Raw genomic sequence first — 41853 nt, forward strand, 5'->3', positions numbered from 1 at the left:
TATCTCTCCCCAAATCTTCCCTCTTAACCTTTTCTCTCTTACCTTCTGTCTCCTGTCTCCAGTATAGCTGTCTCCTAGTCAAAAAAACTTGATATTTATATGAAGATACGGTTAGGGGTTCTATAGAACACTGAAGCTCATGCAATTCCGGCATGGGTAAGTTTGGGTAAGTTTAGTAGAACGGAGATGGCGGATAGCACAATTGTTTGGCGTTGCTTAAATGTAATGATAATTAGACATCTACTCCACCCATAGGGAGTAGGGAGTAGGCAGCTTTGCTGTAGGCAGTAGGCGTAAAGAATTGATAATTTCTTTGGAATAATTGATTTGATTTTTTATATCATGTTCCCCCGGAGGGGGAGCTACGCTAACGGTTGAATACTTACACTTTGGAGGAAGGAAGGCAGAAGGCAGCTTTGCTGTAGGCAGTAGGGAAAGAAAACTTCAATGCCAGAAGTTTTTTTATATAGCAATGTGCGCTGGCATATTTACAAATTACAAGAACTGTCCAATAGCTAAAAGTCTTATATTATCATTTTCTTTGTGGGTTTAATACCCCACCGTCAACGGGGGTGTTCACGCATTACTTGGGGGAGCGTAGACGCGGAGCGACAGGTCGTTGACTATCCCCATGTGATTTTCCTCCTGTCTCCTGTCTCCTGTCTCCTGTCTCCTTCTTCAAAGGTTTTTTATTCCCTCTTCCGGAGCTGTTGCCTGCGCACAGCGCTATATAAAGTGCGACAAATGTATAACCGGATTTCAGATCAAGAGAAAAGTAGAAGTTGAAAAATTGTTTCTGCCTTCCTAGTTTATCGTTTCAGCTAAGACTGGTTTCCCTGTAGAAACTGCCTGTTCAATAATATCAGCAGCACGAGTTACTCCACCTGATCGCTTAATTGCTGACTGTAATCTTAAAGCATTTTGTTTATATGAAGGTTGTGTTAGTACTTTGGAAATTGCTTTTCTTAATCGAGCTACAGTCAAACGCTTCAGTGGTATAGCTTCCCCTACTCCACTCCAAGCTATTCGTGCTGCTATTCCTGGTTGATCCAGAGCAATAGGAATAGCAATCATTGGTACTCCATTGTTTAAACATTCTAGAGTTGTGTTCATTCCTGCATGAGTAATAGTCAGAGTAACTTTTTGCAGCAGTTCTAACTGAGGTGCATATTTGACAACTAGGGGATTTCCCGGTAAGTTCGGTAGAGATTCTGGAGTTGCCGAACCCCCCAGAGACATTACTAACTGAGCATCCAACCCGTCACAAGCTGCTGCAATTTTATCAAAGACATCAATAAAACGATTTACTAAGCTTCCCAGAGAAGCGTAAATCAAAGGTTTCCCAGTCAACTTATCCCAAGGGAAGGCAACAGGTTCTCTAGTACCTGAATAATGAAATGGTCCTGTGAAATGAAACCACTTAGGCAAATTTTCCCTGGGAAATTCTAACTCAGCAGGTTGTTGACTAATTTGAGCTAGTTGGGAATATACATCATTAGGATGAGAGTACAAAGGCAAATTCCATTGGCGACGATACTCTGCTATCAAATCTCTCACAGGTTTTCTGAGTAGTCCAGACCAGGTATAAGCAGATAGGTTGCGGAGTTTTCCCCACAAGGTAGGGTTATATTCCCAACTTTTAAAATGAGGTGGAATAGCATAATCTAGATGAAATACCACTGCACTACAAATAGTAATAAAAGGAATTTCCAAAAGATCGGCGATCGTTCCTCCTGCGATTGAAATTGAGTCAATGAGCAAAGCATCTATGCCAGCATTTTTAATAAGTTGTGGAGCATCCTTAAGTAAAACATTCGCCCCATTTTTTTTGAGCTGAATACCATAACGTAAAGCAGCTATTCCACTGAGTTGACTTAAATGATACAAAGATTTTTTCATTGCCTCTGGAGAAAGGTCTTCTTGACCATAGTCAAGATATTCCAATCCTGCTGCCAATACCTTAGCTTCATAACCAACTATTCCAATAAAGGTGACACGATGACCTCGCCTTTTTAATTCTTGTGCCAAAGGTAGCATTGTATTTAGATGTCCTGTAAATTGTGTAGGACAGATCGCACCAAAATGAGTCACAATAAGTTGTTTTCTAGTTAGATAGTTCCTGCTAAGACAGGTTTTCCTGTAGATACTGCTTGTTCAATAATATCAGCAGCACGAGTTACCCCACCCGATCGCTTAATTGCTGACTGTAATCTCAAAGCATTTTGTTTATATGATGGTTGTGTTAGAACTTTGGAAATTGCTTTTTTTAATCGAGCTACAGTCAAACGCTTTATTGGTATAGCTTCCCCTGCTCCACTCCAAGCTATTCGTGCTGCTATTCCTGGTTGATCGAAGGCAATAGGAATAGCAACCATTGGTACTGCATTGTTTAAACATTCTAGAGTTGTATTCATACCTGCATGAGTAATAGTCAGAGTAGCTTTTTGCAGTAGTTCTAACTGGGGTGCATATTTGACAACTAGGGGATTTCCCGGTAAGTTCGGTAGAGATTCTGGAGTGGCCGAACCTCCCAGAGAAATAACTAACTGAGCATCCAACCCTTCACAAGCTGTAGCAATTTTATCAAAGACATCAACCTGGGAATTGACTAAAGTTCCCAGAGAAGCATAAATCAAAGGTTTTCCTGTCAACTTATCCCAAGGAAAGGGAACAGGTTCTCTAGTACCTGAATAATGAAATGGTCCCGTAAAATGAAACCACTCCGGCAAATTTTCCCTGGGAAATTCTAACTCAGCAGGTTGTTGACTAATTTGAGCCAGTTGATAATTAGGAGTATCAGGCTCAGGTTGCAAAGGTAAATTTGATTGACTACGATATTGACTCACCACATCTATCAAAGGTTTTGTCCAGCGTCTAGTTCTACGGTACTCAAATTTATTACGCAGTTTTCCCCACCAGGTGGGATTATATTTCCAGTTAGTGAAAAAAGGAGGAATTTTATTATCTTCATCGGATACCACTATACTAGAAATAGTGATAAAAGGAATTTTGAGAAGCTCGGCGATCGTTGCCCCTCCTGTTGAAACCGAGTCAATAAGCAAAGCATCTATGCCAGCATGTTTGATAATTTGTGGAGCATCCTGAAGAAAAGCATTTGCATCTTTTTCCAAAATTGTAACTACAGCATAGCGAAAAGCAGGTATGCCACTAAGTTGACTGAGATGATCCAAATATTCTGTCATCACTCTTTGAGGAAGTTCTTCTTTACCATAGCCAAGATATTCCAATCCTGCTGCTAATACCTTAGCTTCATAACCAACTATTCCAATAAAGGTGACGCGATGACCCCGCCTTTTTAATTCTTGTGCCAAAGGTAGCATTGTATTTAGATGTCCTGTAAAATGTGTAGGACAGATTGCACCAAAATGAGTCATAATAATTAATTTTCTCCTAGTTATATAGTTCCTGCTAAGACTGGTTTTCCTGTAGATACTACTTGTTCAATAATATCGGCAGCACGAGTTACCCCACCTGCTGTGTCAATCGCTTTCTGTAGTCTCAAAGCATTTTCTTTATATGAAGGTTGTGTCAATACCTGGGAAATAGCTTTTTGTAACCCAGGTACAGTTATCTGTTTGAGAGGTACAACTTCCCCTGCTCCAGTCCAAGCAATTCGCGCTGCTATTCCTGGTTGGTCGTTAGCAATAGGAATAGCAACCATTGGCACTGCATTATTTAAACATTCCAAAGTTGTATTCATACCTGCATGAGTAATAGTAAGAGTGACTTTCTTGAGCAATTCTAACTGGGGCGCATATTCCACAACTAAAGGACTTCCTGGCAAGTTGGGTAGAGATTCTGGAGTTGCAGACCCACCCAGAGAAATTACTAACTGAGCATCCAACCCCTCACAAGCTGCTGCAATTTTATAAAAGACATCAATCAGACGATTTTGCACAGTTCCCATAGAAGCATAAATCAGAGGTTTTCCTGTCAATTTATCCCAAGGAAAGCAAACAGGTTCTCGACTACTGGAATAATGATAGGGTCCAGTAAAATGAAACCACTGGGGCAAATTTTTCCTGGGAAATTCTAACTCAGCAGGTTGGTGACTAATTTGAGCTAGTTGAGAATAAGCATCACCAAGTTGAGAGTATAGAGGTAAATTCCATTGGCGACGATACTCAGCTACTACTTGCGCGATCGGTTTTCTCAGCCGTTTATACAAAGCATAACCAGCTTGATTGCGTAATTTTGCCCACCAGGCGGTGCTATATTTCCAGTTTGTGAAATAAGGGGGGAGATTCTCATCTGGATTTAATACTACTGCGCTACAGATAGTGATAAAAGGAATGTTGAGAAAATCCGCGATCGAACCTGCTGATGAAGCTTGGTCAATTAGTAAAGCATCTACGCCAGCATTTTTGATAACTTGCGGAGCATCCCGAAGCAAAACATTTGCCCCGTCTTTAAATAGGTTAATGGTATAGCGAAAGGCAGCTAACCCGCTAAGTTTACTCAGCTGATTTAAAGATTCTGCCATCCCTCCTTTGGGATATTCTTCTGTACCATAAGCTAGAAATTCTAATCCTGCTGCTAATGTTTTAGCTTCAGCATCAAGCACCCCGATCATAGTAACGCGATGACCGCGCCTTTTTAATTCTTGCCCCAAGGGAAGCATTGTGTTTAGGTGTCCTGTCGATCCGGGACATATTAAACCAAAATGAGTCATAGTAAGTTTTTCCCTTGTTTTCTGAATTTTTCTCTACAATGATACTCTCAAGCATTACGAAAATCAATCATTGTCTGCCAATACACATCTGGCATTCCGGTGTCAAAGCATCTCCCTTTTACCAAATACCCGTTCATTCCTTCTGTTTTTTGCAATTTATCCAAACAAGATGTCAGTTGAAATTCACCTTTTTCTCTAACATTTTGTTTGATATTTTCTTCTAGGTAATCAAATATTTTTGCTGTCAATAAATATATGCCAAAAACTCCTAGAAATTCATCTTCTTTCATTCCTGCCACATGAAGTTTTTGTCTGGCATAATTTAGTTCTGGTTTTTCATAAATTGTATCTATATTAATTATGCCATCGGCAACTAAACTCCCACTAATACAACCATAATGATGTATTTCTGTCCCTGGTATTATTCTCACCCCAATTACACTTTTATTGGTCTGTTCGTAGACTTGCAAAATTTGACTTGCACAAGATTTTTTTACCTCTGAAGTATAAATATGGTCTCCTAGTAATAACAAAAAAGGTTCATCTCCCACCCACTCTTTAGCACAGAAAACTGCATGACCATAACCAGCTTGCTCTGACTGAGTTAATAGAGTAATTTTACTGCCTAAATTTTGTAAATATTGACAATATTCTTGTTTTTCTGGTGAAAGTTTCTGATAATAACTAGGGATAGCTTGGAAAAAATCTGTAAAAACTTGGAAATCGCTTTTTTGTATTACTATTCCCACATTTTCTATTCCTGCATTTATGGCTTCTTCCACAATTATTTGAATTATCGGTTTTGCCCTACCATCCTTGTCAATAATTGGAAAGAGTTCTTTTTTGACAACTTTAGTAGCTGGAAACATCCGCGTACCAAAACCTGCTGCTGGAATTACTGCTTTTCTAACTTTAGCTTTTGATTCTGTCATATAATTTTAGTTTTTTGGCTAACCAATAGACTTGTCGCTTGATAACTTAAAAAATCCCCAAAACCTTTATTCTGTAAGGATTGTAGCTATTAGTAATACAAAAGTATTGGAATTATTGCTCTGTCTAGGTTGGAGCGATTTCTTCCCTCTATTTAGCGACAACTCTTATAAATGATAATGAATATGTTGGTAGTTTTTACAGTTGTCTCAATTTAATTTTTAACAAACTTTGTTTCGAGTTGTATACCATTGCTGAAAGCTATCAGTTTTTTTTGATCATTTTCTTTGTGGGTTTAATACCCCACCGTCAACGGTCGTGTTCACGCATTACTTGGGGGAGCGTAGACGCGGAGCGGCAGGTCGTTGACTATCCATAAGTAATTTTCCTCCTGTCTCCTGTCTCCTGTCTCCTGTCTCCTTCTTCAAAGCATAGGATAATAGAATCATATCACGTCCGCTTGAATACTTATACTTTGGTGGAAGGAAAGCAGAGGGCAGCTATGCTGCTATGCTGTTTGCGTAGCATTCCGTAGGAAAGGGTTTCTTTTAATTGAAACTTAATTCTATATACGCTACGATCCTACCGGAGATGATATCACTGGGAAATTCCTGGTGATTCTATTATTTTGAACAAATTGTAGTTAATTTTGGGTAGTTATGACGAGAAAACGTTTAATTATTGAAATGGGTATGGGGATAGACCAACATGGCCAGGAACCAACAGTAGCTGCAGCTAGAGCTGTCAGAAATGCGATCGCTCATAATGCTTTACCCGGAGTCTGGGAAGTAGCAGGTTTAAGTCATCCCAATGAAATGATTGTAGAAGTACAGGTGGCTGTACCTTATCCAGAAGAGGTGAAGGTAGAAGAAGTTTTGGCTGTATTGCCTTTTGGCCAGAAAAGTATCACTATTGAAGATGGGGGTATGGTAATACAGGGTAGGGCGATCGCTGAATTGGAAGATAAAAATGATGAAATGTTAATTGCTGTAGCAGCGGTTACTGTATTGGTAGAGACTTAAATCGGTTGTTTGGGTTGATACGGACATGATGTAGTTCATAGTTTTTGAAACAAGAAAAAATCTGCTATGCTTGACTACAAAATACATAGCAGATATATCTAGGTTACTTAGTTGAGGTTAATAAGTTAGTTGAAATTCACACTTACTATTATGAACTTTTTTTTTTGAAAAAACATCAATTTTTGCTGTTCTTCATCAAATCTTTAAATAAGAATGGAGTATTTTAAAGTTCTGATGAAGATGGCTATATTTCAACTTGGTAGTTATCCCACCCTACTTTCCATTCCCAGCGCGTAGTGTTATAATTCCTTGAAATTTGAGTGAAAGCTCTCATTAAAATGAAATTAAATCAACTCACTTGTCTGTTCTTATGCAGAAAAAAACAGAATAAATCAGCCTTGGCAACTGAAATAACTGGTTTATAAAAATAAAGTTTTAAGTGTTAGGTGATATCATTTCCGTTTAATAGCGTTCAGGAAAAACTTTCTTCTCTTCTTAACTCCTGACTCCTTCATCGTTATTTATAACTCACATTCCGCACTTCAATTTGTAACATTAAAAGTAGTAGAAAAATCCGTAATATCATGTCCGTTGGTATCGTTTGTGTAAAACTTAGCGTGTATATCTACAGGAAATTTAAGTTTTTTTCTTGCTAAATTGCCTTCCTGTTTGTTGCCTGTTGCCTGTTGCCAGATGAGCTGTTGCCTACCTTTGCTATACAATACCGATGCTACCGGACATGATATAACTTGGTAGATATTTATACTATATAGCTCCTACATTTGACCTTTCTCAGCAGTCAGATTCTCAGGAAAATATTAAATATAAATACTCAATTATATCATGTCCGCTGGGGCGCGTTTGTGTAAACCCAAGGGTGAATATCTACAGGGAATTTAAGTTTTTTTTATTGCCCTTAAGTATTCCTGCCTGTTCCCAGTTAAGTGTTCCCAGTTAAGTGTTCCCTACCTTTGCTATACAATACCGATGCTACCGGACATGATATTACTTACTCCTATTGACAACTATAATTGTCTCCTGTCTCCTGTCTCCAGTATAGCTGTCTCCTGTCTCCTATTTTTTATACGACATTTTGTCGTGCGGAATGTAGGTTATAAGTATTCAACCGGACATGGCATAATACATAATTATTTTGGTGTTGGTGATTTGAGGTATGATATCATGCCTGGATAATTAGTTAACAAAAAACTTTCGGTAGTCCTGTATATGTAGTGATAAGTCAATATAAATGATTAGTTCTTGACATTAATCTTGAAAATATTAAGTTTTTCCTGCTCAAAAAAAATCAAAATTATTGCCTAGGCGATCGCTACATATAATCAGAAATAAAAATATCAGGAATCAATCCCAAGTATCCTGAAAAAAAGTATGCTATTATCTATGACAGTAATAATAAAAAAATCTCTATAATTCAGATGTCAAATCATCAATTAATCTGTCCTAGTTGTGGTAGTAATTATATTTTCAAAAATGGGACGATTCACAACAAAAAACAAAAATATCAATGTCAAAATAGTCTCTGAAAATTTGTCGAAAATAGTCACAGAAATTATATTAGTCATGAAACCAAAGAACTGATTGATCAGTTATTACTAGAAAAAATTAGTTTGGCTGGTATAATTCCTGTAATAGGTGTGTCATAAAAATGGCTCCAGAATTAGGTCAATAATAGAGTTGTCGCTAAATAAAGGGAAAAAATCACTCTAACCTAGACAGAGCAATAATTCCCAGTATTTTTGCTATCCAATAGCTACAATCCTTACATAACAAGATTTTTGGGGATTTTTAAGTTATAAAGCGACAAGTCTAATAAGTATGCTCATGTTTCACAGTCTATTAAATGTACAAAAAAAACAGGTAATATCATGTCCGGTAGCATCGGTATTGTATAGCAAAGGTAGGCAACAGGCAACAGCTCCGGAAGGCAACAAACAGGAAGGCAATTGAGCAAGAAAAAAACTTAAATTTCCTGTAGATATCCACGCTAACTTTTACACAAACGATACCAACGGACATGATATAAACTCACTATCCAATTTGATGAAATGTGGTCATTTGTAGGTAATAAAAATCACAAACAATGGCTCTGGTTAGCTATGGATATAGACAGTAAAGAAATTGTGGGTTTTTACTTAGGGGAAAGAGGAGAAAAAGGGGCATTAGGATTGTGGAATTCATGACCAGGTATCTATAGACACTGTGCAGTTTGTTATACAGATTTTTGGTCAGCTTACGATCTTGTTTTTCCTGATTTAAGACATAAATCAGTGGGGAAAGAAACAGGTTTAACAGCTTATATAGAAAGATTAAATATAGCGCTGTGCGCAGGCAACAGGCAACAGGCAACAGCTCATCTGGGGGAATAAATTGCCGATAATATAAGATTTTTAGCTATTTGGCCACTCCTGCAATTTGTAAATATACCAGCGCTCATTGCTATAATACTTGACGTCAAAGAATTTCTCGGTTGGTCAGAAAGAGTTTATCCTTTTCTAAAAAGCGATAAAACCATTTAGGAGTTATTTGGTATTTCATTGATAATTATAATGAAGCGTTGGCGGATCCTAGCGGCAGCTATATCGCCTGACCACCATTTGATCACTACATATACAGGACTACCAAAACTTTCTTTTATACTACTCTTTCTTCTTATTTCTTCTCTCCTGACTCGGTTCTCCTGACTCCCCCTCCTGGGAGGGGTTAGGGATGGGTTGACTCCTAAAGAATAGACATCTGGTAAAAATCAAAAATCAAATCAATTCTCACACTAGATATATCAATTCTTTCTCCCTACTGCCTACAGCAAAGCTGCCTACTCCCTCTTTTCTGGAGATATCTAATTAAGATTAATACCATACACGATTTTCAGCAACGCCATTATTTTAAAGTAATCACAGTTTTCACCACACCTGAACGTTGCCCCCGCGCCGTCATTTCAATTTCACAACCAGCAAAACCTTTAACCACCCATTCAACATGACAACGATAATCATTACCTTGAGCAAAATTAGCAAAAGCTTTATTCGATCGCCCCTCTAAATGACCTATTTCCTGTAACTGCTTCCCACTAAGCAACATTACACTTTCAGGCAAAGTCAACATCACCTCTATAGGTCGAACACTTTTTCCTTCCCTAGCTTTTTCACTGGTATAAGTAGGCAAAAATCCCTGATTTTCCAACTGCACCACTACCAGATAAATATCGCCACCCTGATGCTCAACTACCGTCTGACTCACTGCCAAACGAGGCGACATCAAAGCATGAGAAATAGCAAACTGACAATGTTGCTCACACAACTTTGGTAAATATTCCACAGGAGCATTTTGCCAAACCTTCTTATGATTCCATCCACCAATTTCTAAAGTACCCAGTTGCGGATGTTCAAACGGTTGCCAGTCAATAAAACCCTTCCCACCCAAATTTTCATCATTCCACTGCATCAATTTCAGATCGTCTGAAACAGGATGGTGTCGTAACCACTTAACATAATCCTCCTTCTTAACTCCCGCTGCGGTAGGTGCATCCCAAAGTTCTATAACAAAACCAAACCAACCAAAGCGCTCATAACAATAATCATCCATTGCACCATAAGTCTTCCGATTAGCAGGATAGCAAAAGTTATGATAAACCGAAACACATTCATAACCAGTAATTTCAGTACCCTTTTCCCCAATCAACTTGTAAATTTCCAAATCCTCCACAGGCAAACGGTCGTCTGGGTAAATGCTATAAGGACGTAAAATTACCGCAGAAAAGGTATGATAACTAATAAAACCATTAATATTAGAATGCTCGCGCCAAAATTCTGCTACAGCACGAGTTTCCGGTTCAGAAAAAGGAAAATCTCCAGCACCTTTTTGTTTTCCCTCCGGTTGCCATTTATAAGGATAGTTGCGATTAAAATCCATTCCTTCTAATGCGGGAGCAATTTTAATATCGTAACCGTTATAGTTTTTGATAATTCCCTCTGGCAGAATAGTGTAGTAAGTACCTCCAAATTCATCAGGTTCGCGACGCACCATTATTCTTGGGTCTTCTGGCGAAATTTTCCACGCTCCACAATCATCCTTGAGTCGCATCTGCAAAATTAACCCATCCCCGTTTATATCTTCCCAGTGGAGTCCATCACGTTCTTCGGGATATGGATAATGACGAATACTCGATCGCAATCTTTGGGGAGTTGTTAAATATTGTTCTGCTCCATCAACAGCAATACGAGGTAATACATAAACTGTGTAGTTATCTAATAAACGAGTAATTTGAGGTTCCCTAGCATAATTATTTAGTAGATGATAAATAATATATAGAGCAACAGCAGAACCTGTAACTTCTCCAGCATGAATATTAGCATCAATCCAATATCCAGGTTTTTCTTTTGCTTTTCCTGTATTTTGATTAGTAACAGTAGCTAAGAAAATATCTAATCCACCATAGCTTTTACCAATAACTTCTAACTTAATCAAATGGGGATTACTTTCACTCATTTGATGCAAAAAACTTACCACTTCTTGATATGTATAGTAGTGGCTAAAATCAAACCCTGATTCTGTCATCTTAAATTATTAAGTCTCTATATATGTAATTAAATTAGAATTAGTATTTGTTAGAATTATCCAGCCAAACTGGAGACTAACATTATCAGTTTTAACCATAATTATTAAACTCTTTGTGACTTTAGAAATGTCCAATAATAAAAAATAAAATCAATTATCGCACATAAATTATCAATTATTTTCCCTTACCGAAAAATTCAGGTATAAAGCCTCTCCATTCATGGAGAAAAAAGAAAAAAAATCCTTTTATTCAATCTTCTTATTTATAAGAATAGGTAATTCTAAACTCTTAATTCTAAATTATAAATTATAAATTCTTGAATCCTTACTCCCTCTCTTGTGAAGATGTCTATTTGTAATTAGGGCTTGCTGATTAAATATCAAACCATTGACTGATATTGGTTTTAGGCTTTTTATGTCTTGAAAAAGTATGAGCTTTTCGGTAGCTTAAGTTAAAAAAGTGAGGATTTTCACCGAAGCAAAAGCCGAAAAATCACTCTGACAAAACTTAGCTCCTACCTCCTCGCTCATTCCCATTTCTCCTGTCTCCTGTCTCCTACCCCAGCAAAAAGACTTTCCATAAGTAAACCCTAATTATGTTCCCACTTCCACATACCACTAGAAATCAAATTTGTCAAAATATGGGCGATAATTGGTATTAATAAATTACCTGTGGCTAAGGCACTATATCCTAAGACTATTCCAACTATTGTTGCCCAAACCATATAAGGCCATTGTTGCTTACCACTCAAATGTAAAACACCAAAGAAAATACTTGAAGCAATTAATGCCACTGTATCCAATCCCAAGGCAGACAAAATTACACCTCTAAATAACAATTCTTCACTCAATCCTGGTAGTAATCCCAACCAGATTAAATCGGGCCATAACAAAGGAGTCACAACTAATTTAAGATATTGATCTGCACTACGACGATAGGTCGGCCAAATGCGATAAACTAAGGAACTAGCAATAGTAATACCTAAAGCGATCGCTACTCCCCACAATAATGCTCTGGGATTCCAACTCACAGGTAATAAATTAACACCAAGTAGCAAGCAGGTTTTAGAGATTGCCAGTAATACCAATGCTGTTACCCCCATTGCCACCAATACTTGAGTACGAGTTAGAGGCTCGATTTCTGGATTTTCAGGAATTTGCTCTGTCACTTGTCCGCCATCAAATTAAGTTTGGATTTTATATTTAACTATTGTACAGGATGGTATAGCAGAAGAAAGAAGGAAGAAGAAAGAAGGAAGAAGGAAAAACCTTGCCTTGTCTGAGTTTGACCGCACTTTTTAAGATAGTGAGGTACAGTTCAATATTAATCTCTATCCCCTCTTTCCTACTCCCTCTCTTGGTGCGCGTTCCCTCACAGGAGTCAGCATTCCCTTGCGTTTGTTGCCGACGCGGGGTCGCACCACTACTCCCAAGATGTACCTCATCCACTAGAAAACTGCTGTCAGCTTTTTATCCCACATTCCGCACTTCATTTTGCAACATTAAAAGTAGTATAAAAAAACCGTGGCTTGGTAGGTATTTAGAGCTTGCTGATTAAATCTAAAAGCATTGACATATAAAGACAAGTGCCTTTTTGGGGTCGAATTGCAGTGCAAATTTTTCAGCTGTTCATGCTCATGCATGGCTCGTATTTTAGGCTCATAGTTGGACAGAAAAATCCCAAATTGACAATTGTTACTCCTACCTCCTCGCTCATTCCCATTTCTCCTGTCTTCCCCTACACAGGAGGGGTTAGGGGTGAGTTGCCTCCTACCCCTACTAAAAGACTTTTTCAGCAAACCCTATTTATACTATGCAAATCATCTCAATTACTTTTTTCGTTGATCAAATTCCGAGTAAACAATTAAGCATAAATACTTGCTTGATTATGTACTCAATCACGATAGCTATGATTTTCTCCTAAATTCTGACTCCTGTCTTCCCCTACACAGGAGGGGTTAGGGGTGGGTTGTCTCCTGACTCCTTCTTCTATTATAATACATTTTGTGGTGCGGAATGTGGGTTTATATGTCCTAACCTTTGCTTCGACTACTGTACTACTGAATTTTAGCAATTGGTAATATTTCTGGCCTTAAAGCTTCTGGATTAATGCCAGACCGATGAGCAACCAATACCCCCAACGCCTCCAAATATGAATTAACCTCTAATGCTTTTATCCCCAAACTTTCTGGTGAAGCTTGCATTTGAGTTTTATTTTCGCTGACGGCAATAATTTGTGCTGGAGTTTGACTGAAACTCATTACTGCACTACCGCCACAAGCAGTAGCAGGTACAACCACAGCATCTACTTGTTTTGCCAAAATGGTATTAGTCAGTAGGGGAGTATCTTTTGTGTTTACTAATTGTGGCGCTCGACTCAACCCCACTAATACACAAGGTAAAAATGTGTAACCAATTTCTTCCGCAGCAGACCGAGGCGATAAGTTAGGGTCTAAAGGTAGAGGTAATAAAGCAGGAGCATGAGCACAGGGAACCTGAAAAGTTTTGACAATCAGATGACTAATAACTGCTTCTGCACCAGCTAAAGGGTCAACTCCTTGTCCATGGCGATATAATTGTAATCCTGTACTACCTTCATCATCGGGAAATCTGGCAACAACAGCGATCGCTTCTGCTTTAGCTTTGTGAATTAGAGTTTCTGCTGCTCGTAGCAAACTATCTGAATTAGCTATTGTGCCCCAGGATGCTCCAGAATCAGATTTTTGTAATTGTACTTCTAGTGGAGCATCTGTAATTATATAATCTGTGAGATTTAGCCCTAAAGTTGCTCTAGTCGCATCCGCGGCTTGTAAATGGCGCAGTTGCAATTCTGGTTCAATGCCTTGGTCAAGGATTAAACCGACTCGGTTTTGATGTACAGGTTTTAATCCATACCATCCCTGAGCAAATTTGTCAAGGGCATAGCCTTCTATATAGAGAGCATTAGATAATGGCCAATAGAGTTGTGCCCCATTCAGAACATTGGGGTGAGTAATTAGGAGGTCGCAAGTTTGCGCGATCGCTCGTGCCACTGGTAAAGCATCACCAGCATAACCACCAATAGATGCACCAATACCAGTGGGAATAATTAAGACTACTGTATAAGGTTTTAAGTCGAAGGTCAAAAGTCAAAAAGATAAGTTGATTTGATTCAATAATTTCAGCAGGAAAGCTAATTTTTAAACTCTATTAAAAATAATTTTAGGTTTGGTATTATCGTAGATCAACCAAACCCTACACTCAACAATTATCAATCAAAAAGCATGAATAACTAATTAAGCATTAGTGCTTAAACTTTCTGATTCAATTACAACAGCTTCTACATGAGCTGTTTGTTTTTCTGTATCTATCTTTGTCACTGCCCAACGTAGAGGTTCGCCACTTTTTTCTAACTCTTTTTCAATTTCTTGATTGAGTTTATTTGGTGATTCTTGTAGGTCAATTTCAGCATTAATAAAATGAGTAGTCATTTCAGTTATCAGTTATCAGTACTATTTTAAGTTAATTAGTTTACGAAATAAACTTTATTTACCGAATAATTAAGCTTTAAAGCCTCTCCTTTAAAGGATAAAAAAGCGGTCGTTTCGACCAAGATAATAAAAATTTTTCCTTTTACCTTTTCTTTTCTAGGAGAGGTAATTATTAATTATTAATTATTCAAGTCTTCCTTTTCATTCATTTTTAAGCTATTTGTGAAGCACCAAATTGGCGATCGTAAACCTCATCTTCCTTTCCAGTTTCTATCTTTAAATTAGACCGAGGATAGGCAACACATAATAAGACATAACCCTCTGCTTGGAGTTCTGGACCAACTCCCATACCATCAGCTTGATCTACAGTACCCTCTCCAATAATTTTTGCTGCACAGGTTGTACAAACCCCTGCATTGCAAGAGTTAGGCAAATCCAATTTAGCCTCCTCAGCAACCTCTAATATTTTTTTATTCTCTGGCACTTCAATAGCGTGAGTTTGTCCTTGGTTGTGAATTTCAACAGTATAAGTCTTTGACATATTGTAATTTGTAGATTTAATTCCAGAGAGGAATTTAGACTCCTTGATTTTATGAAATATTTATATTTTAGCCCTTGTTAGATATTGAGGGCAACATTAATTATCCGAAATGAAACAAAATTTTACAATCCTAATAATGAGAAAATTTCTCAATATTCAAAAATCACTTATCTGAGATCAAACTTAATTTTCATCTTTGAATTTTTTTTTATTCAAATAGAATTTTTATTAACAGCAGGTATTACTAATTCAAGAAAATCTAAAAGTAATTTTATCTAGAAAATAAATTTCAAAATCCTCTTTGATTTATTATGATTTTTTATTTTTTAGCTTTACTTCAAGACAAATTTAAATAGCCATGCTAGAAATATACAACAGTGGAAAGAAAGGGTGCTGACATATCAAAAGCTTAAAACTTATACCAATTTCATAAAATATTGTTACAGTGAAGACACAGGGAACAGGGAACAGGGAACAGAGAAAGAAAAACATAAATATTAAAGAGGAAAAAAAGTGGAAATTTTAGAATTTATAGAATTTATAATTTTTTCTTTTAGGAATAAATCACAAATTAAGATGTAACTGCCTTTTTTGAATTTGGTATTAGACAAAGCAATATTTTTCCTTCTTCCTTTTTCCTTCTTCTTTTTTGATTCTGCTATACTATAAAAAAACCTTGCAGGATTAAAAAAAATAACTTAAGTAGCTAGACATAATTCAACGCAAAAAAAATGAAATTACTTGATTTAATCAAAACTATTATGTAGTTCATAAAACTGTCAACTTCTATACCTGTAATCTCCTGATTAAAATTAATTTCAAAGTAAAATCAGACCGCTTTTGATATTTTTATTGCTTGTTCTTTGTTTTGGTAACTATTTGACTGTTGAAGTATAGCATTACTTTTGGTAATTGGTATTATATAATCGGGTTTTATATAAATACGCTACTTTAGCACTTGCTAGTAACAGGCAGCAGAGAATAATTTAACGTATCACCAAATCTGACTTAGTACATTATTACCTGCCTCTCTAATATTATTTCCCTTTTTTCCTTCCCTTTTCCCTCTTCCTTCTACTATAAAAAATCCCCTGCTATAAAAAATCTATAGCAGAGGATAAATGCAATTTAAAACCTCAGAAAAATAATTACTGGTTTAACTGCGGTCAGCTATAGCTACAGGTTCAAAACTCGGTATAACCAAATCATCATTTTGCTTAGTTAACTGGTTATACAGTTTTTCAGTATTCGGGAAATTAGCAGCAGGTAAAGTCGGGAAGCGACGATAAGGAACAGTATCCTCGCCAAACATCTCAATATATTCAGCACTATTCACCATAGCGTTGATAAAACCTTTAATACCCAAAGTTGCCAGAATCTGATTATACTTACGAATCTCAACTTGATTGCGAGGAGCACGTCCTAAGAAATGTTTAGTACCAAGTTCAATTACCTTAGTATTAGGATAAGGTGTATAAAACTCCTTAACATAAAGTTTAGAACAACCTAACCCTTCAATAAATTCCTTGAGGTTGATTTCATCATTCCCTAACTTACTTTCTAAGGAAGAGAACTCACTCTTAACAATGTAAGGATCGATATCGCGTTCAAAAATCTGACGATAAGCAGCAGCAATAATCAATTTCACCTGTTGCTTATCTTGGGTACTTGTCAACTTAAAGACCTTAGACTGCTCCCGTTGCTTGTTAACACCTTGACCAACCCGGAACTCAATATCAGGTTCAGTGCGAATTTCGGCAGGAGTACCCAACTCCACAAATCTTGGCGTAACTTCTTTCTCTACTTGTAGATTTTTGTCACCAATACTGCCAACTCTTGTATTTCGTAATGACAAACCACCAGGAGTTAGATAACGTTCATAAGGAATAGTATCTTCTCCAAAAGATTCATTGTATTCTTGACTATCGATGATTGCATCTACTAGAGCATAGAAACCCTTCTTGGCACAAATATCGAAGTAAGAATTAATTTCCTTACGTCCATAAGTCGGACGACCTAACAACCGCCGATGAATGTACTCAATAGCTTTGCACACATACAAAGAACTCCAGTACATATTACGGAAAGTATCAGACTTCGCTAAAGCACGAATGAACTCGCGAATAGTGATATCACCATTTTCTAGTTTGTTCTCAGCACTCTTTAGACGCTGACCATCGTAAACATCACGACCGAATACCTGACGATAAGCAGCGGTAATGATCTTTTGAGTAGAACTTTCAGAAAACTTAATGCTAGCACCGTTGCTGCCACCAGAGTTACTGAAACCACTACTAACATAACCTCCAGGCAGTTGGTCAAGTTTGAAAACCTTTGGACCAAGAGAACCAGGATTTTTAGCTCTTGCACCAGGGTTACTAATTTGGCTATCAATACCAGCACCCTGACGAATTAGAATCCGGCGAGTATCTTTGCCAAAAGGTGCAGGACGATTTTTGAGACTACGGGTTTCTTTCGGGAAGATTGCCCCAAACTGGATTTCTAATGGATCGTTACCCATACCATAAACGTGCTGGTCTGGCAAGGGCTGATTGTAGTCAGCAAATAAGGTAACAAATTGAGGTACTTTTCGGAAAGGGGCACTGTAGTTAAATAGATCTATTTGTGGTCCCCAGTTACGACATTCCTGAGCCTCTTGACCTAAACCACGCAGATATGGTACTGTCTCTTCACCAAAATAATCGGAGTATTCTTGAGAGTCCACCATGGCATCTACCAAGGCTGACAAACCACCTTTGGTAACAATGTTAAAGTATTTGCTGAACTCTTGGGGTGAACTCAAACCCCTACCCAGAAAGTGACGAGCTGCCAATTCCACAACACGACTATTGACAAAACCTTCATAAAACTGTTTCCGGTACAAAGGAGATTTACCCAAACGACGGATAAACTCTTTCATGGAGATTTCGCAATTTTTGGCTTGAGATTCCAGGTAGGAAATATTCAGACTATAAGCTCGGAAAATATCCCTCTCAAATACTTGGCGATAAGCAGCTTTAATGACATCCTGTTTCTCGAAGTTAGACAAACCAGGTTTCATCACAAATTTTTGTCGCTTTTCAGCAGCATTAAAGTAAATTTGTGGTAGTTCTAAACCTTGTTGGTCTGAACTTTGGCCCCGGCGTTGCTTATTAGAAGGTGTTGAGCTGCGGAACTCAGTCAAAAGGACATCAAAGTATTGGGCAACAATTTCCTTTGCTTCCTGGTCTTGAAAATATCTAATCGAAGCTTGTCGCATCTGTTGGATAGCTACAATTGTAGCTGCAGAGGAACAGGCATTCTCAATGATTTCTCTTAAACCACGAACGTTGACTGAGATAATATTAGGGTCTCCCGCCACAATAGCGTAAGTAATATAGCGTAAGAACCAAGATAAATCCCGCAAGGATTTGGTCATATTAACTGGACCATACCGAGACACACTAATTGGCCTAAAACCAGCAGGTACAGGGCCAGCACTACTAGCTCCTAAATTAGTGAACAGCGAGCGTATACCCTGAAGTGGGTTGTTTTTACTTTTGTTCTCTACATAAGTAACAGTACCTAGCTTCATGCCTTCAGAAACTGATGTTGTTGCAGCCGTAACAGCACTCATGGCCATTTCTTCTTCATCTGGCTTTTCTAAAAAGGCTAAAGGCGAACCACCAGTAAAAATAGTATTGGCAGCAACAGAAACAATTCTTTCTGAATTATTAGTCAGTATCTGAGCAATTTCTAAACGTTTTGCTCCTGAACTAAAAAAAGTTGCTAGTTCATCTAGTTCTCCTTTTCCTAAAAAGCGGTCTTGTTGTTCCGCTTGAGAAATAGTTGATACTGGTACAGTTTGATATAGTTGCGGACGTGCAACTGAGCTTCCACCACTTGCTTTGACAGTCATTCGATTATTATTGCTCCCTATTTTGAAGTTTTTACAGCTTCTATTCAGACTGTTAGCTTGAATTTTTATGACATTTCCCAGACATTTTCTCTAGAGAGTAAGTATGGGTTTTTCTGAAGTTGCAATGAAGATTTTCCCTACTGTAAAAGCTGGTTTCCACAGACTAGAAAATATTCTTTACTATCTGTGTTTTATTGACTTTCATCAGCAACTTAATTGATACTTAAGGCGATGCCCCACCTCAAAGTTTATATCTTATTTAAGCTACTTTCTCTGCTTACCTCTGGATTATTGCTGAAAGCATAGTTATTTTTCTTAACACCATACTTGCTGAATTTCCACAGATAAACTACTGTAGCTTTACATCAAAATTTTTCGTTCAGATGTTTCTCACATCAGCATTAGAAACCTATACCTTATTTTTGCAGATATTCAGTTAGAATATCCTTAAAAACTAGGCTGAATTTATATTAAGTATTGCCTAGCCCAATGTACCTGTTTTATTTCTAATCTTGGCTTAGTTATTTAACCTTAAGTTGTCTAACACTAACCATATAGAAATATTGAGGCATAAAGAAAGTAAGTATTTTTGCTATTTTTATGTTCTAGCTTTTCCTTACTTTGTTTCAAAGGTAAAATATTTTAGGCTAATTACCCGTGTTTGTTAAAAACCTTACAGAATTTTATTTTATAGATTTATGGTCATTTATCTTAGAAAAAATAATAATTTTTGTTAAGTAGAGTTTGCTGAAAAAGTCTTTTGGCAAGAGTAGGAGTTAGAAGTCAGAAGTCAGAAGTCAGAAGTCAGGATCTTAGAAGTCAAAAGTCAAAAGTTAGAAGCTAGAAGCTAGAAGTTAAAAGTTATAAGTTTGAAGTCAAAAGTTAGGAGTTAAAAGTTTGAAGTCAAAAGTTAGGAGTTAAAAGTTTGAAGTCAAAAGTTAGGAGTTAAAAGTTTGAAGTCAAAAGCCAAAAGTCAAAAGTTAGAAGTTTAGAACTTAGGAGTTATACCAATTCTCTATGAAGCTGCGCTTAATATAAAGATGAGAATAGTCAGTGTAATAAGGTCTGAGCAAAAATTATTAAGTGCATTGTTACAGAGAAATGGTATTAGAAGTCAGAAATTAGAAAAAATGGTAATTGTAGAGGAGATAGTGGGAAGAATTGTCACTTGATTTTTCTGCTCTTGTCTGCCCAAAATGCTAATATGCATGAGCTTTTTGGACTTATTTGAACATTCAATTTCATTATGAAGGATAAATTAGATATCAGTTCTGCTGTTGAGGGACTCTACGATACTTTTCCATTTCCCCCAGACCCTTTAGTAGATGAAGCACCACCTGGATATAACTGGCGCTGGAGTTGGCCAGTAGCTTATAGTTTTTGCACTGGTCAAACACCCCAGAAACAAGATATTAAGATTTTAGATGCAGGTTGTGGCACTGGTTCTAGTACAGATTATTTGGTTCATCTTAATCCTCAAGCATCTGTGGTTGGAATTGATTTAAGTAGTGGTGCTTTACAAGTGGCCAAGGAACGGTGTAGTCGTTCGGGAGCTTCGCGAGTAGAATTTCATCATCTCAGCATATATGATGTAGGCCAAATAGAAGGAGAGTTTGATTTTATTAATTGTGTAGGAGTTCTACATCATTTACCCGATCCAATTAAAGGTATTCAAAATCTTACTTTGAAGTTAGCTCCTGGCGGAATTATGCACATCTTTGTTTATGCAGAGTTGGGTCGCTGGGAAATTAGACTCATGCAACAGGCGATCGCTATCCTTCAAGGTAATCAACCTAGAAATTACAAAGATGGAGTAAAAATCGGACGTCAACTTTTTGCTTCTCTACCAGAAAATAATCGTCTTGTCAAATATGAACAAGAAAGATGGGCTTTTGAAAATAAAAGAGATGAGTGTTTTGCAGATATGTATGTCCATCCCCAAGAGATTGATTATAATATCGATACTCTGTTTGAGTTGATAGAAGCATCTGGTTTAAAGTTTCTGGGATTTTCTAATCGTGAATACTGGAATATAGAACGACTTATCGGAAAATCTTCCGAGTTAGTGGAAAGAGTTGTTGATTTGGACGATCGGGAACGTTATCGTTTGATTGAATTATTAGACCCTCAGATTAGTCATTACGAGTTTTTCTTAGGTAGGCCACCTTTACCCAAGATTGATTGGTCTGACGATCGCCTTCTATTAGCAGCAATACCTGAATTAAGTCCTTGTATTCAGGGATGGCCTAGTGAGAATATATTTGATGGTGACTATAAATTGGTAAATTTGTCAAGGAAAGAATATGAATTTCTACAAGCTTGTGATACTAACTCAAACAGTCAATCCCCATCCACAGTAGGAGAAATATTAGCTAATATACCAGTGGAATTAGAAATTGTGCGATCGCTTCAGTCCAGACTTTTGATTCTACTTACCGAATAATTAAGGTAAAATGCCTCTTCTTTAAAGGAGAAACAAGCGGTCGAGGGATGGCGAGGTCTCCTCGCCATATCCAATCGACCAAGAGAGAAAAAATTTTCCTTTTATTCAATCCTCTTCCTTTTAGGGCTATGCTTTACCCACATCTTTAACTTAGCAGAAAACTTGACAAAATAGACGAGTTATGGATAAGTCTTGGTTCAGGTTTTTCGGGAGAAAAAATGTATGGAAAAAGACTTTTTTTTGACAACTTCAGTAGTTTTACTTAGCTACTATGATTTTTTCTCCTTTCTCTCCTGCTCCCTCTCTTGGTGCGCGTTCCCTTGGGTCTGTCGCCGACGCGGGGTCGCACCGCTGCTCCCCTCCTCCCCACAAGGGTTTCAAGACTTATGGGTAAGGGATAGCTTTTAGGGAGAGGTAATTAGGGTTTGCTGATTAAATCTAAAAGCACTGAAATATAAAGGTTGAGCGCATTTTTTAGTTAAAAAAAGTCCAAGCTTAATGGTGATAATGGTTCAAAAAAGAGCGCATTTTAGGCTCATAGTTGCGCAGAATAATCCCTTGGTTATTCTTCCTCCTACCTCCTAATTAATTCCCATTTCTCCTGTCTCCTGTCTCCTGTCTCCTGTCTCCTACCCTTGCCCATAAGACTTTTTCAGCAAACCCTAATTATCAATTATTGAACAATGCCCAACAGAGAATATAAAAAAATATAAATGATTCTTAGGTAAGTCATACCTAAGTGATGTCTAATTTTAGGTATCACTTACACTTTTTTTTTCAAAATTAACCTAAATTGATGAAACTATGAGTCAAGAACCTCAGAGTATTAGTTCTGCTTGGGCACATAAACCTCCTGTAAATGCTTCAAAAGTCGAGGCCGATTATGACTTTTTAGCCGATGATTATGACGATCTCATCAAGCAATGGGCGTATGAAGGCCCTCGAATTGGTGTTGAGCTAGCCAAGCAGTTTTTCTCACTTGAAGACTTGATTCTAGATGCTGGTTGTGGTACTGGCCTTACTGGAGAATTTCTCTACAATCAGGGTTTTACCAATATCATAGGTGTTGACATCTCCCAAAAATCACTGGATAAGGCGGTTCAGCGCCAGGTATATCGTGAATTAGTGAAAGCCAACCTGCAGGAACCGCTTTCATGGCCAGACAACACCTTTGATGCTACATACTGTATTGGAGTTCTTACCTATTTTCCAAATCACTTCCCTTTACAAGAATTTTGCCGTGTCACCCGTCCTGGGGGATGGGTGATCTTTTCACAGCGGGTTGATTTATTTGAAGATGGGGGTCACGGAACAGAATATAACTCTATGGAATCCCAAGGGTTATGGCAGCAAAAATACATCTCTCAGCCAATGGCTTACCTTCCTGGACATTCAGAATATGCCCAGAAAATTCTTGTTTATTACCTTGCTTATCAAGTGACTCAATAACTAGGGCTTGCTGATTAAATCTAAAAGTTTTTATAGATAAAGGTTTTAGCCTTTTTAAGTATCAAAAAGTGCGAGGTTTTAAGTGGTAATGGTTCAATTTAGGAGCGGATTTTGGTCAAGATTTGGGCAGAAAAATTAAGGGACAATTCTTACTCCTACCTCCTCGCTCATTTCCATTTCTTCTGTCTCCTGTCTCCTGTCTCCTGTATCCTGCCCCTACTAAAAGACTTTTTCAGCAAACCCTAACTACATTGCATTGATTCTAAAGAATTTATAAAGGACTCATCCATGTCTACACTTGCACCTAACCTGAATGAGGCTGATATCCCTTGTATTTCAGGCCCATTTCTCTCTGAGGAAACTAAGAGCACTTCACAGCTAATTGATCGGCAAGCAGAACTTAGACCCCAGGCAACAGCTCTATGTCAAGCTAACAATCAACTAAGCTATTCAGAATTGAAAACGCGATCAAATCAACTAGCCCATTTCCTGCAATCTAGAGGATTAGGTTCGGGTCAATTTGTGGGGATTTGCATGGATCACAGTTTTGAAATGGTGATTGGATTGCTAGGGATTATGAAATCTGGAGCTACTTATGTTCCTCTAGATCCAAGCTTTCCAGCAGAACGGTTGAAGTTTATGATAACTGATGCTGGAATTCAGTATATTTTATCAACCACAAAGTTTGCCTCCGCGATTCCAACGCTTAATGTGGAAGTTCTACAGTTAGATTCATTATATGAACAACTTACCACACTACCAATTGATTCGCCAGAGGAAACTCCCTTACCACAAGCTCCTGTTTATCTAATCTATACATCTGGCTCCACTGGGAACCCAAAAGGGGTTATGATACCTCATAGTGCCTTGGTGAACTTCTTACTATCCATGCAGATTTCACCAGGGATTAAGGCTAGCGATCGCCTACTTGCTCTTACTACCATTTCCTTTGATATATCTGGTCTAGAACTCTATATCCCCTTAATTACTGGTGCGAGTATTCGCTTGCTAACCCGCAGGGAAGCACGCAATGGCAAGATTCTGAATCAACTTACTGAAAGTGGTGAGATCGCGCTCATGCAGGCAACACCCACAACCTGGCAAATGATGCTCAATTTCGGTTGGCAAGGACATCCTAACCTCAAAGTCCTGGTTGGAGGAGAAGCATTTCCACCCGCATTAGCCAAACGAATGATTGGCAAATGTGCTGAAATTTGGAATATGTTTGGTCCAACCGAAACCACAATTTGGTCAACCCTAGCTCCGATTACAGATGCAAAAATCTCAATTGGAAGCCCCATTCACAATACTTGCATCTACATTCTCGACAATAACGAGATCGGTATTGGTGGCAAAGGTTTAGCCTTGGGTTATAAAGACCGCCCCCAGTTGAATGCGGAAAAGTTTGTGGATTCTGAAATAGCAGGCGAACGCATTTATCGCACTGGTGATATGGGTCGCATTGATGAGTCTGGACAATTACATTTCCTAGGTCGCATCGATCATCAAGTGAAGGTGAATGGATTTCGCATTGAAACGGGTGAGGTCGAAGCCCATATTGACGAATATGAAGGTGTACAGCAATCCCTAGTTACGGTTAAATCCTATGGTTCCGATGACTCCAGATTGGTAGCTTATGTAGTTCCTCAGTTGCACACTACACCCGACATGGTTGCACTTTGGGAACAGGTTTGGACTAAAGCACACAGCGATGAATCGGCAGTTTACGATCCAACCTTTAATTACAGTGGCTACAACAATAGCTTCACTGGTAAACCGATGCCTGAAGCCGAAATGCGGGAATGGGGTCAAAATACCCTAAAGCGCATTCGTTCGCTGAATCCCACCCAGGTGCTAGAAGTTGGCTGTGGAACTGGTATCCTGCTTTTTGCTCTTGCTCAAGAGATCAGACGTTATGTGGGAACCGATATTTCTCAGGCAGCCATATCCTATATCCGAAAACAGCTAAACCAGAATTCAGAATTAGCCTCCAAGGTAGAGTTACACCATCGTTCTGCCCACAACCTACCGAGTCTGGAGTCTGGAGCTTTCGATGTCATAATCCTAAATTCAGTGGTGCAATATTTCCCAAGTATTGATTACCTGGAAAATGTCATTAAACAGTTAATTCCATTGCTTTGTTCCCATGGCTCTATTTTTATTGGGGATGTTCGTAACCTTCTGCTCTTGAATCACTTCCACAAACGACTGTTGGCAAAGGCGACATCGGAAACGGTTAGCGACCAACAAATCCAGCAGTCCATGAGCAAAGAAGAAGAGTTGGTAATTAGTCCTGAATGGTTTTTAGCCTTGAAAAAAGCGATTCCAGCCATTTCCGAAGTCCGGATCGTGCCCAAAGCAGGAAACTTTGAAAACGAGTTCACCTGCTATCGCTATGATTTGGTGATTTCAATTGGTTCCAGTCCAACTGAGACATTCGAGTGGGTTAATTGGACGCAACAAAACTGGACTAAAACTCGCCTAACACAAACACTTCAGCATCAACCAAAGGTCTTAGGTTTGGCAGCGGTTCAGAATTCCCTGATTGTTCCAATAGATAATGAGAGCGCCATCAAACCAGCAGAATGTTTTGCTCTGGGTGAAATCTATGACTATCACGTTTACATCAGTTGGGCTAATAGTGATGAAAACGGGGTATTTGATGTTGTTTTTCTCAAGGATAACCAGACAGCTCCGATTTTTCCAGAGTCAAACTCAGTATCTTCGGTCAAGAAAATAGCTAATTGTCCGATACTACTGAGTTTAGGGCGACAACTAGAGCCTCGTTTGCGGAAGCATTTGCGGGAATTTCTACCCGACTATATGATTCCAAAGGCATTTGTATTTCTAGACTCCTTTCCGCAAACACTCAATGGCAAGATAGATCGCAAGCAACTTCCTGAACCAGATATCAAACGACCAGTACTCACAAACCGTTTTCAACCACCCAATACAGATGAAGAACATATTTTAGTCGAGATTTGGGCTGAAACACTACAAATTGAAGAAGTAGGAATCACAGACAACTTCTTTGAGCTAGGAGGAAGTTCCATTCTTTTAACCCTACTCCATGCCAAAATTCAAGAGCGGTTTGAAGGATCTAATGTCATCGATCAAGTTGACCTCTTTCAATACCCAACAATTCAAGCCCAAGCGAGATATTTACGAAATCAAAAAAATATAAATCTCTCTGAGGAAACGGAGCAAATTCAAAAGAATTCTGAGCAAAATTTCCCTACACAACCCCACCGAGATTTTAGAAAAGCTCTAAACAAACAATCTACTAACAGTCAGGTTGCAGAAACAGATATTGCCATCATTGGACTCAGTTGTCGGTTTCCTGGTGCAGATAATCCAGAAACATTTTGGCAAAACTTGCAGGAAGGGGTTGAGTCTATTACATTATTTACGGATGAAGAGTTACTGGAAAGTGGTGTTGAGCGAGAATTATTACAGAATCCAAATTACGTCAAAGCCAACCCCATTCTGAAAGATATCCAGAATTTTGATGCCAGTTTCTTTGGTATTCCCCCATTTGAAGCCGAGATTATGGACCCACAACAACGGCTGTTCTTGGAATGTGCTTGGGAAGCTTTGGAAAGTGCTGGTACTATTCCTACCCAAACCACAAATACCATCGGTCTATTTGCTGGAGCCGGAATTAGCTCTTACTTACATCAGATTTTGTCCCATAATGGTGACTTCTTTTCATCAGTGGACAACTTTCAGGTTATGCTTGGCAACGACAAGGATTACCTACCAACCAGGGTTTCCTACCGATTAAACCTAACTGGTCCCAGTATCAACGTCCAAACCGCCTGTTCCACATCATTGGTGGCCCTGCACCTAGCGTGCCAAAGCATCCGCAACGGCGATTGCGATTTAGCCTTAGCTGGAGGTACCTCGGTTGTTCATCCCTACCAAGCTGGCTATATGTTCCAGGAAGGCATGATTTTCTCTCCAGACGGCCATTGTCGCCCCTTTGATGCCAAGGCTAAAGGGACAACTTTTGGCAGCGGAGTCGGCGTAGTCCTCCTCAAACGCTTGAGTCAAGCCTTGGCAGATGGCGATCCAATTCGGGCTGTGGTCAAAGGTTCAGCGATTAATAATGATGGTGCCGAGAAGGTTGGGTTTACAGCCCCGTCAGTACAGGGGCAAGCTTCTGTAATTACTGAGGCCATGAGAGTCGCCGGAGTGTCACCAGAATCTATTTCCTATGTGGAAGCCCACGGAACGGCAACAGAGTTGGGAGATCCTATTGAAATTAGAGCACTCACCCAGGCATTTGGGAGTCAGAGCGATGGGCGTGGCTATTGTGCCATCGGCTCGGTAAAGAGCAACATTGGACACCTGATTTCAGCCGCTGGCGTTGCCGGATTGATAAAAACAGTCCTGGCTCTGGAAAATCAACAAATTCCACCGAGTCTCCACTTCCAATCCCCCAATCCTGCAATTGACTTTGAACAGACTCCTTTCTTTGTCAACGCTCAACTCAATCCTTGGACGACCAATGGCAATCCGCGTATTGCAGGTGTTTCTGCATTTGGCATTGGTGGCACTAATGCCCACACTATCATTGCCGAAGCTCCAACGGTTAAGGCGCAAACTAGACCCAGTAGCCGACCTAGAGTATTACTTACCCTTTCCGGCCAATCCGAGCAAGCCGTCGTCGAACTGGCTGCTAAGTATACTAACTTTTTCCAAACGCATCCAGATATCTCCCTACCCGATGCTGCCTACACCACCCATTTAGGTAGGAAGCACTTCAACGTTCGAGCAGCCTATGTGGCAAGCGATCGTAGTGAGATGATTCGGGAACTGGAACGCAACCCTGTCCTACTCTCCAGCACCACTGCTTCTGGTAAACTAGCATTCCTGTTTACAGGGCAAGGTTCACAATTTGTCGGTATGGGCCGCAGATTGTATGAAACTGAACCCGTATTTAAAGATGTATTAAATCGTTGTGAAACAGCATTTTTGGGCCATCGCGGGCACTCTCTTCTAGATGTTCTATTGGCAAAAGACGAGGACACCTCGATCCACAGAACCGAATTTGCTCAACCGGGACTCTATGCTCTTGAATGTGGCATTGCTGCCTTGTTCCTTTCTTGGGGCATTCAACCCAGCATGGTGATTGGTCATAGTGTTGGTGAATTTGCAGCCGCATGGGTGGCTGGGGTTTTCCAGTTGGAAGAAGGGTTAATGCTGGTGGCTGAACGTGGACGCCTGATGCAGGAACTCCCAGAGTCAGGGAGCATGATCAGTGTTTTCGCTCCCCAGGATGTGGTTATGAGCTACATACAGGACTACACAGATGTTTCCATTGCTGCAATTAATGGGCCAAAAGCTGTGGTGATTTCAGGTAAACAGGAATCATTAACACAGATTATCCAGCGCCTACAAGCAGAACATATCAGCTACAGAGAATTAGTGGTGTCCCATGGGTTTCATTCCTCACTGATGGACCCCATCCTGGATACTTTTGAACGATTTGCCTCCCAGTTTGATTTCCATCCACCCCAAATCCCCTTCATTTCTAACTTGACAGGGGATATTTTGGATGCAGACCGGACCCTAGATGCCACCTATTGGACAGACCATATTCGAGGAACTGTTCGTTTTCATGATGGATTAAAAACTATTGTGGATTCTGGACTAACTACGTTTCTGGAAATTGGACCTAAACCAATCCTCTGTGGTCTAGGACAACGAGAGTTTCCAGAACTGAACTGGATTCCCACTCTTGAAGGACCGCAAAAGGGTTATGGTGATGTTTTAGATAGCCTTGCTTGTCTCTATAACTGTGGAATTTCTATAGATTGGAATGCTTTTCATGTCCATGAGAACCGACGGAAAATTCCCCTACCTACCTACGCTTTTCAACGTCAATGTTACTGGCCAGAAACAACTATGATTTCTACACAATCCTCTAGAACTGCTTCACCATCTGCTATTTCAGAGCGGATCGGGCGGGAAATGACGGAAATGATTGCAACTATGATGCGAATGGACAGCAGTGCCATCGATCGTGAAACATCTTTCCTCAGCCTAGGACTAGATTCCCTCACCTTACTAAATGTTATTGCCCGTATTGAAAAAGACTACGGCATTACTCTAGCTATTCACCAATTCCTGGATGAGTTGACCAACCTTCAACAACTCATTGACTTCTTAAGTCAGAAAGTTCCACCAGAAAAGGTTTCTCTACCAGTTGTCACCCCATCGACCAATGGAGCAGCTCTTCTTCACCAACCTGCCCAACCATCTGAACCCACTGTTACCCTTGACACTAAACTCCCTCAGGAACCAACGGTTTCTTTTGCACCAGTGGAAAACGGCACCTCGACAGGTCTGGAGCGCATTATTGAGCAGCAACTACTGGTAATGACGAAACAATTGGAAACCATTCAGGGAAAATCCAGTGTGTCTTTGGCCCCCGTGAGTATCCCTTCTCAACAACAGCAACCCCTGCTTAAGGCAATGGAACCAATGGAACCTGCCAAGCCGGTGGAGGCCATTCAACCAAAACCAGCGGAAAAAATCGGATCGACACCTGCTCCATTCTCATTTTGGGGAGCAAAAGGCAAAGCCGGCAAACCACCAACAGCGGAACAACAGGCATTCATCGATAATTTAGTCCAAGCCTACTGCCAACGCACCAAGGGATCGAAAGAAAATGCCGCCGCCTATCGCAATTACCTGGCAGATCGCCGATCGATTAGGGGCCTTCGTCCCAAACTTAAGGAGATTTTCTACCCAATTGTTGCAGAGCGTGCCGAAGGTTCCCACATTTGGGATATTGATGGCAATGAATACATTGATATTACGATGGGCTTTGGGGTTCATCTGTTGGGTCATAATCCCGATTTCATTATGAATCCGGTTCGCTACACCCTAACCACTGGCGTACAAATGGGTCCTCAAACACCATTGGCCGGAGAAGTTGCCAAACTATTCTCTGAGGTCACGGGGAAAGAACGGGTGACTTTCTGTAATTCTGGGACTGAAGCTGTGATGACCGCAGTACGTATTGCTCGGGCTGCTTCTGGTAAGCATAAAATTGTGAAGTTTAAAGGTGCTTATCATGGTCACTTTGATGGTACGTTAGCCATTCCGGCACAAACTGATGGAACACCCTATGGCCAACCTATGTTCCCAGGAACGTCACCTAACATGGTTAAAGATGTTATTGTGCTGGACTATGGCAAAGCAGAGAGTCTAGAGGTTATTCGACAACATCGACATGAACTGGCCGCTGTGCTGGTAGAACCTGTTCAAAGCAGACTGCTTAGTCTTGCGCCAAGGGAGTTTTTGCATGAGCTACGTGCCCTGACCCACTCAGAAGATATTCCCCTGATCTTTGATGAAGTGATTCTGGGATTCCGGGCCGCGCCTGGTGGTGCTCAGGAATATTTTGGGATTGAAGCCGATCTTGCAACCTATGGAAAAGCGGTTGGCGGTGGGATGCCGATCGGGGTTGTAGCTGGAAAAGCTAGGTATATGGATCGGATTGATGGGGGCACTTGGAACTATGGAGACCAATCGTATCCCCAAACGGAACCCACTTATTTTGCTGGTACTTTTTGCAAACATCCTCTGGCCATGTCAGCAGCCAAAGCAGTTCTTCTCCATATCAAGGAGCAAGGTGGAGCATTACAAGCCAAATTGAATGACTCTACGGCCCGACTTGCTCAAGCCTTGAATCACTATTTTCAAACTGAGGGACTCATGCTGCGGGCCGATCAGTTTTCGTCGATTTTTAGAATTGAGTTCCAAAGTATGTTTAGTGAACTGTACCTTCCCATTGAAATGGATCTCTTGTTTTACCTATTGATCCATAAAGGTGTTTATGTTTGGGAAGGTCGCGTCTGTTTTCTCTCAGCAGCTCACACTGACCAGGATATCGAGCGCATTATTACCGTGGTTAAAGAAAGTGTTGAAGAGTTGCGCTCCGTTGGGTATTTTCCGTCACAAACGTCGCAAAAACCAGTTGCTCAAAAAAAAAACGCACTTATCCCCTAACGGAAGAACAGCAACGCCTACTTCAAATTTCCCAGGATAAACATGGTTCGACTGCCTATAATGAGTCGATTACGTTTGAGCTGACAGGAAAACTGGCCATTGATCGGTTACGGAATGCGATTCACACTGTCATCCATCGGCATGATGCTCTGAGAACATCCATTGCTGCCGATGGATTTGCTCAAATTGTTAGGCCAGTCCTGAATGTTGAAATTCCTTTGCTAGATTATTCATCTGAAGATGCTCCAGATGAAGCCCTAAATGAGTGGCTCTTAGCAGAAAGCCAACAGCCATTCGATCTTTATCAAGGACCTCTAATTCGGACAACAATTGTCAAACTTTCTCCAGAGAGATACGCATTCAATATCTGTATTCATCATTTAGTTTCCGATGGATGGTCTCTGGTTGTGATTTTGGAGGAAATTAGTAAGATTTATTCCGGTTGTCTAGATATTCCCCCAATTCAACAATTCACAGACTATTTGCAATGGTATAATCAAGACACCCAAAGCGATATCTTCAAGAAGTCCGAACTATTTTGGAGCGAAAATCTCAGGGCGGTATCCCCCTTACGTTTACCTCTGGACTACTCTGCTCCAGAACAACGAACCTACAACGGCGCTCGCATTAGTATACAGATACCATCGGACTTAACCTTTGCTCTTAAACAACGTTCGATGGCCTGGAATGCCACCCTATTTCACACACTGCTGGGAGCTTATGCTTACCAGATGACCCAGTTTTGCCAGCAAAATACCATCACGATTGGAATTTCTGTGAGTGGCCGTCCAACACATCTGGCCGAACATTTAGTGGGCTACTGTTCACATTTCATTCCCATCTACCTGAAAACTGATGAGAACTTAACCTGGAACAAGCAAGTAGAACGAACCAAAGCTGCCATTAGCCAAGCATTCAAGCATCAAAATGTGCCTTTAGCCCGAATCTTAGCCCAATGTCCCCAGGAACAACAGCAAAACCTCATGCAAGTTACTTTTAACCTTGACATCCCGATGACCCTTGATTTAGTCGATCTGCAAACTCAGATTATTCCTCAGCCAGTAACCTCTGCACGATATGCAATGGGCCTTAATTTCATCCCTGAACTCGATCGCCTTCATTTTGATCTGGATTACAACACAGATTGCTTCAAGACAGAAAAAATGCAAGAATTTCTGGAGAATTTCATAGAACTACTTCAAGGCGCTCTTACCGAATAATTAAGGCTTAAAGCCTCTCCTTTAAAGGAGAAATAAGAAAAAATTTTTCTTTTATTCAATCCTCTTCCTTTTAGGGAGAGGTAATTAGGGTTTGCTGAAAAAGTCTTTTAGTAGGGGTAGGAGACAACCCACCCCTAACCCCTCCCAGGAGGCAGGGTCTATTTATTGTCACCAGAGAAAAAAGGAGGAGGGGGTGGGAAGTGTGGGAGGTTTGGGAAGTACAGGAGAGGAGGGGGTGGGAAGTGTCGGAGGTTTGGGAGGTGTGGGAAGTACAGGATCTCAAAAAGAATAGGGTTGTAAATATTCTAGGCGCGACAATGAATTAGCCCTGCTCCCAGGAGGGGAAGACAGGAGACAACCCACCCCTAACCCCTCCCAGGAGGGGAGAAATGGGTCGGGAGCGAGGAGGTAGGGGTAAGAATTGTCAATTTGGGATTTTTCTGCCATAATCGTCCCAAAATACTAGCTTTTTGAGCGTTTTAGACTGAAACAGGGGCACTTTTTTAGACAAAAAAAGGCTAAAGTCTTTATATATCAATGCTTTTAGATTTAATCAGCAAGCCCTAATTATCAATTACCCATTATCCATTATTGAACGACCATTATTTTCTGCTGACTCCTGACTCCTAATTTTTTGTACTACGTTTTGAAGTGCGGAATTTAAGTTATATCAAATCTTATTAATTAGCCATAATAAAAATCTTTTCCTCGATCAATTTCTCCCTGTTCGCTGTTTCGTAATCCCTCAGTTTTTTATTGTGGGTATTCAAAGAGATATAATATTATATCGTGTTCGGATAATCAGTGATAAAAAACCTTATATCTTTGAACCAATATTCCCTTCAGCATAGCAGCATAGCTGCCCTCTGCCTTCCTTTCTCCAAAGTACAAGTATTTAACCGAACATGATATTAGAGAGGAATTTGAAAAATCACAGACTTATAGATACTGCATTTGGTATTATTTGCCGACTTCTGGCCTCTAAATTTTAACTTTTGACTTATGGGTATGCTTGCTCCAACATGGTATGATGACTATTGGCATATAGAAAAAGCCTACCACATGTGATTAGTATCTAAATTTTTGTGAATACATCTGATACATCACCAGAACCAATAACTGTTGACGATAGTAATACTCCAGAAGTTGGCACTGCAGAGGCAGAACCAAATGCTTCAATGGAAGAGTATTACAAACTACAGCAGGAATTATATGTAATCACCTTGACAATTACAGGTATAATATTTATCTTTGTCTGGGTTTTTTACTCCCTAAACATTGCTCTTAATTATTTGATAGGAGCAACGACAAGTGTGGTTTACTTAAGGATGTTAGCTAAAGAAGTTGAGAGTATTGGCGGGGATAAAAGAAGTGTAGGTAAAACCAGACTAGCAATATTTGTCGGGCTAATAATATTAGCAACTCAGTTAAATCAGCTCAAAATTTTGCCGATTTTCCTAGGGTTTCTGACTTACAAAGCAGCACTAATAATACATGTACTGCGAACCACCTTGATGCCAAACTCATAGCGACTGAAGCTAATTCTAACTCTTGAAAAATCCACTTGATATAAATCGGGAAGCCTGAGAATCAAAATGCTAGATATTTTGCATACTATTAACTATTTACCTCTGGCTGAACTAGAAGTTGGCCAGCATTTTTACTGGGAGCTAGGCAGCCTCAAAATACATGGGCAAATTTTACTCACATCCTGGTTTGTAATTGCCTTGATAGTCTTGGCTGCCTTAACAGCAACACTCAATGTGCAGCGAATTCCTAGTGGGATGCAAAATTTCATGGAGTACATCCTGGAATTTATACGCAGCCTAACAAAAGACCAAATTGGTGAAAAAGATTATCGCCCTTGGGTGCCATTTGTTGGTACTTTGTTCCTATTTATATTTGTGTCAAATTGGTCAGGAGCTCTAGTACCATGGAAGGTAATAGAACTACCTGCTGGAGAACTTGCTGCCCCCACAAGCGACATTAATACAACAGTGGCATTGGCACTACTGACTTCCATAGCATATTTTTATGCAGGTATCAGCAAAAAAGGCTTAGGATATTTTGCGGGCTATGCTGAACCAGTACCATTTATGGTCCCCTTTAAGATCATAGAAGATTTTACCAAGCCTTTGTCCCTAAGCTTCCGTTTATTCGGTAATATTCTTGCCGATGAATTGGTTGTGGGAGTGCTAGTTCTGCTAGTACCTCTATTTATTCCTCTACCACTAATGGTTTTGGGTCTATTTTTAAGTGCTATTCAAGCATTGATTTTTGCAACTCTAGCGGCTAACTACATCGGAGAAGCGTTAGAAGAACACGGCGCAGAACATCACGATTAAGAGTTAGGTAAGTAGTAGAAAAAAAATTTGCTTAAAAGTAACTCAAAGTCTGGTATTCTAGGCAGTGAATGGGATGAATTATCGCCAGATTCACGGAAACTGGAAATGGTAGAGTAATAAGTCCCCCAAAACAACAAAACAAGTAAACTTCAGAGTTGACGAGTGATGTGAGATAAAAGCATGAAACTTGAACTTATTGAGTTTCGGATTTCACTTCAACCATCACATCAGTTCATCGAAAAAAGTGACAATTGTGTAGTTGATTACGCAACAGTGTAATCAATATAGTTCTAGTTAATCGTCAAGTTTGTACTTTAGGTTAAAAAAGGAAAGAAAATTATTATGGATCCATTGATTGCTGCTGCTTCCGTCGTTGCTGCTGCCTTAGCTGTAGGTTTAGGTGCGATTGGTCCTGGAATTGGTCAAGGAAATGCAGCAGGTCAAGCTGTAGAAGGTATTGCCCGTCAACCAGAAGCAGAAGGAAAAATTCGAGGCACATTATTGTTAAGTTTGGCATTTATGGAAGCTTTAACAATTTACGGTTTGGTGGTATCACTGGTGTTGCTATTTGCCAACCCCTTTGCATAAACAACCCTAATTATAGAAAATAGGGATTTTAGATTTTTGATTTTGGAGATCGAAAATCTAAAATCTTTAAAAAGCGTTCAGCATTTCAGCAATCAGCAGTCAGCTTTGCGCGTTTGCAGAGCATTCCGGAATGGAAAGGTTAAACCAACCCCTAAAATTAAGCGACAAGCTAGAAGTCGGGGATGTTTTACCCAAGCTTTCAGATACCTGACTATATGGGCAAATTTTTAGGCTGATAGCTGTTTGCGAAGCATCCCGTAGGGAAGCGCTAATAGCTGATAGCTAGTTAAACCCAACTTAAACTATGGGAACCACCTAAAAATTAGAGAAAATGATAAATTGGACAATATTACTAGCCGTTGAAGAAGTAGCAGAAAAGGGTGGTTTGTTTGACATTAACGCAACTCTACCCTTAATGGCAATTCAGTTTCTGATTCTGGCTTTTGTCTTGGATAAAATTTTTTACAAACCACTGGGTAAAGCTATAGATTCTCGTGCAGATTATATCCGCGACAATCAAATCAAAGCACAAGAGGGTTTGGCAAAGACAAAAAAATTAGCTGAACAATACGAGCAAGACCTAGCAGAAACTCGTAAAAAATCTCAAGCAATTATTACTGACGCTCAAGCAGCAGCTCAGAAAATAGTAGCCGAAAAAGTGGCTAAAGCTCAACAGGAAGCACAAGCCAAAAGAGAACAAGCAGCTCAAGAAATAGAAGAGCAAAAGCAAGCAGCTTTGCAACAGTTAGAAGAACAGGTAGACTCTTTGAGCCGCCAAATTCTAGAAAAACTATTAGGACCAGAATTGGTCAGATAGCCACAGAAAATTCCAGGTTGAAAAGTTGAGCTATTGATAATAAAACTCAGCATCCAACAAGATAATTTAAGGCTAACTATCACAGGATATCATGGTAAATGTTTTATGGCTAGCCACAGAAGCTAGCGCTGAAGAAGGTTTTGGTTTAAACCTGGATCTTTTAGATACTAACCTAATTAATTTAGGAATTTTGATTGTAGTTTTAATTTATTTTGGGCGAGGCTTTATTGGGAAAATTCTTAGTGAAAGACGCGCCACTATTGAACAAGCAATCAAAGAAGCAGAAAAACGTCAACAAGAAGCAGCATCAGCTCTAGCAGCTCAACAACAAAAGTTGACCCAAGCTCAAGTAGAGGCTGAAACAATTCTAGCCACTGCTGAAACAAGAGCACAGGAAGTCAAGCAAAAAATTGAGCAACAGGCAGAACAAGATATTGAGCGGATGAAAGCTACTGCTAGCCAAGAGATGGACTCGGAAAGAGATAAAGCAATTGCACAACTGCGCTCAATTGTAGCATCTAAAGCATTGGCACAAGTAGAATCTTGCCTCAAAGAAACTTTAGATGAGAATGCCCAGCAACAATTAATAGATCGTAGTCTGGGGTTATTAGGAGGTCAATCATGACTGTAATTGCTGGTGAAATTGTAGAACCCTACGCAGCAGCTCTAATGTCCTTGGCTAAATCAAAAGACCTTGCCGAGAGGTTTGGGGAAGATATACGTTCCCTGCTTAATATTATGGATGAATCCCTAGAATTGAAGCAATTTATGGGAAATCCAATTATTAAACCAGAAGACAAAAAAGCAGTGCTGCAACGCATGATGGGTGATGAAGCCGATCCCTATATGCGTAATTTTTTAATGCTGCTAGTTGATAGAGGTCGGATTATTTTTCTAGAAGAGATAGGGAAAAAATACCTAGCACTATTGCGAGAACTAAATCAAACTGTTCTAGCAGAAGTGACCTCCACAGTAGAATTAAACGAAGACCAAAAAAATACAGTCCGCGAACGAGTCAAATCAATGACTGATGCGAGGGATGTAGATATTGAAACCAAAATCGACCCCAGCTTACTCGGTGGTGTCATTATCAAAATAGGCTCTCAGATAATTGACTCTAGTCTGCAAGGACAACTACGCCGAATTGGCAATAGCCTCAAAGCATAATTCACTCATTTTTTGTAATAAAGACTGGACAATAAAAAAGAAAAATGGTATCAATCAGACCTGACGAAATTAGCCAAATTATTCGCGACCAAATAGAACAGTACGACCAAGATGTCAAAGTATCTAACGTTGGTACTGTTCTACAAGTGGGTGACGGTATTGCCAGGATTTATGGCCTAGACAAGGTAATGGCAGGAGAACTGGTAGAGTTCTCAGATGGTACAGTAGGTATTGCCCAAAACTTAGAAGAAGATAACGTAGCGGCAGTATTGATGGGTGAAGGTCGGGAAATTCAAGAAGGATCTGCCGTAACTGCCACAGGTAGAATTGCTCAAGTGCCAGTAGGAGAGGCCATGGTTGGCCGGGTGGTAGATGGTCTCGGTCGAGCTGTTGATGGTAAAGGAGATATTCAAACCGATGACAGTCGTCTGATTGAATCTCCTGCTCCAGGAATTATCGAACGCCGTTCTGTTTGTGAACCTATGCAAACAGGTATCACTGCTATAGACTCGATGATTCCCATCGGTAGAGGTCAAAGGGAATTGATTATCGGTGACAGACAAACAGGTAAAACAGCGATCGCCATCGATACTATCATTAACCAAAAAGGTGAAGATGTTATCTGTGTATATGTGGCTATTGGTCAAAAAGCTTCTACTGTAGTTCAGGTAGTAAGTACCCTTGAAGAAAAAGGTGCAATGGATTACACCGTTGTAGTAGCTGCTAATGCCAGTGACCCTGCAACTCTCCAATACTTGGCTCCTTATACTGGTGCTACTATTGCTGAATACTTTATGTATAAAGGCAAAGCAACTCTGGTAATCTATGATGACCTTTCCAAGCAAGCTCAAGCTTATCGCCAGGTATCTTTGCTACTGCGTCGTCCACCAGGTCGTGAAGCATATCCAGGAGATGTATTCTATCTCCACTCCCGTCTCTTAGAAAGAGCTGCTAAACTCAATGATGATTTAGGTGGAGGCAGTATGACTGCTCTACCAATTATTGAAACTCAAGCTGGTGACGTTTCGGCCTATATTCCTACCAACGTTATCTCTATTACGGATGGTCAAATCTTCCTCTCCAGTGACCTATTCAACGCAGGTTTCCGCCCAGCAGTAAACGCAGGTGTTTCTGTGTCGAGGGTAGGTTCGGCTGCTCAGACCAAGGCTATGAAAAAAGTTGCTGGTAAGATTAAGCTAGAGCTAGCACAGTTTGCTGAATTAGAAGCGTTCTCTCAATTTGCCTCAGACTTGGATAAAGCTACCCAAAATCAACTGGCAAGAGGTCAGCGCTTGCGGGAGATTTTGAAACAATCTCAAAACTCACCTCGCTCTCTTCCCGAACAAGTAGCAGTGATTTATTCTGGTATTAATGGTTACTTGGATGATATCCCTCTTGAGAAGGTGACTAAATTTATTTCTGGTTTACTGGATTACTTGAACAACAGTAAGCCCAAGTTCGGTGAAATTATCGGTACTGAAAAGGTACTGACTGATGAAGCTCAAACTGTCTTAAAAGAAGGTATTACTGAGTATAAGCAAACATTCTTGGTATCTGCTTAAATTAGTTACTTTTAAGTATTAACATTTAGTGGTTAGTTGTTAATGCTCAAAAGCAACTAGCCACTAATTATTAGTTAGATGTAGTAATTAAAAGTCAGTTATCAGCAGTCAGCTTTGTTGTTTACCTGATACTACCTAACTTTTAAGACTAATTCGCACTTAATTTATAGGCGAATCTCTATAGATTTATTGAAAAAAAAGGGTTGAGAGTAACTAGATAGACAGATATGAGAAAGTTTAATCTAGTTGACTTAGTTGAGAATAAATTAAAAATTTCCCTTCTTCTTTCTTCCTTGTTACTTCTTACTTCTTCCTACACAAAATTATGCCTAATTTAAAAGCTATTCGCGATCGCATCAACTCGGTCAAAAACACTAAAAAAATTACAGAAGCAATGCGCCTAGTGGCCGCTGCTAAAGTACGTCGTGCCCAGGAACAAGTGATTAACACTCGGCCTTTTGCCGACCGCCTTGCTCAAGTTTTATACGGACTTGCCGAACGTTTACAATTTGAAAGTGTAGATTTACCCCTACTAAAACAAAGGGAAGTTAAAACAGTAGGTTTATTAGTAATTTCTGGAAACCGTGGTCTATGTGGCAGCTATAACAGCAGCATCATTAAACGTGCAGAAATCAGAGCTAGTGAACTAACACAGCAAGGAATCGATTATAAATATTTGCTGATTGGACGTAAAGCAATTCAATATTTCCAACGTCGGGAAGCTCCGATTTTAAGCACTTATGATAATCCTGAAAAAATTCCTACAGCTAATGATGCTTCTGCAGTTACTGATGAAGTTCTTTCTGGTTTTCTCTCAGGAACAATAGATAGAGTAGAGTTAGTTTATACCAAATTTATTTCACTAATTAGCTCTCAACCTGTGATTCAAACTCTCTTACCTCTCGATCCTCAAGGTTTAGAAGTTCAAGATGATGAAATCTTCCGTTTAACTACTAAAGGTGGTAACTTTGAAGTATCACGGGATAAAGTAACAGCACCTACTAAAAGCTTTCCCCGCGATATGATTTTTGAGCAAGACCCAACTCAAATTTTAGAAGCTCTCTTGCCATTATTTTTAACTAACCAGTTATTGAGGGCGTGGCAAGAATCATCTGCTAGTGAATTAGCATCTCGGATGACAGCAATGAGTAATGCTAGTGATAATGCTAGTGAATTAGTTGGTACATTAACTCTTTCTTACAATAAAGCTCGGCAAGCTGCTATTACTCAAGAAATTCTGGAAGTTGTGGGTGGTGCTAGTGCTTTAGAATAATAGGCTACTTTGGAAAATTATTTATATTGTTAATACGTCTGGCATGACTCAGGCGTATTTTTTTTCTTATTTAGGGGTTGCTAAATAATACCAAGTAGTAATTTATCTTTTTCCTCCAATAGATATTTCCTACAAATTATTTTAATACTGCTTATTATTTGTAACATTCTTTTTTCAAATTGGTATAATATATAGCACTAATCACAACAAGTATAAATACTTACTCAAGTTTAACTACTTTCGCATACTACATTTTGTCGTGCGGAATGTGGGTTTTATTGTTTAATTTTTATAAAATAGACTATAGCAATTTTTACTTATATTTATCATAATGATTACAGGTAAAACAAAATTATTAGGAGTCATTGGCTATCCCGTTGAACATTCTTTGTCTCCAGTAATGCACAATGCTGCAATTAAAGCAATAAATAATCAACAAAACTTAATAGATTATGTTTATCTGCCTTTTCCAATTAAACCAGAAAATTTAAAAACAGCTATTGCTGGGTTTTCTGCTATTGGCATTCAGGGTTTTAATATTACTATTCCCCACAAACAAACAATATTACCACTTTTGTCAAAAGTTTCAGACCTTGCTCAAGCAGTGGGGGCAGTTAATACTGTTTATCAAACAGACAAAGGATGGGAGGGAACAAATACAGATGTGGAAGGGTTTCTTTCTCCACTAAAAACTTATAATTGGGATTGGCATCAAAAAGTAGCGTTGATTTTAGGTAATGGTGGTGCATCTCGCGCAGTAGTGGCTGGTTGCGCACAATTGGGTTGTGCAGAAATTCATGTTATTGGTCGGTCTCAAGAAAAGTTAGCTGCTTTTAGGCAAAGTTGGATTAATTCTCCTTTACCAGTAAGTTTAAAGATACATAAGTGGGATGAAATGTCAAGATTAGTTTCACAGGCAGATTTGCTAGTTAATACTACTCCTATTGGAATGTATCCTAATATTGAGCAGTCTCCAATAGATGAGAAAGTGTTCGATCTATTATCACCAGGAGCAATAGTCTATGATTTAATCTATATTCCCAACCCTACTAAATTTCTTCAGCAAGCCCTGGTTAGAGGAGCGATCGCTATTGATGGATTAGAAATGTTGGTTCAACAAGGGGCTGCAGCTTTGGAATTATGGTTACAAAAGTCTGTACCAGTTGATATTATGCGCTATTCTCTACGCCAACATTTAGGCTTGAATGATTAGACCTGTAATATCATGTCCGGTTGAATACTTATTATATAGTTGTGGGAGATGGGGAGATGGGGAGATTGAAGTGTGGATAGAATTATAAACATATACTGTATAACCGGATTCTATATCAGAGTGCGATAGAACTCCGTTCCGCGCTCCGCGTTTTCGGTCCTGAATGTACGCTTTCCATCTCAAGTAGCGTTAACGTGGGTTGTGCACCAGCTAAACAAAAAACTTTCTCCTTCTATTCCTCTTTCTTCTTCTTTCTTCCCTCCTGACTCAGTCCTCCCCCTCCTGGGAGGGAGTTAGGGGTGGGTTGACTCCTGAGTAATTAAGATTAATATCATACACGCGCTTCACCAACGCCGATTATTCTTATCTTTACTTCTTTCCTATCTCCCCTACTCTCCTACTTCCCCCAACTATATAAAACTATATAATAAGTGTTCAACCGGATTTGATATCAGGTTCATCATCCATCTCTGTCAAACACCAACTCGTTCCTTGCTATATAGAACCCATTTGAGATCTATATAATTATGGTAGTCAAGTCTTTTCGCGCATTAATTTTGAGGAAAATTCAGTTGAAGGAGTGTTGAATTTTTTGTATTATCTCTCCCCAAATCTTCCCTCTTAA

Annotated in this window: 28 protein-coding genes and 1 pseudogene; 17 read left to right on the plus strand and 12 right to left on the minus strand. The window is 39.5% G+C overall.

Annotated elements, in window-relative coordinates:
* Nucleotides 1-804 precede the first annotated feature (804 nt).
* The 4 genes from F6K27_RS17550 to F6K27_RS17565 are packed head-to-tail and all read right to left on the minus strand — an operon-like array spanning nucleotide 805 to nucleotide 5625.
* Nucleotides 805-2091, minus strand: a complete 1287-nt coding sequence (locus tag F6K27_RS17550; RefSeq protein WP_287279558.1) for a glycosyltransferase — start codon at nucleotides 2089-2091, stop codon at nucleotides 805-807.
* Nucleotides 2092-2108: 17 nt separating this feature from the next.
* On the minus strand, nucleotides 2109-3395 hold the full coding sequence (locus F6K27_RS17555) for a glycosyltransferase (protein ID WP_287279559.1): 1287 nt from the start codon (nucleotides 3393-3395) through the stop codon (nucleotides 2109-2111).
* A gap of 20 nt (nucleotides 3396-3415) precedes the next feature.
* Nucleotides 3416-4693: a glycosyltransferase gene (locus F6K27_RS17560; protein WP_287279560.1), complete on the minus strand. Its 1278-nt coding sequence runs from the start codon at nucleotides 4691-4693 to the stop codon at nucleotides 3416-3418.
* A gap of 47 nt (nucleotides 4694-4740) precedes the next feature.
* Nucleotides 4741-5625: a UTP--glucose-1-phosphate uridylyltransferase gene (locus F6K27_RS17565; RefSeq protein ID WP_287279561.1), complete on the minus strand. Its 885-nt coding sequence runs from the start codon at nucleotides 5623-5625 to the stop codon at nucleotides 4741-4743.
* A 657-nt stretch (nucleotides 5626-6282) separates the two neighbouring features.
* On the opposite strand from F6K27_RS17565, the gene F6K27_RS17570 reads away from it, so the two are divergent.
* Complete coding sequence (locus F6K27_RS17570) at nucleotides 6283-6645, plus strand: Lin0512 family protein (protein WP_124143178.1); 363 nt, start codon at nucleotides 6283-6285, stop codon at nucleotides 6643-6645.
* Nucleotides 6646-7187: 542 nt separating this feature from the next.
* Here the strand turns inward: F6K27_RS17570 and F6K27_RS17575 are convergent.
* A complete protein-coding gene (locus tag F6K27_RS17575) occupies nucleotides 7188-7367 on the minus strand; it encodes a hypothetical protein (RefSeq protein ID WP_287279562.1) in 180 nt (59 codons plus the stop codon).
* Between the two features lie 1114 nt (nucleotides 7368-8481).
* Here F6K27_RS17575 and F6K27_RS17580 point away from each other — a divergent pair.
* Both F6K27_RS17580 and F6K27_RS17585 read left to right on the plus strand, forming a co-directional pair.
* Nucleotides 8482-8613 (plus strand): hypothetical protein, encoded by a 132-nt coding sequence (locus F6K27_RS17580; RefSeq protein WP_287284298.1) that lies wholly within the window; start codon nucleotides 8482-8484, stop codon nucleotides 8611-8613.
* Nucleotides 8614-8687: 74 nt separating this feature from the next.
* Nucleotides 8688-8984: pseudogene (locus F6K27_RS17585) on the plus strand (IS1 family transposase); the annotation flags it as partial.
* 559 nt (nucleotides 8985-9543) lie between these two features.
* Here F6K27_RS17585 and F6K27_RS17590 read toward each other — a convergent pair.
* The 7 genes from F6K27_RS17590 to F6K27_RS17620 form a co-directional block, all read right to left on the minus strand.
* The gene (locus F6K27_RS17590) at nucleotides 9544-11220 is read right to left on the minus strand and encodes a M14 family metallopeptidase (protein WP_287279563.1); all 1677 of its coding nucleotides are present in this window, start codon (nucleotides 11218-11220) and stop codon (nucleotides 9544-9546) included.
* A 590-nt stretch (nucleotides 11221-11810) separates the two neighbouring features.
* Nucleotides 11811-12389 (minus strand): CPBP family intramembrane glutamic endopeptidase, encoded by a 579-nt coding sequence (locus F6K27_RS17595; RefSeq protein ID WP_287279564.1) that lies wholly within the window; start codon nucleotides 12387-12389, stop codon nucleotides 11811-11813.
* Between the two features lie 725 nt (nucleotides 12390-13114).
* Nucleotides 13115-13294, minus strand: coding sequence for a hypothetical protein (locus tag F6K27_RS17600; protein WP_124143175.1), 180 nt, complete (start codon nucleotides 13292-13294; stop codon nucleotides 13115-13117).
* Nucleotides 13278-14345: a DUF3326 domain-containing protein gene (locus F6K27_RS17605; protein ID WP_287278422.1), complete on the minus strand. Its 1068-nt coding sequence runs from the start codon at nucleotides 14343-14345 to the stop codon at nucleotides 13278-13280. The genes F6K27_RS17600 and F6K27_RS17605 overlap by 17 nt, the downstream gene beginning before the upstream one ends.
* Before the next feature lie 150 nt (nucleotides 14346-14495).
* On the minus strand, nucleotides 14496-14690 hold the full coding sequence (locus tag F6K27_RS17610; protein ID WP_287278423.1) for a hypothetical protein: 195 nt from the start codon (nucleotides 14688-14690) through the stop codon (nucleotides 14496-14498).
* A gap of 211 nt (nucleotides 14691-14901) precedes the next feature.
* A complete protein-coding gene (locus F6K27_RS17615) occupies nucleotides 14902-15231 on the minus strand; it encodes a 2Fe-2S iron-sulfur cluster-binding protein (protein WP_287278424.1) in 330 nt (109 codons plus the stop codon).
* A gap of 1156 nt (nucleotides 15232-16387) precedes the next feature.
* On the minus strand, nucleotides 16388-19129 hold the full coding sequence (locus F6K27_RS17620) for a phycobilisome rod-core linker polypeptide (protein WP_287278425.1): 2742 nt from the start codon (nucleotides 19127-19129) through the stop codon (nucleotides 16388-16390).
* A gap of 1246 nt (nucleotides 19130-20375) precedes the next feature.
* Here F6K27_RS17620 and F6K27_RS17625 point away from each other — a divergent pair.
* The 14 genes from F6K27_RS17625 (at nucleotide 20376) to F6K27_RS17690 (ending at nucleotide 41228) form a co-directional block, all read left to right on the plus strand.
* Nucleotides 20376-21572 (plus strand): bifunctional 2-polyprenyl-6-hydroxyphenol methylase/3-demethylubiquinol 3-O-methyltransferase UbiG, encoded by a 1197-nt coding sequence (locus F6K27_RS17625; RefSeq protein WP_287278426.1) that lies wholly within the window; start codon nucleotides 20376-20378, stop codon nucleotides 21570-21572.
* A gap of 804 nt (nucleotides 21573-22376) precedes the next feature.
* Nucleotides 22377-23021, plus strand: a complete 645-nt coding sequence (locus F6K27_RS17630) for a class I SAM-dependent methyltransferase (RefSeq protein WP_124143169.1) — start codon at nucleotides 22377-22379, stop codon at nucleotides 23019-23021.
* 288 nt (nucleotides 23022-23309) lie between these two features.
* Nucleotides 23310-31043, plus strand: a complete 7734-nt coding sequence (locus tag F6K27_RS17635; RefSeq protein ID WP_287278427.1) for a polyketide synthase — start codon at nucleotides 23310-23312, stop codon at nucleotides 31041-31043.
* Between the two features lie 26 nt (nucleotides 31044-31069).
* A complete protein-coding gene (locus F6K27_RS17640; RefSeq protein WP_287278435.1) occupies nucleotides 31070-32263 on the plus strand; it encodes a condensation domain-containing protein in 1194 nt (397 codons plus the stop codon).
* A gap of 91 nt (nucleotides 32264-32354) precedes the next feature.
* Nucleotides 32355-32555, plus strand: a complete 201-nt coding sequence (locus F6K27_RS17645; protein WP_287278428.1) for a hypothetical protein — start codon at nucleotides 32355-32357, stop codon at nucleotides 32553-32555.
* Between the two features lie 793 nt (nucleotides 32556-33348).
* Nucleotides 33349-33792, plus strand: a complete 444-nt coding sequence (locus tag F6K27_RS17650; protein WP_287278429.1) for an ATP synthase subunit I — start codon at nucleotides 33349-33351, stop codon at nucleotides 33790-33792.
* 66 nt (nucleotides 33793-33858) lie between these two features.
* Nucleotides 33859-34608, plus strand: a complete 750-nt coding sequence (atpB, locus tag F6K27_RS17655) for a F0F1 ATP synthase subunit A (RefSeq protein ID WP_375339679.1) — start codon at nucleotides 33859-33861, stop codon at nucleotides 34606-34608.
* Nucleotides 34609-34950: 342 nt separating this feature from the next.
* Nucleotides 34951-35196: an ATP synthase F0 subunit C gene (gene atpE / locus F6K27_RS17660; RefSeq protein ID WP_011611801.1), complete on the plus strand. Its 246-nt coding sequence runs from the start codon at nucleotides 34951-34953 to the stop codon at nucleotides 35194-35196.
* A gap of 331 nt (nucleotides 35197-35527) precedes the next feature.
* Nucleotides 35528-36013 carry a F0F1 ATP synthase subunit B' gene (locus F6K27_RS17665; RefSeq protein ID WP_287278430.1) on the plus strand — a complete coding sequence of 162 codons (486 nt, stop codon included), beginning with the start codon at nucleotides 35528-35530 and terminating at the stop codon, nucleotides 36011-36013.
* Nucleotides 36014-36104: 91 nt separating this feature from the next.
* Nucleotides 36105-36638 carry a F0F1 ATP synthase subunit B gene (locus tag F6K27_RS17670; RefSeq protein WP_287278431.1) on the plus strand — a complete coding sequence of 178 codons (534 nt, stop codon included), beginning with the start codon at nucleotides 36105-36107 and terminating at the stop codon, nucleotides 36636-36638.
* The gene (gene atpH / locus F6K27_RS17675) at nucleotides 36635-37180 is read left to right on the plus strand and encodes an ATP synthase F1 subunit delta (RefSeq protein WP_287278432.1); all 546 of its coding nucleotides are present in this window, start codon (nucleotides 36635-36637) and stop codon (nucleotides 37178-37180) included. The genes F6K27_RS17670 and atpH overlap by 4 nt, the downstream gene beginning before the upstream one ends.
* 44 nt (nucleotides 37181-37224) lie before the next feature.
* On the plus strand, nucleotides 37225-38742 hold the full coding sequence (gene atpA / locus F6K27_RS17680; protein ID WP_287241325.1) for a F0F1 ATP synthase subunit alpha: 1518 nt from the start codon (nucleotides 37225-37227) through the stop codon (nucleotides 38740-38742).
* A 325-nt stretch (nucleotides 38743-39067) separates the two neighbouring features.
* Entirely contained in the window at nucleotides 39068-40015 is a 948-nt protein-coding gene (locus F6K27_RS17685) for a F0F1 ATP synthase subunit gamma (protein ID WP_287278433.1), read from the plus strand.
* A gap of 331 nt (nucleotides 40016-40346) precedes the next feature.
* Nucleotides 40347-41228 (plus strand): shikimate dehydrogenase, encoded by an 882-nt coding sequence (locus F6K27_RS17690; RefSeq protein WP_287278434.1) that lies wholly within the window; start codon nucleotides 40347-40349, stop codon nucleotides 41226-41228.
* Nucleotides 41229-41853 lie beyond the last annotated feature (625 nt).

This window comes from Okeania sp. SIO2F5 (assembly GCF_010692685.1).
GTDB classification, from domain to species: domain Bacteria; phylum Cyanobacteriota; class Cyanobacteriia; order Cyanobacteriales; family Microcoleaceae; genus Okeania; species Okeania hirsuta.

Coding starts and splice junctions, on each gene's coding strand:
- F6K27_RS17555 (WP_287279559.1), bottom strand. CDS start 3,395: ATGACTCATTTTGGTGCAATCTGTCCTACACATTTTACAGGACATCTA.
- F6K27_RS17560 (WP_287279560.1), bottom strand. CDS start 4,693: ATGACTCATTTTGGTTTAATATGTCCCGGATCGACAGGACACCTAAAC.
- F6K27_RS17565 (WP_287279561.1), bottom strand. CDS start 5,625: ATGACAGAATCAAAAGCTAAAGTTAGAAAAGCAGTAATTCCAGCAGCA.
- F6K27_RS17570 (WP_124143178.1), top strand. CDS start 6,283: ATGACGAGAAAACGTTTAATTATTGAAATGGGTATGGGGATAGACCAA.
- F6K27_RS17580 (WP_287284298.1), top strand. CDS start 8,482: ATGCTCATGTTTCACAGTCTATTAAATGTACAAAAAAAACAGGTAATA.
- F6K27_RS17590 (WP_287279563.1), bottom strand. CDS start 11,220: ATGACAGAATCAGGGTTTGATTTTAGCCACTACTATACATATCAAGAA.
- F6K27_RS17610 (WP_287278423.1), bottom strand. CDS start 14,690: ATGACTACTCATTTTATTAATGCTGAAATTGACCTACAAGAATCACCA.
- F6K27_RS17615 (WP_287278424.1), bottom strand. CDS start 15,231: ATGTCAAAGACTTATACTGTTGAAATTCACAACCAAGGACAAACTCAC.
- F6K27_RS17620 (WP_287278425.1), bottom strand. CDS start 19,129: ATGACTGTCAAAGCAAGTGGTGGAAGCTCAGTTGCACGTCCGCAACTA.
- F6K27_RS17625 (WP_287278426.1), top strand. CDS start 20,376: ATGAAGGATAAATTAGATATCAGTTCTGCTGTTGAGGGACTCTACGAT.
- F6K27_RS17630 (WP_124143169.1), top strand. CDS start 22,377: ATGAGTCAAGAACCTCAGAGTATTAGTTCTGCTTGGGCACATAAACCT.
- F6K27_RS17635 (WP_287278427.1), top strand. CDS start 23,310: ATGTCTACACTTGCACCTAACCTGAATGAGGCTGATATCCCTTGTATT.
- atpB (WP_375339679.1), top strand. CDS start 33,859: ATGCTAGATATTTTGCATACTATTAACTATTTACCTCTGGCTGAACTA.
- atpE (WP_011611801.1), top strand. CDS start 34,951: ATGGATCCATTGATTGCTGCTGCTTCCGTCGTTGCTGCTGCCTTAGCT.
- F6K27_RS17665 (WP_287278430.1), top strand. CDS start 35,528: ATGATAAATTGGACAATATTACTAGCCGTTGAAGAAGTAGCAGAAAAG.
- F6K27_RS17670 (WP_287278431.1), top strand. CDS start 36,105: ATGGTAAATGTTTTATGGCTAGCCACAGAAGCTAGCGCTGAAGAAGGT.
- atpH (WP_287278432.1), top strand. CDS start 36,635: ATGACTGTAATTGCTGGTGAAATTGTAGAACCCTACGCAGCAGCTCTA.
- atpA (WP_287241325.1), top strand. CDS start 37,225: ATGGTATCAATCAGACCTGACGAAATTAGCCAAATTATTCGCGACCAA.
- F6K27_RS17685 (WP_287278433.1), top strand. CDS start 39,068: ATGCCTAATTTAAAAGCTATTCGCGATCGCATCAACTCGGTCAAAAAC.
- F6K27_RS17690 (WP_287278434.1), top strand. CDS start 40,347: ATGATTACAGGTAAAACAAAATTATTAGGAGTCATTGGCTATCCCGTT.